This is a genomic window from Gammaproteobacteria bacterium (assembly GCA_015709635.1).
GTDB lineage: Bacteria > Pseudomonadota > Gammaproteobacteria > Burkholderiales > Nitrosomonadaceae > Nitrosomonas.
This window is the reverse complement of record CP054180.1, coordinates 2,652,884-2,710,554: the sequence shown is the minus strand read 5'-3', so window position 1 is coordinate 2,710,554 and position 57,671 is coordinate 2,652,884. Positions and strand designations below refer to the sequence as shown.

Annotated in this window: 44 protein-coding genes and 5 pseudogenes (1 of these 49 cut by a window edge); 29 read left to right on the top strand and 20 right to left on the bottom strand. The window is 43.4% G+C overall.

Annotated elements, in window-relative coordinates; genetic code table 11:
- Together HRU78_12890 and HRU78_12885 are read left to right on the top strand one after the other, a co-directional pair.
- Positions 1 to 411, top strand: partial view of a hypothetical protein gene (locus tag HRU78_12890; GenBank protein ID QOJ24425.1) — the 3' end only. 1,581 nt of this gene lie to the left of the window's left edge; the window shows 411 of its 1,992 coding nt (coding positions 1,582–1,992); its start codon lies beyond the left edge, outside the window; its stop codon occupies positions 409 to 411.
- A gap of 22 nt (positions 412 to 433) precedes the next feature.
- The gene (locus HRU78_12885) at positions 434 to 3,358 is read left to right on the top strand and encodes an HNH endonuclease (GenBank protein QOJ24424.1); all 2,925 of its coding nucleotides are present in this window, start codon (positions 434 to 436) and stop codon (positions 3,356 to 3,358) included.
- 37 nt (positions 3,359 to 3,395) lie between these two features.
- On the opposite strand, the gene HRU78_12880 is transcribed toward HRU78_12885, so the two are convergent.
- The 3 genes from HRU78_12880 to HRU78_12870 form a co-directional block, all read right to left on the bottom strand.
- A complete protein-coding gene (locus HRU78_12880) occupies positions 3,396 to 5,942 on the bottom strand; it encodes a DNA phosphorothioation-associated putative methyltransferase (GenBank protein ID QOJ24423.1) in 2,547 nt (848 codons plus the stop codon).
- A gap of 197 nt (positions 5,943 to 6,139) precedes the next feature.
- The gene (locus tag HRU78_12875; protein ID QOJ24422.1) at positions 6,140 to 6,511 is read right to left on the bottom strand and encodes a conjugal transfer protein TraO; all 372 of its coding nucleotides are present in this window, start codon (positions 6,509 to 6,511) and stop codon (positions 6,140 to 6,142) included.
- Between the two features lie 39 nt (positions 6,512 to 6,550).
- Positions 6,551 to 7,606 (bottom strand): ParB/RepB/Spo0J family partition protein, encoded by a 1,056-nt coding sequence (locus HRU78_12870; GenBank protein ID QOJ24421.1) that lies wholly within the window; start codon positions 7,604 to 7,606, stop codon positions 6,551 to 6,553.
- A gap of 483 nt (positions 7,607 to 8,089) precedes the next feature.
- Here HRU78_12870 and HRU78_12865 point away from each other — a divergent pair, with 483 nt between their 5' ends.
- From HRU78_12865 to HRU78_12795, 15 genes and pseudogenes are all read left to right on the top strand, one after another.
- Positions 8,090 to 8,461 (top strand): helix-turn-helix domain-containing protein, encoded by a 372-nt coding sequence (locus HRU78_12865; protein ID QOJ24420.1) that lies wholly within the window; start codon positions 8,090 to 8,092, stop codon positions 8,459 to 8,461.
- Between the two features lie 100 nt (positions 8,462 to 8,561).
- Entirely contained in the window at positions 8,562 to 9,527 is a 966-nt protein-coding gene (gene trbB / locus HRU78_12860; GenBank protein ID QOJ24419.1) for a P-type conjugative transfer ATPase TrbB, read from the top strand.
- Between the two features lie 21 nt (positions 9,528 to 9,548).
- A complete protein-coding gene (locus HRU78_12855) occupies positions 9,549 to 9,920 on the top strand; it encodes a TrbC/VirB2 family protein (protein ID QOJ24418.1) in 372 nt (123 codons plus the stop codon).
- Positions 9,921 to 9,930: 10 nt separating this feature from the next.
- On the top strand, positions 9,931 to 10,242 hold the full coding sequence (locus tag HRU78_12850) for a VirB3 family type IV secretion system protein (GenBank protein QOJ24417.1): 312 nt from the start codon (positions 9,931 to 9,933) through the stop codon (positions 10,240 to 10,242).
- Complete coding sequence (locus tag HRU78_12845; protein QOJ24416.1) at positions 10,239 to 12,776, top strand: VirB4 family type IV secretion/conjugal transfer ATPase; 2,538 nt, start codon at positions 10,239 to 10,241, stop codon at positions 12,774 to 12,776. The genes HRU78_12850 and HRU78_12845 overlap by 4 nt, the downstream gene beginning before the upstream one ends.
- A complete protein-coding gene (locus HRU78_12840) occupies positions 12,773 to 13,537 on the top strand; it encodes a conjugal transfer protein TrbF (protein QOJ24415.1) in 765 nt (254 codons plus the stop codon). Before HRU78_12845 ends, HRU78_12840 begins: the two co-directional genes overlap by 4 nt.
- A gap of 14 nt (positions 13,538 to 13,551) precedes the next feature.
- Entirely contained in the window at positions 13,552 to 14,460 is a 909-nt protein-coding gene (trbG, locus tag HRU78_12835) for a P-type conjugative transfer protein TrbG (GenBank protein QOJ24414.1), read from the top strand.
- 11 nt (positions 14,461 to 14,471) lie between these two features.
- A complete protein-coding gene (locus HRU78_12830; protein QOJ24413.1) occupies positions 14,472 to 14,945 on the top strand; it encodes a conjugal transfer protein TrbH in 474 nt (157 codons plus the stop codon).
- A gap of 13 nt (positions 14,946 to 14,958) precedes the next feature.
- A complete protein-coding gene (locus HRU78_12825) occupies positions 14,959 to 16,368 on the top strand; it encodes a conjugal transfer protein TrbI (GenBank protein ID QOJ24412.1) in 1,410 nt (469 codons plus the stop codon).
- Between the two features lie 18 nt (positions 16,369 to 16,386).
- On the top strand, positions 16,387 to 17,187 hold the full coding sequence (gene trbJ / locus HRU78_12820; protein QOJ24411.1) for a P-type conjugative transfer protein TrbJ: 801 nt from the start codon (positions 16,387 to 16,389) through the stop codon (positions 17,185 to 17,187).
- 23 nt (positions 17,188 to 17,210) lie between these two features.
- The gene (locus tag HRU78_12815; protein ID QOJ24410.1) at positions 17,211 to 17,387 is read left to right on the top strand and encodes a hypothetical protein; all 177 of its coding nucleotides are present in this window, start codon (positions 17,211 to 17,213) and stop codon (positions 17,385 to 17,387) included.
- A gap of 46 nt (positions 17,388 to 17,433) precedes the next feature.
- A complete protein-coding gene (trbL, locus tag HRU78_12810; GenBank protein ID QOJ24409.1) occupies positions 17,434 to 18,525 on the top strand; it encodes a P-type conjugative transfer protein TrbL in 1,092 nt (363 codons plus the stop codon).
- Between the two features lie 28 nt (positions 18,526 to 18,553).
- Positions 18,554 to 19,012, top strand: coding sequence for a transglycosylase SLT domain-containing protein (locus tag HRU78_12805; protein ID QOJ24408.1), 459 nt, complete (start codon positions 18,554 to 18,556; stop codon positions 19,010 to 19,012).
- A 347-nt stretch (positions 19,013 to 19,359) separates the two neighbouring features.
- Positions 19,360 to 19,764 (top strand): GFA family protein, encoded by a 405-nt coding sequence (locus tag HRU78_12800; protein ID QOJ24407.1) that lies wholly within the window; start codon positions 19,360 to 19,362, stop codon positions 19,762 to 19,764.
- Between the two features lie 405 nt (positions 19,765 to 20,169).
- Positions 20,170 to 20,346, top strand: a pseudogene (locus HRU78_12795) (VOC family protein).
- A gap of 145 nt (positions 20,347 to 20,491) precedes the next feature.
- Here HRU78_12795 and HRU78_12790 read toward each other — a convergent pair.
- Both HRU78_12790 and HRU78_12785 read right to left on the bottom strand, forming a co-directional pair.
- Complete coding sequence (locus tag HRU78_12790; protein QOJ24406.1) at positions 20,492 to 21,313, bottom strand: ATP-binding protein; 822 nt, start codon at positions 21,311 to 21,313, stop codon at positions 20,492 to 20,494.
- Positions 21,306 to 22,835 (bottom strand): IS21 family transposase, encoded by a 1,530-nt coding sequence (locus HRU78_12785; GenBank protein ID QOJ24405.1) that lies wholly within the window; start codon positions 22,833 to 22,835, stop codon positions 21,306 to 21,308. The genes HRU78_12790 and HRU78_12785 overlap by 8 nt, the downstream gene beginning before the upstream one ends.
- A gap of 281 nt (positions 22,836 to 23,116) precedes the next feature.
- Between HRU78_12785 and HRU78_12780 the strand changes: the two genes are divergently transcribed.
- From HRU78_12780 to HRU78_12760, 5 genes are all read left to right on the top strand, one after another.
- Positions 23,117 to 29,551, top strand: coding sequence for a hypothetical protein (locus tag HRU78_12780; protein QOJ24404.1), 6,435 nt, complete (start codon positions 23,117 to 23,119; stop codon positions 29,549 to 29,551).
- Between the two features lie 45 nt (positions 29,552 to 29,596).
- Positions 29,597 to 34,906: a hypothetical protein gene (locus tag HRU78_12775; protein ID QOJ24403.1), complete on the top strand. Its 5,310-nt coding sequence runs from the start codon at positions 29,597 to 29,599 to the stop codon at positions 34,904 to 34,906.
- 12 nt (positions 34,907 to 34,918) lie between these two features.
- Complete coding sequence (locus HRU78_12770; GenBank protein ID QOJ24402.1) at positions 34,919 to 35,485, top strand: peptidoglycan-binding domain-containing protein; 567 nt, start codon at positions 34,919 to 34,921, stop codon at positions 35,483 to 35,485.
- 120 nt (positions 35,486 to 35,605) lie between these two features.
- The gene (locus HRU78_12765) at positions 35,606 to 36,142 is read left to right on the top strand and encodes a hypothetical protein (protein ID QOJ24401.1); all 537 of its coding nucleotides are present in this window, start codon (positions 35,606 to 35,608) and stop codon (positions 36,140 to 36,142) included.
- 83 nt (positions 36,143 to 36,225) lie between these two features.
- Positions 36,226 to 36,540: a hypothetical protein gene (locus tag HRU78_12760; protein QOJ24400.1), complete on the top strand. Its 315-nt coding sequence runs from the start codon at positions 36,226 to 36,228 to the stop codon at positions 36,538 to 36,540.
- Positions 36,541 to 36,592: 52 nt separating this feature from the next.
- On the opposite strand, the pseudogene HRU78_12755 reads toward HRU78_12760, so the two are convergent.
- From HRU78_12755 to HRU78_12740, 4 genes and pseudogenes are all read right to left on the bottom strand, one after another.
- Positions 36,593 to 36,688, bottom strand: a pseudogene (locus HRU78_12755) (hypothetical protein).
- Positions 36,689 to 36,720: 32 nt separating this feature from the next.
- Positions 36,721 to 37,532 (bottom strand): annotated as a pseudogene (locus HRU78_12750) (transposase family protein).
- 271 nt (positions 37,533 to 37,803) lie between these two features.
- Positions 37,804 to 40,164, bottom strand: a complete 2,361-nt coding sequence (locus HRU78_12745) for an alpha-galactosidase (protein ID QOJ24399.1) — start codon at positions 40,162 to 40,164, stop codon at positions 37,804 to 37,806.
- A gap of 186 nt (positions 40,165 to 40,350) precedes the next feature.
- The gene (locus HRU78_12740; GenBank protein QOJ25054.1) at positions 40,351 to 40,557 is read right to left on the bottom strand and encodes an XRE family transcriptional regulator; all 207 of its coding nucleotides are present in this window, start codon (positions 40,555 to 40,557) and stop codon (positions 40,351 to 40,353) included.
- Positions 40,558 to 40,803: 246 nt separating this feature from the next.
- On the opposite strand from HRU78_12740, the gene HRU78_12735 reads away from it, so the two are divergent.
- Together HRU78_12735 and HRU78_12730 are read left to right on the top strand one after the other, a co-directional pair.
- The gene (locus tag HRU78_12735) at positions 40,804 to 41,043 is read left to right on the top strand and encodes an Arc family DNA-binding protein (protein ID QOJ24398.1); all 240 of its coding nucleotides are present in this window, start codon (positions 40,804 to 40,806) and stop codon (positions 41,041 to 41,043) included.
- Complete coding sequence (locus HRU78_12730) at positions 41,040 to 41,459, top strand: type II toxin-antitoxin system VapC family toxin (GenBank protein QOJ24397.1); 420 nt, start codon at positions 41,040 to 41,042, stop codon at positions 41,457 to 41,459. The genes HRU78_12735 and HRU78_12730 overlap by 4 nt, the downstream gene beginning before the upstream one ends.
- 417 nt (positions 41,460 to 41,876) lie before the next feature.
- Here the strand turns inward: HRU78_12730 and HRU78_12725 are convergent.
- A pseudogene (locus HRU78_12725) lies at positions 41,877 to 42,140 on the bottom strand (hypothetical protein).
- A 380-nt stretch (positions 42,141 to 42,520) separates the two neighbouring features.
- Between HRU78_12725 and HRU78_12720 the strand changes: the two are divergent.
- On the top strand, positions 42,521 to 43,570 hold the full coding sequence (locus tag HRU78_12720) for a hypothetical protein (GenBank protein ID QOJ24396.1): 1,050 nt from the start codon (positions 42,521 to 42,523) through the stop codon (positions 43,568 to 43,570).
- Positions 43,551 to 44,438: a nucleotidyl transferase AbiEii/AbiGii toxin family protein gene (locus HRU78_12715; protein ID QOJ24395.1), complete on the top strand. Its 888-nt coding sequence runs from the start codon at positions 43,551 to 43,553 to the stop codon at positions 44,436 to 44,438. Before HRU78_12720 ends, HRU78_12715 begins: the two co-directional genes overlap by 20 nt.
- Before the next feature lie 450 nt (positions 44,439 to 44,888).
- Here HRU78_12715 and HRU78_12710 read toward each other — a convergent pair.
- Positions 44,889 to 46,185, bottom strand: a pseudogene (locus HRU78_12710) (tyrosine-type recombinase/integrase).
- A gap of 191 nt (positions 46,186 to 46,376) precedes the next feature.
- On the opposite strand from HRU78_12710, the gene HRU78_12705 reads away from it, so the two are divergent.
- Complete coding sequence (locus HRU78_12705) at positions 46,377 to 47,813, top strand: IS5 family transposase (protein ID QOJ24394.1); 1,437 nt, start codon at positions 46,377 to 46,379, stop codon at positions 47,811 to 47,813.
- 433 nt (positions 47,814 to 48,246) lie between these two features.
- On the opposite strand, the gene HRU78_12700 is transcribed toward HRU78_12705, so the two are convergent.
- From HRU78_12700 to HRU78_12675, 6 genes are all read right to left on the bottom strand, one after another.
- On the bottom strand, positions 48,247 to 51,288 hold the full coding sequence (locus HRU78_12700) for a hypothetical protein (protein ID QOJ24393.1): 3,042 nt from the start codon (positions 51,286 to 51,288) through the stop codon (positions 48,247 to 48,249).
- Positions 51,289 to 51,378: 90 nt separating this feature from the next.
- A protein-coding gene (locus HRU78_12695) for an IS5 family transposase (protein ID QOJ25053.1) occupies positions 51,379 to 52,136 on the bottom strand; the annotation gives its coding sequence in 2 pieces (ribosomal slippage) (positions 51,379 to 51,821 and positions 51,821 to 52,136; 759 coding nt in all).
- Positions 52,137 to 52,148: 12 nt separating this feature from the next.
- Entirely contained in the window at positions 52,149 to 52,958 is an 810-nt protein-coding gene (locus HRU78_12690) for a hypothetical protein (GenBank protein QOJ24392.1), read from the bottom strand.
- 322 nt (positions 52,959 to 53,280) lie between these two features.
- Positions 53,281 to 55,008 (bottom strand): replication endonuclease, encoded by a 1,728-nt coding sequence (locus tag HRU78_12685; GenBank protein QOJ24391.1) that lies wholly within the window; start codon positions 55,006 to 55,008, stop codon positions 53,281 to 53,283.
- Positions 55,009 to 55,015: 7 nt separating this feature from the next.
- Positions 55,016 to 55,210 (bottom strand): helix-turn-helix domain-containing protein, encoded by a 195-nt coding sequence (locus HRU78_12680; GenBank protein QOJ24390.1) that lies wholly within the window; start codon positions 55,208 to 55,210, stop codon positions 55,016 to 55,018.
- 114 nt (positions 55,211 to 55,324) lie between these two features.
- A complete protein-coding gene (locus HRU78_12675) occupies positions 55,325 to 55,996 on the bottom strand; it encodes a hypothetical protein (protein QOJ24389.1) in 672 nt (223 codons plus the stop codon).
- A gap of 105 nt (positions 55,997 to 56,101) precedes the next feature.
- Here HRU78_12675 and HRU78_12670 point away from each other — a divergent pair, with 105 nt between their 5' ends.
- Both HRU78_12670 and HRU78_12665 read left to right on the top strand, forming a co-directional pair.
- On the top strand, positions 56,102 to 56,371 hold the full coding sequence (locus tag HRU78_12670) for a BrnT family toxin (protein QOJ24388.1): 270 nt from the start codon (positions 56,102 to 56,104) through the stop codon (positions 56,369 to 56,371).
- A complete protein-coding gene (locus HRU78_12665; protein ID QOJ24387.1) occupies positions 56,340 to 56,630 on the top strand; it encodes a BrnA antitoxin family protein in 291 nt (96 codons plus the stop codon). Before HRU78_12670 ends, HRU78_12665 begins: the two co-directional genes overlap by 32 nt.
- A gap of 37 nt (positions 56,631 to 56,667) precedes the next feature.
- Here HRU78_12665 and HRU78_12660 read toward each other — a convergent pair whose 3' ends face one another.
- From HRU78_12660 to HRU78_12650, 3 genes are read right to left on the bottom strand one after another with little or no spacing between them, the layout of a single operon-like run.
- Entirely contained in the window at positions 56,668 to 56,982 is a 315-nt protein-coding gene (locus HRU78_12660; GenBank protein ID QOJ24386.1) for a type II toxin-antitoxin system MqsA family antitoxin, read from the bottom strand.
- A 35-nt stretch (positions 56,983 to 57,017) separates the two neighbouring features.
- Positions 57,018 to 57,350: a helix-turn-helix domain-containing protein gene (locus HRU78_12655; GenBank protein ID QOJ24385.1), complete on the bottom strand. Its 333-nt coding sequence runs from the start codon at positions 57,348 to 57,350 to the stop codon at positions 57,018 to 57,020.
- Positions 57,347 to 57,613, bottom strand: a complete 267-nt coding sequence (locus HRU78_12650; GenBank protein QOJ24384.1) for a type II toxin-antitoxin system RelE/ParE family toxin — start codon at positions 57,611 to 57,613, stop codon at positions 57,347 to 57,349. Before HRU78_12650 ends, HRU78_12655 begins: the two co-directional genes overlap by 4 nt.
- Positions 57,614 to 57,671: the final 58 nt, after the last annotated feature.

The window sequence follows — 57,671 nt, the reverse complement described above, 5'->3', positions numbered from 1 at the left end:
AAAAGTGAGCCTGTACTCCGGCTTGTCATGACTGACCATGCCAGTGACGGAGTTATAGATGCTGTTACCGAATTGGATGAGAGACATATATCAGAAAAAGCTCGACAAGTTTTCGATCACGTGCGCACATCAGGCGATTTAAGGCAAATGTTAACTAGCGGTATAAGTCTCAAAGGTGCTAACGACAGTAAATGGTCTTATATCCCATCCTTAACAAATACGGATAGAATCCCTAAACTTGGTCTATTGGCTTGGAACTATCTAATCGATTTGAAAGCGCTTTCAAATAATGATCTTTCAAAAGCTGGCATAATTTTTTTGGTAAGAGACCTTTCACAAGATAATACTCCAGGTCTTGACGCCGCTATGCAAAGCGGATTACTCAAACCAGATAATAATCCTGAAAATTAATTGAGTGAAAAGGGTTAAAGATATGATAGATGACGAGGAGAAGCTGCTTACACCACTAAATGCCGCCATCCATCTTGGAATTACAGTAGAACTCCTCTTTCAATTTACAAAACTTAATTTTACTAAATCTAGCGGCCTGCGCTCTCTAAAAACAAAGGAGAAGAAGAGAAAAACTTGGTTTGTTGAACAAGAGTTATATGAGTTTGACAAGTTGCTTGCCGGATATTGGTGCGGCCCTAGCGATCCTCGGCCTAGTATTCCTAAAGCGATTCTAGATCATTTAAGAGCTGAGAGCCATAATCAATGCGCGCGCTGTGGCTCAGGATCTGGTGTCGATACAGCGCATATCATTCCCTGGAGTATAAGTAGATCTCACCATCCAAATAATTTGATTCGTATATGCTCTTCATGTCATCGGGAACATGATGCACAGCAAAGCCTAGCAAGTGAAGATTTACGGAAAATAAAACAAGAACTAATTGATCGAACACGCTCTCGACTGAGAAATCGAATATTGCCTCCTTCTCAAAAGTTTCGTCCTCCACGATGTTCCAAACAATTTTTTGGTAGAGAAAGAGAGTTACAAATCCTTATAGATGCTTTGCAGTTAGGTGAATCCGTTGTAGTTAACGGAGTGGGGGGTATCGGAAAATCTGAATTAGTCTTACAAGCGTTGAGTCGGATAGAGACTGGACGGACAGTGATTTGGTGCGATATCGAACAATATCGGCATATCGCTGATTTCGTCATGGCTTTACGCACTGCACTATCCAGCGAGGGTATCGCTTGCAATAAAGAAGAAATTCCTTATCGCCTTGATGATATGCGAGCATGCGTTGTATTCGATAGTATAGAACAGAGTAGCTTGGAGAACTTAGATGACTTCGAAGATACAGTAACTCAACTACTTCAGGATACATATCACACACAGTTCGTGTTGACGAGCCAAATCACTTTGTACCGCTTTCCATCAGATATTTGCTTAAAGTTAGATAAATTAGATGCGTCAGCTAGCCTTTTGTTATTTGAAAAATCTTACATACAATACAGAAAAGATAGTAGAACCAGTTTAGAGGAATTATTAAAGTTCTGTGACGGACATGCTTTAACAATTCAGTTTGCAGGAGCGCTGGCTGAGTATTATGGTGGCACAGCTAACGTAATGCTCGCCATTCAAAGAAATGGAGCCCGGTCTGTTCGTTTGCCTGACCGAAAACATCACAGTCGCCAAACCTCTTTAATTTTATGTTTAGAAATTGCATATACAACACTTTCTATTGATTGTAAGAAATTGCTATGGGCTTTAGCGCTATCTCCGGCAGGGCTTTTCAAAGAGAATTTAGAAAACAACTGGGGGTGTTTAGAAGATTCAATGGAGGCTCTCGCCATACTTCGGCGATGGCATTTTGTTAATGATATGCCAATAAATGATAAATTAAGTCGTAGCAACTTGCTGACGCCAATTCGTCAATTCGTATTAGACAGAGCTCGAACTGATGAACAGGAACTTTTTGACGACATGGTTCACTACATGTTTGAGGAATTCGAGATGATGGTGGCAGTACTCGAACTCAATTACGACAGCCCAGAAGACACATTTAATGTTATGCGGCGATATGAGATGGAATTACCAAACCTTTTGGGCGCCATAAAACTTACTAAGTCAAGAGAGAGCGATTATAAGCTCTTAAAAACTGCCATTTCTATTGCCCGTTCTCTAATGCGTTATTTCTTTGTTTCTCGACTCCCGGAACAAGGTGCGCAAGTCATATTAGACGCTGCTGATATGGCAATTCGTTCCTCAAACTGGACCGATGCCTCAAGTTTGGCAGCGCAATTTATGGCGTTAGCATCTCGTAGTTTTGATGACTCACTAATTACCAAAGGTATAAATTTGGTTGATCGAATAGAAAGCGCTGTAGATTCGCTAGAATACCTACCAGATTTGGTGATGTCCCGCGCAATAGCTGCTCAACAGTCTGGTGAATTTTTATCTGCCGAACAACACGCTCGCAAAGCATTAAAAGGCTATCAATATCGACTACGTACTGCGGTGGAAGTCGATAAAGTAGGAGATCATCTAGACTTACACAATGATATATCTAACTCTTTAGGAATTCTTGGGTATTCATTGCTATCTCAAGAAAGATACAAAGAAGCAAGGGAAGCTTATCGTCATTCTCTAAGCCACGTAAGAGGTTCATCAATAGGTGTAAATCGCGGACAAATCTTACATCAGCTGGGGAATTGTGAATCATATCTAGGAAACTTTAAATCTGCTGCGGAGTTTTATTTTCAGGCCGTGAAAGTATTTCATTCTGTCGAAATGATAGAATATCTAAGTAATGCTTTTAGCGAACTTGGTTATACTTTTCTTGATACTTATCAAAATGAAATTCTCAACCATTTGAACGAGGAACTCGTGGATAGTGCGCTATTAGATTTAAGAACCGATATATTACGCGTTTTAAATCCGGCAGTCCCTCTTAACCACCAGCATTGTATTCAGGTTATTAGAAAGCTTTTTGGAACGATTATTCTTGTTAGTATCGCTGAGTACGGCAAGAAGTTAAATGGGTTTTGCCTAGGTTTAGAAAATTCCACAACAACAGAATTAAGAAAACAAATGAAAGATGGGACAAGAGAGCGCGATGATTTTTTTGCTGTAATGATGGTCGATTTGATATTTTATACAGGAGCATTGATTGCTCAAGGGGAAGTCGATTTTGAAGAAACTGGTGATATAAGCCGCGAAACGACTAGCGAATTTTTGCGAGTGATATGTGAGGCACATGATTGGGCTCATGAAGTCATGCGATTTAGTGATTGGCTTTCAGTCTATTTTACTAGACGATGGGTTTTTAAAGAGATAAGTCCAAGTCGTTTACAGGAGTTTATTTTAAACTATCGAGATGGTATCGATGATTATATAGATTTAAAACGCTAACTCACTATTGAAAGGTAATGGGCGGTTGTGAACTTAACTATATCTTTGATGTGCAGGGGATAATTTTTCCATTGCCTATTAATTTTATCTTTGTAAATTGCCTAGATGGTAAACAAGAGAAACTTACATGGATAGGACGATCATTCCTATAAAAATATATCCTATCAAAATTAGTATTCTCACATACCCATTGCACAACCTCCTCCATATCTTCATCTTCAATAATAAAATCACAAGCAGCGCCTAATCGTTCACATATGAATTTACCATTTCGTTTTTTTTCATGAGCAGCATGTTGATCAAGATTTGGCGAAATTCTTCCAGATATCTCTTTTGCAAGCTCTGTCGAGCAAAAACCATAAGTTAGTTTAATCATTCCATAATAATCTATAACTGGATCAAGAATATTCGTTGCAAGTTCATATATGGCTGTATAGGAATCTGCTTCTTTCGGTAAATTAGAAATGCCTGTTCTAGCTTGCATTTCGCCACATTCAATGAGGTCGCGATAAGTAAAATACTTACCACATGGAGTGTCAAGATTGGGAATAGATTGACTCCGAATTAAGCGCATTCCATCAATTTGCCAACGTGCAAGATTAAGGTTGTGAATGAATTCTGAAGGATTTGGTCCATAGCCTGATAGATCAAAGAGCCTTAAGGCTTCTAGTTGATTATCAAATGCAACCTGTTCCGCATAACTATCCATTTCCTCATTCATAAATCGCGATTTCAGATAAAGGTAAGGGGGAACAAATTCTTCCCCATATTCAAAAAGATGAAATTCTTGCTTATAAAATAATATTTTTACGCGATGTATCATTTTGGGAAGTGGTTCCCCACAGAAATCATCAAACCGCATCAGGGTAAGTTTTCCTGATCGTATGTGAATTTTGACTAGATCAGCCGATGTAATATCACCATACAGTGCTGCACCACAACCAATATATATACGAAGAATGGGGGTAAGTCGTTCGACAAGACTTGAATGAAGTTGTAATGACTCGCCTTCGATATACCAACCGAGACCTTTTGATGCCGCGTCACGACAGGCCGCGTTGATGCGCTCAGGTTGCGAAATTTGAAACAGTAGTTCCCTTGCCTTTAGCTGGGCAGCCCCATAATCAGCAAAGTGAGCTTTAATGTCGCGTTGCAATTGAGGATCAAGATGACGATAGGGTTTACGCTTATCAAACATTCCAAGCGCAAGGTAGACTAATAAATCATCTTGCCGGATCTTGCGAGCAGTTTCCAGAATGGCATCATCTTTTTGACTTCGCAAGAAACGAAGTGCTCTAGGCAAACTACCAAAAACTTCAATTACTTGAGGCAAGTTTATGACTTCACTTTTATCCGGCTCGCGTCCGTTTTCTAACCATTGAAGCCAAATCAAATCGAGCAGAGCCTGATGTTCAGCATAGCGTGCGAGATCTATCTCAATCTTATTTGGTTTTGATGCACGTTGTAACTGGCTAGCAGCACGCAATAGATTAGAACGTGAACGGCTTCTGTTAACCAAGAAACGTTGTTCCGCATCTTTGTCCTTAAAAACGAAAAATATACCCGGAGCTACGGGGATTGATTCTTCATATAAATTTTGTTCGATAAAGATTTTTAGTTCACTTGGTGTATAAAATTTTTGAAAGGTACCCCGAGTTGTCAGAATTCCATCATAGAGTTGCTTACCCTTCACCGCATATTGGTTAGTTAGCATCACCGCCACCACTAGTAGCTCTTGGGCTAATGAATAGGCTCCTTGAAGTGCTTCGATACGCTCATTGACATCCTCGATAACATTGATGACAAAACCTAGATTAACAATATTAGATAACTTCTTTTGATTCTCTGGTGCATAATGTGGATCCCAACCTGATGCTCGAATACCATTTTCTTGTAAACCTCGTAAATCATCTCCACGGCCACAACCATAATCAAAGACACTATGTGATCCATCGAGGAAGCCAAATCTTGCGAGCATTTGTATAGGAGCGGAAAAACCATATCGAACAAGAGCCGTCAAATGTCTCGGCACTTCACCAACAGTGGCTGTATAACTTTCACTAATGCTGTCTATTTCTGAAAAGTCGTTGCCAAGAGGAACAAAATCATTATCTATCAAACAATATCCTCTTTCGGCGATCAATTTTTCCCATTGATTCTGAAAACCAATTCTAGAAGGATCATCGAAGAGTCCTAATGTCTCAGCAGTACTGGTCAGTACTTGAAATTTTGAAATTTCTTTATGATCAGGTGGAAGTAGAAGTTCTTTACGATGAAGGATGGGCGGGTTTAGTGAATCAGCGTAGGAACGATTATGGATTCGTCCAGATCCATGGAGTTCAACACGCCAACTTGCATTTAGTTTGGGAAAAGGTTGATTAAAAAAACCAGGATAATGGAGAAAGGAAATGGATTCTTTATTTTCAGAGATTCGAACCACATTGTAATTAATGCCTTTAGTAACTTGCGCAAGTTTTTCTGCATCTGCTATTAATTCTAAATCCGTTAAACTAAGTGAATCGAATGCCTCTATATGCAGATAACGAGATGAGTGAACAAATTTTCCGGTATTGTCTGAAACCATGATTGCACGAATTGCTAGGTAAAGAGCTGTTGGATCTAAGCTGGCAACATTATTATGTTCGATAATGTAACTTGATATAATTTCTTATAATGTTCTTTAAAATAAAGATGGGTACATGATGGTCTTATTGGAAAAATTGGGCGGCACCTAAAACTTGCGTGTATTTTTGCCGAAATTCTTATTTCGGTAACCTAGTGTCAAATTTTCAACGTTCTTTTAATCTTAAGCGTATCCATTAGAGTTAACGTAGCTTTCTCCTCATCATATGCAATAACCACATCTTTGCCAGCAATAGGCTTGCCATCAACAGCATTTAGTTGGTGCACAATAAAATCCTTCTTGACCTGCTGATAAAAAACAGAATTCTCTTTATCAATATAAATAATTTGTCCTTGATACTGATTTTTATCAATGGGTGCTGTAGCTAAATAAATATTGTAGACGCCCGGCTTGATACCTTCATCAACCTTCTTGATGGTGCCAATCGTTTCCCATTCATTATTATTCTGAGTTTGTAGAATCTTTTGTCCATTCATTACAATCATTCGTAGCTTTGCGGGTGTCGTCATTTAAAATTAGTTATAAGTAGGTTTGCTAGCAAGTCTAAATTATCCTGCTTCCTGTTGTCCGGCAATTTCTTCCAGTATTTTTAAGAGATCAAAAGATTCTGATCTTTCCATACCATGCAAAAAGGCGATCAATTGCAGTGCGCCGCTCCCCTTGGCTGAGAAGCTGCCATCTTGCAAAGCTTTTATGGTGAATTGAACGATATTTTGGCAATTTCTGCCTTGCTCAAAATAATCACTGATCCTGGTTTTTAGTAACTCTTTATTATCGTTAGACAGATCGCGCATTAAATCCTGCGGCTTGCGTTTGTCTTTTTTAATCAGATTGTAAATAGAGTCCAGTAATGAATTCGGCGTGGTTTGTTTTTGATCGTTGTTGTTATCGAGAGTCGTATTTGATTTGCCTTCAGCATTAATTACTTGATCATCCGCAGAATTAGATGGGGGCGTTTTTTTTAGCTTTAAGAATTGACTGAAATGATATACATCCAATCGTGATATCTCTTCTTGCGTACTGAGCGCCAGCCAGGTGATTACTTCCTCTTGATTGGCTTTATACAGTCTAGTTAAATCATAGAGTGCTGTGACATCGGTGCAGCGGCCTGTCCGGTACACTTCTCCTAGTGGATCAGGCAAATCAAGGAGTGCAGCATGCATGGTGATATAAGGATTGGTTTTGCCGATCAGCCTGGCAATTTCAGATTTGGTTTTACCGCCTGCCAGTTGCCGCCCAATAAAGTCAGCAATCTCTCTGGAGGTTAAATCATCTCTTTGCAGATTTTCGATCACCTGATCAGCTTCACTGTAATCGGTATCAATGAATGCTGGAATCTTTGTTAACCCGGCGTGAATGCTGGCACGATAGCGTCTTGCCCCATGATTAATAATGTAGGTTCCCGGTTTATCCGGATTGGGACGAACCGATATGGGTGATTTTACTCCGCGTAATTTAATCGTCTCCGTTAATTCTCGTAACGTTTCCTGATTAAATTCCTTCCGGGGTTGATGGATATCTTCGCTAATCAGCGTGATGTCAATTTCTGTCGCGCCGATAGGTGCAACAAGCCCTTTTTTATTTTCTTTTTTTCTTCCTGTCATTTTAATCGTGGGCCTAACTTGCGCTCGTTATACTGGGTGGAAAGATAGAAGCTATGGATGCAATCATCAACAAATAAAACCGCGCAAAAGTTGTCTTTGCACTTTTGTATTTTTGTTCTTCTTGTTTGGTTTATTATTGAATGTTTAATCTCTCGTATCAGAAAACGGCATATGTTTTCAGATTCTCAAGATTTTCCATCGGTTACTCATCTACCCTCTATCCATAGCATTCTAAGGTAACTATTAATATTTGTTATATTAATAAAAATCAATGATGTAGTTAATTATTAGTTTGATTTCTATTTTAAGACTATTATTAATAATTAACCATTGAATAAGTATATAACGAAACTATTATTTAGCCCTCCATTGAATTAATGAATGTGTGTTTTTATTTTGGATTAAAATAGCAGCAAAACTGCTGCAAAACAATGGTGTTGATTAGTTAAGCTGCTTAAACCCTAAAAATGGCAGGGCTATTATATGTACAATTTGATTCTCATCACAAATATTTTGCGTATCCTTGATGAGAAGGATATGACCAAATCAGAATTGGCAGAAAAGGCGGGGGTCTCCATCTCTTTTTTTACCGATCTGACCAATGACAAGGCCAACCCATCACTCAGAATTATAGAAGCAATTGCTGAAGCACTCGAGACTCCACTGCCAATGTTATTGGATAGTTCGGATATGAGTGCAAGTGATCTTGAAGCATTAACCAATCGAAAGCTAAAGCATTTGCCTAAAGGCTTTGTCTGGAAAGGGGGTGTGCTGAGTGAATTTGAAGCGTATCAAGTCGAGCAATGGGATAAAAAGAACAGAGCATTTTTATTAAAAAATAAAAGTAAGCAATAGAGAAAGTAATAAAAAGCAGTAGAAAAACAGTAAAAAAGTATTGCACAAAATATAATTACGTTATATTGTAATGTTGTGTGTAAGTTGTTGGAGTATTCGCATGACATCGCAAGATCAATTACCTCACATCACAACCGTTAAAGACCGAGCAAAGAGCAAGCTGGAACGTGATGCACGGGAAATACTGTCCGCACTGCAAGATCCTGAGACGGTTGAAATCATGGTCAATGCCGATGGCCGTATCTGGCAAGAGAAGCTGGATCAAAAGATACAACATATCGGAAATATCCAGGCTGCCCAGGTTGAAGCGGTCATCAAAACAGTTGCAGGTTTCCACGGTAAGGAAGTCAATCGATTCAACCCGATGATTGAAGGTGAATTCCCGCTCGATAATTCACGCTTTGCCGGTCAACTACCCCCCATTGTTTCGTCCCCCACATTTGCCATCCGTAAAAAAGCCATCAAGATCTTTACGCTTGAGCAGTATGTGGAAACCGGCGTGTTGTCGCCAAGACACTCTGATGTCATTAAAGATGGCGTGCGCAAGCACCGCAACATTCTGGTCATTGGCGGCACCGGATCAGGCAAAACAACATTGATCAATGCCATTATCAATGAAATGGTTCGCAGTGACCCGGATGAGCGCATCTTCATCTTGGAGGATACCGGCGAGATCCAATGCGCTGCCCAGAATTTTGTTCAGTATCACACCACACTTGATGTCGACATGACGCAGTTGTTAAAAACAACCTTACGTATGCGCCCGGATCGCATTCTGGTCGGTGAAGTGAGAGGCCCTGAAGCACTGGATTTGCTTGATGCCTGGAACACCGGTCATGAAGGTGGAGCTGCAACTTTGCATGCCAATGATGCGCTATCAGGGCTTACTCGTCTGGAATCTCTGATTTCTCGCAATCCTTCAGCACCGAAAGAAATTATGCCATTAATCGCGGAGGCGGTTGATATGGTCGTGCATATCACGCGCACACCCAACGGCAGGAGAATCCAACAGATTATCGAAGTACAAGGTTTTAAAAGAGGAAGTTACCAAATCAAGAAGCTGTAAATAAATAACAGGAGTCAGTCAATGAAAATGATGCCTTCAATTTCACCCTTCTTCATTGTTTCTTTATGCGTTTTCCTTTTGTTTTTCTTGTCGGTTGATAACGCACAAGCCGCTGTTGGCGCGGGCGGTGCGCTTCCCTATGAAACCTGGCTGGTTAATCTCAGAAACTCCGTCACCGGCCCGGTTGCTTTTACCTTGTCCATTGTAGGTATTGTGGTTGCAGGCGGCATTCTGATCTTTGGTGGTGAACTCAATGCGTTTTTCCGCACCTTGATTTTTATCGTGCTGGTGATGGCATTACTCGTCGGCGCCAACAACATCATGACAAATCTATTTCAGGGCGCGGTTATTCCGGGTGAAATCCATGAATCAGTCGTAAATCCACAAGAATAGGAGGCTGATTATGGCTTTGCGAACAATACCTATCCGTCAATCGGGTAACCGTCCTAACCTGTTTATGGGGGGTGACCGGGAACTGGTTATGTTTTCCATCCTGATTGCAGCGACATCCATTTTTGTGGCGATGGAAATCAAGGCTACGCTCTTCGGTATAGCCCTATGGGTTTTTGCACTGTTTGCACTACGACTGATGGCTAAAAATGATCCGCAACTGCGTCATGTTTACTTACGTCAGATGCAATACAAAAAATACTATCCGGCGCGAAGCACTCCTTTTTATGACAATACGCTCACACAGGAAAAACAGCATCTATGATTGCCGCCATTTCTATTCTCATTGCAATCTCAGGAGCTGCACTGCTCTTGATACTGTTTATCCGTATCCGTGATGCAGATAAAGAATTAAGACTGGATCAACATCGATCCAAAGCAATGGGCTTTTCCGATCTGCTGGTGTATGCAGCGGTCGTGGAAGATGGCGTCATTGTCGGCAAGAACGGTTCATTGATGGCTGCCTGGGTATTTTGTGGCGATGATACGGCCAGCAGTACCGAGATTGAGCGTGAGCGCGTGTCATTCCGCATTAACCAAGCATTATCACGCTTAGGCAATGGTTGGATGATTCATGTGGATGCGATCCGAAAACCTGCGCAAGGTTATTCAGACAAAGCGCACTCCAATTATCCTGACCCTGTGACCGCTGCCATTGACGAGGAGCGGCGCAATCTGTTCGAGCGTATCGGTACAATGTACGAGAGCTGTTTTATCGTATCACTGACGTACTTACCGCCAATGCTGGCACAGCGCAAATTCGTTGAGCTGATGTTTGACGATGAAGCCCAAGCACCCGACCAAAAAGCCAGAACACAAGGTTTGCTGGAATATTTCCAGCGCGAATGTGCCAACTTTGAATCCCGATTATCCAGCGTATTTCATTTGTCACGCTTAAAAAGCCGCAAGCTGGTCAATGAGGACAGTACCACCATCACGCATGATGATTTCTTGCAGTGGCTGCAGTTATGTGTGACTGGCCTGGATCATCCGATGGTGTTACCTGCCAATCCGATGTATCTGGATACCTTGCTCGGCGGTCAGGAAATGTGGGGTGGGGTCGTACCTAAAATTGGCCGCAATTTTGTTCAAGTGGTCTCGATTGAGGGTTTTCCGCTCGAATCCTCCCCTGGCATGTTAAATCTGCTCTCTGAATTGCCGGGTGTATACCGCTGGTCATCGCGATTCATCTTTATGGATGCGCATGAAGCAGTCAACCATCTGGAAAAATTCCGCAGACGCTGGAAACAAAAAATCCGTGGCTTCTTTGACCAGGTGTTTAACCTACAAAGTAGCAACATTGATGAAGACGCGCTGAATATGACTGAAGATGCGCAGTCAGCCATTGCAGAGACCAACAGCGGTTTTGTAGGTCAAGGCTACTATACCAGCGTGGTTGTGCTGATGATGGAAGATCGGGCAGCATTGGAAGAAGCCGGGCGCAAGGTTGAGAAAGCCATCAACCATTTGGGATTTGCCGCACGGGTTGAGACGATTAACACCATGGATGCTTATCTGGGAAGCCTGCCCGGCCATGGTGTCGAGAATGTGCGCAGACCGCTCATCAACACCATGAATCTGGCTGATCTGTTGCCGGTCAATACCATCTGGACCGGCAAGGAATCCGCACCGTGCCCGATGTATCCACCTAATTCACCACCATTAATGCACTGTGTGACACAAGGAGCAACCCCTTTCCGGTTGAATCTGCACGTGCGCGATCTGGGCCACACTTTTATGTTCGGACCGACCGGAGCTGGTAAATCCACGCACCTGGCACTGATTGCCGCGCAATTGCGGCGTTATCAGGGTATGTCGATTTATTGCTTTGATAAAGGGCTATCGATGTATCCACTCACAAAGGCAGTGGATGGCCAGCATTTCACGGTAGCAGGGGATGATGAATCGCTGTCTTTCTGTCCATTACAGTTTTTACAAACCAAGGGTGACCGTGCCTGGGCGCTGGAGTGGATTTGTTTGATGGTAGAACTCAATGGCATCACCGTAACACCTTTACAGCGTAACGAAATCAGTCAGGCCATTACTAACATGCATCAAAGCGGATCAAAAACCTTATCGGACTTGTCAGTGACGATCCAGGATGAAGGTATTCGCGAGTGTCTTCGGCAATACACCATCGATGGCATGATGGGGCACTTACTCGATGCTGAAGCCGATGGATTGAATCTCTCGACCTTTACCACGTTCGAGATCGAAGAATTGATGAATCTCGGTGATAAATACGCACTGCCAACTTTGCTGTACCTGTTTCGGCGCATTGAGCGCAGCCTGCATGGGCAACCTTCCGCCATCATTTTGGACGAAGCCTGGTTGATGTTGGGTCATCCGGTATTTCGCGCAAAGATCCGCGAATGGCTCAAGGTCATGCGCAAGAATAACTGTTTAGTGTTGATGGCGACGCAAAGCCTGTCCGATGCGGCCAACAGCGGGATTCTCGATGTCATTGTTGAATCCACCGCCACCAAGATATTTTTGCCCAATGTGTTTGCGCGTGATGAGGAAGCCTCAGCACTCTACCGGCGCATGGGCCTCAATTCACGACAGATTGAGATCTTAGCTTCTGCCATTCCCAAACAGCAATACTACACCGTGTCCGAGAACGGCAGGCGGCTCTACGACCTGGCGCTTGGCCCATTGGCGCTGGCGCTTATAGGATCTACGGATAAGGAATCAATCGCCACGATTAAAAACCTGTGTGACAAGTATGGTGACGGTTGGGTTAGTGAGTGGCTGGCAATCAAAGGGTTAACGTTATCTGATTATGGAGTTGCCGCATGAATATGATCAACGAACTATTCAAGTTAAAGCCGGGTGCGGATGAAACTGTGCGTGTTAATGACGGTGTGATGGAAGGCGGTCGCCGCTGCGGTGAAAATGAGAACCCCTATCTGTCAGCACGGCGCACCTGGAATGATCACATGCGGGAAGTAATTGCTTCGCGCACTATGTGGCAAATGCTAGCACTGCTTTGTTTGTTGATTGCGCTGGCAGGAATGGGGGGTGTGATTGTCATCGGCAGCCAATCCAAATTCATCCCCTATGTCGTGCAGGTCAATAAACTGGGTGAAGCCATCGCGGTTTCGCGTGCGGATATCGCTGCGGTGGCCGATCAGCGCGTAGTGCATGCATCCGTGGCATCGTTTATTAATGATTTGCGCATGGTGACACCGGATATCGCCTTGCAGCGGCGCGCTATCTTTCGTGCGTATGCCATGTTATCCAATAACGATCCCGCAACAGCAAAAGCTAACGAATGGTTCAATAGCAGTGAGGCCAGCAGTCCTTTCAAACGTGCTGAAACCCAAACGGTTAATGTTGAAATCATATCGGTGATCCCGCAATCACCTGAGACCTGGCAGGTCGATTGGCTGGAGAAAGTCTATGACCGTCAAGGGCACTTAACCGAACCGCCTTTCAAGATGCGTGCTTTGCTCAGGATCTATAACAAGCCGACCACGCAAAGCACGACGGAAGAACAGATCCGAAATAACCCGCTGGGTATTTATATCCAGGATTTCTCCTGGTCGAAACAAACATAAAGGGGTCACTCATCATGAAACCGTTATTCTCTTTAAGTACGCTAAGCACGTTGATTCTGTCCATTGGACTGATTGCCCCAAGCTATGCCAACGGCTTGTCAGAAGCGTATTTCAACGATAAGAACCCGCAACTCACTCCACAGGAACGCGCAGCTATTGATCTGGCCAAGAAATGGCAGGCAGTTAATCCCACCGGCACAAAGCCGGTCGCAGGGCCGGATGGATCCATCCGTTTTCTGTTTGGCTCACAGCAGCCCAGCATCGTCTGTGCAGTATTACAGGTGTGCGATATCGAATTGCAGCCGGGTGAGCAGGTTAATTCCATCCACCTGGGCGACCAGGCGCGCTGGCTAATAGAACCCGCGGTTACCGGTCAAGGTTCTGCTGAAGTGCAACATCTGATTGTGAAACCACTGGATGTGGGACTTGAAACATCCTTAGTTGTGACGACCAACCGGCGCACGTATCACATGCGTCTGCGATCTCACCGGCGCGATTTTATGCCGAGAGTGAGTTTTACTTATCCGGAAGATGCGCTGATTAAATGGGATGCGATTAGAGATAAAGAAAGCCATACGATGGGAATCAGGAAATCGCGCACCATTTCTGAAACCGGGGAATATCTGGGCAATCTGGATTTTGCGTATGCAGTGTCTGGGGATGCCGCTTGGAAACCGCTGCGTGTTTATAACGACGGTCAGAAAACCATCATACAAATGCCTGCCATCATGGCGCAAACGGAAGCACCGACTTTGCTGCTACTGAACAAAGAAGGCGGCATTTTTAGCGAGGATGAAACGGTTATGGTGAATTACCGTTTGCAGGGCGATCGCTATATCGTAGATACCGTGTTTGATCGTGCGATTCTGATTGCGGGAGTGGGCGGCAATCAAAGCCGGGTGACGATTACGCGGGGGAATTGATGATGAATAAAATGATCACCGCATCCAACTCTATTTTTATCCTCATGCTGGTTTTATTGCTAATGAATGGTTGTGTAAGCCAACCGTATGGCAATTTTATTCAAAATCCTTCAACCCTATACAGCAAAGTCATGGCCGATGACGTAACAGCCCAAATAGTGCGGCTGTATCCGGCGGCTAATACGCAGTTTAATTTGCGCCATATGGTTAATGACCCGTTTGGTCATGCCTTGATCGAAAACCTGAGACTGACAGGGTTTGCAGTTCAGGAAGCGACTCAGCAATCAATTCAGCAACAAATCTTTGCTGCGCCGAATCAACCTGATATTGAACCGCAAAAAGGCTTAGCCTTGAGTTACGTTGTTGATCAGTCGAGCGATTTATATCATGTCAAACTCATGATTGACGATATGCGCTTGTCGCGTGCATTTAGTGTGCAGGCCGACAGTATTCACCCTGCCGGTCTTTGGGTGAGAAAAGAATAAGGGGGGAAAGGTGATGTCAACCAATTCTAAACTCCTGTCGCCTGATTCATCCCCGGATGTAGTTACCAAAAGTGTCGGGGTGCGGCGCGTCAATAACCTTCCGATTGTTATTTTTGGCGCGATCATGTTGATATTCATGTTGCTTATGATGATTGTCGCCATGAATCGTGCAGCTGAGCGCGGTCAATACGATTTTGATGGTAATCATGACACTCAGTCAAGCAATTCCTTTGCCTCACTGATTGCCAAAGACTATATCGGCGGCATTATCGAACCCAAAACTCAGACTAAAACTCCTGATTTAACCGAAAAAGCACCCCTACAGGGAATTATTATTGAACGGCCATCGGATCTGGATCGGCCGCCTCTGCCGCCATCTATGGATACTACCGATCCATCGCTTCATGCTGATATTGCGCATATTCGCATGCTGAAACGCCAGCAACTGGAAGAAGCGATCAAGGCCAAAACCAATGTGAATGTCATTGCACCCAGAAGTGCCGGATCATCACCGGATTTAGCCAACGCCAGTGCACCTAAAACACGTGAGGAAATGTTGGCTAAATTGGCATCGGTGCGTCAACAGATCGATGCAAACCTGCGCGAAGATCCAACGGCTGCCTATCATGCGCGCCTGGCGCAGTTACGGCAGGATGGGGGAACGGGTGTGGCGGGAGGAATGGGAGCGGGTAGAAGTGATGAATTCATGGACGATGGCGCTCCTCGATTGCTGGATGACGAGACTGGTACACGGGATAAGGATTACTCGCGCTTTGATTCAGCGAGTGGCGAGGAACGCTGGAAATTAAATAGCGAAGTCCAAAAGCCCGCATCGCCTTATGTTTTGCAAACAGGGTTTGTAATACCGGCAACCTTGATATCAGGTATTAATTCCAGCCTGCCGGGGCAGATCATGGCGCAGGTGAGCCAGCATATTTATGATTCACCGATCGGCAAATGGCGTTTGATTCCGCAAGGATCCAGATTGGTGGGTACTTATTCCAGCGAAGTAGAATTTGGTCAGGCACGTGTGCTGGTTGCCTGGCAACGCATTATCTTTCCGGATGGCAAGACCATGGATATCGGTGCCATGCCGGGTGCTGACGGGGTGGGCTACGCAGGCTTTAAGGATCTGGTCAATAATCACTATATCCGCATCTTCGGATCAGCCCTGATCATGTCGGCGATTGTGGCCGGTGCTGCGTATAGCCAGCGTGATGCAGGGGGTGCATTCGGGCGGCAAAATGCCGGCAGCATCATGAGTCAATCGCTGGGTCAGCAATTGGGGTTGGTGACCGCCAATCTCATTCGGAAAAACCTGAATATTTCACCAACACTAGAAATCAGGCCGGGGTATCGCTTTAACATCATTGTAACCAGAGACATGAAGTTTTCTAAACCGTATCAATCATTTGATTATTAATGCATGGAGTGTTTGAACATGACAAACAGTAAAAATATAGTCTCTCAGTTGATATCAATCCTGCTCGTAATCGGTAATGTTGGTTATTCATCGAGTATCAGTGCCGGGGGAATGGCGGTCATTGATGTTGCGAATATCAAACAAACCACAATTACTGCGCTTGAAGCGATAGAGCAGACCCAAAAGCAAATAGAGCAGTATCAGACGCAATTGCAGCAATATGAGAACATGATCCGAAATACCGTGGCGCCTCCTGCTTATGTCTGGGCGAAAGTGGAGTATGCGATGAACAAGCTCATCAATTTGACCAATACCATACGCTATTATGAACAGCAGTATGGCGGACTGGATGGTTATATGCAGCGGTTTCGCAATGTTGAATATTATCGCAGTTCCCCTTGCTTTAGTTTGCAGGAAAAATGCAATGAAGGCGCCTGGAAACTCCTGAAGGAAGGACAAAATACCAGCACCGATGCACAAAAGAATGCCAATGATTCGCTCCTGCGCGGTTTAAGCGAACATCAGAATCAGATTCCAGTGGATGCTGCTCACCTGCAAGTCTTACAACAAAAGACCGAATCCGCTCAAGGACAAATGGAGGCCCTGCAATATGCCAATCAGTTAGCAGCGTATCAGTCAAACCAGTTGCTGCAAATGCGCCAGATGCTGATTGCTCAGCACAATGCCGCCAATACGCTTAGTCAGGCCGAGGTAGATCAAAAGGCTATGCAGCAGGCTGCGCGTGAAGCAGCAACCAAGCGATTGAGTCCTGAAATACTGCCAGTGGGTAGAAACTGGTCTGTCAGGGATGCCTTTTGAAACACTAACCCAAGGAGATACCGATGAAAAAAGGTCATTTGATTATTGCAGTTATCTGTTCATTGTCTTTGTTGCTGTTGTCAGGCTGTTATAAGGATGGCGATGGCAAGCTTGAATTGAAGGAGCCTAAGAAAGAATTAAGTGAAATGCCGGAAAGAAAAAATTGGTCCATTAAGGATGCTGAAGGTTTTGATGAGTAGAGTAGCAATATGCTCGTGGGCATAATTGTATGAAGGAGATATGCAAATGCACAGAATGAATCCATACACTATTTTGATTATGTTATTTCTGATGTGTTTTTCTGCTGGCGCATACGCAGAACTTTCTTATATTGATCCGGCGACTAATCAAAGCGTACTGGATCAGGTTATTCAAAAATTTGGTAATAAGGTTAAATCATGGCAGAGCATTATCCAATCTGCAGCTGAGCGTTTGTTCTGGACGTTGGTATTGATTTCCATGGTGTGGACATTCGGCATGATGTTGTTGCGTAAAGCTGATATTGGTGATTTCTTTGCCGAATTCACGCGTTTTATTATCTTTACAGGACTTTATTTCTGGTTACTCACCAATGCCGTGTCAGGCCACAATATTGCCGGTACTATTATTCTATCGTTAGAAGAATTAGGTAGAAGCGCAGCTGGCATGCCGGGTGGTGCCAGTCATTCCAGTATTATGGATACAGGTGTCTTAATCTGGAACCAGGCGACGAATAATCTGACATTCATGCAACCTATGGATAGTCTGATGGGTTTTGTCATTTCGTTGATTATTTTAATTATTCTGGCAGTAATTGCGGTCAACATGCTGCTCTTGCTGATATCAGGATGGATCCTCATGTATGCAGGAATATTCTTTCTAGGCTTTGGCGGCGCACGCTGGACATCCGATATCGCCATAAACTACTTTAAAACAGTTCTGGGTGTTGGTATTCAGCTATTTGTGATGCTCCTGATCGTTGGTATTGGCAGTGATCTGTTATCCAGTTTTTACGCCAAAATGGGTAAGAATGTTCTGAATTATGAAGAACTGGCGGTCATGCTGATTTTTACGATTGCATTTTTTGTGTTGATTTCCAGATTGCCGCTGTTGCTGGCTGGCATTATAACGGGTAGTAGCATAGGTTCGACTGTCGGAATTGGTAGTTATGGCGCCGGTGGTTTTATGGCAGCGGCAGGCACAGTGGCAGCCGTTGCGTCATATGGCGGCACACTGGCAGCAAATCGTCTGACGGCAGCAAGAAGTGCAGGGACGGATGCTTTGCGCAGTGCCATAGAAAAAGGCCAGGCTCAGGAATCGTCAGGTATGAACAATATTTCGCGAGGAGGTGGTAAATAATGAATAAGGTATTTATGCGATTCGATCGATGATGGATTTGCCGCCGGATATGCAGGAAAGAGTGGTGTGCTCAATCGCTGCTGCCATCAAGTATGAGATACCCGCCAATATCTTGTTGGCGATAGCCGAAAAAGAGGGTGGCAAACCGGGTCAGTGGGTGAGTAACAGTAACGGTACTCACGATGTTGGCTCGATGCAATTTAATACCGCATATCTTCAAGATTTATCCAAATATGGCATTAAGCCTGATCATGTGGCAAATCCGGGGTGTTATGCCTATGATCTGGCCGCATGGCGTGTGCGGCTACATATCAAAAATGATAAAGGCGACATCTGGACGAGAGCAGCCAATTATCATTCTCGTACTCCAAAATATAATGCAAAGTATCGGGCTGATCTGATTGCCAAAGCTGTTAAATGGGCGGATTGGCTAGAAAACTGTTTTATCACGGAAAACAATAAAATACCTGGCGTTTATATGGATTAAGTCAGTTTCTATGCGTTATCCACAAATTCCGTGGAAAAGGTTGTGAATAACAGGCTTATGTTACTTATAGGTAATGTTAATTATTCATGCCTTAATTAAAGACGATCCTGCGATTAAGATTGATAAATTGAAAAAAGATTAATCGTTATGAACGGATAGAGAATCCCTCAGAACGAAAATAATAGAGTATGGGGAAACAGAGAAGAATCTGTTTAATTACCGGACATTTCTTCTTTTAACGAATTAAATTAGCTTATCATCTAAGCTAAACTACTACAGCCCCAAAAAGTTTCCAGAAAACTCGGGGTGATTCACATCGCATTCCTACGACTACTTAGGAGAAAGTAATGCTCAAAACATATCTTGGTAGCTGCCACTGTGGAGCCATTCGGTTTGAAGCCGATATTGATCTTAGCTTGGGCACGAACAAATGCAATTGTTCAATCTGCACGAAAACACGGAACTGGAATGCAATCATTAAGCCCAGTGCCTTCCGGCTACTGTCCAGCGAGAGCGACTTGACTGACTATCAATTCAGCAATCGGGTTGGCCACCACTTCTTCTGTAAGTACTGTGGTGTGCGTTCGTTCGCACGTGGGTATGTTGAAGAAATTGGTGGCGACTACATTGCAGTTCAGCTGGCAGCCCTCGACAATGCTGATCCAATAGAACTTATTGAAGCGCCAATTCGATTCGCTGATGGCCGCAATAATAATTGGAGCGTATCGCCAGCCGAAACGAGGCACCTGTAGAAGTGCGAGTCTACTTTTCTGCCGAGCCAGTGACGCCTAACCCATCATTTCACCGGATGCTGCGCGATAAAGCCGTGCAGCATCCGGTAAATTCAAACGTTAGTTGTATATACATGAGATATTAAACTGAATCTTGATAAACCAGTTACCATTTATCCGCTTCGGCGAGGCCTGTGCACTAATGGATGTTTTCGCTGCTGATAAAAGAATCTAGGATCGATTCTTTTTGCTACCGATCAGGTACAAACTTTGTGAATTTCTGATCGCTTGTCATTGTGTTTGACACTCCGCCCGATTTCCATTACATTCGCCTCCGATGAAAAAGAGCGTTTATTTTTCCTATACACAAAGGGCTATTGGGGAACACGCTCCCATTTCGCGAAGCCGCTCCCAGAAGGATTTCGCATGAACCAGTCCATTGACCACATCGCCGTCGTCGTGCGGGACTACGATGAGGCCCTCGATTTCTACTTGAACAAGTTGGATTTCGTTCTTGTCGAAGATACTTACTTGCCGGAACAGGATAAGCGCTGGGTAGTCGTCTCGCCGCCTGGCTCCATGGGAACCACTTTACTGCTGTCAATATCGGAGTAAAAAGGTACCAAATAGCGCGCGAAAAGTGTACCAGTTAGGTTAATAAAAAGAGGGATTTAACCTCTTGGTTTTGCGCCTCTGATTTTTTATTTCTTGGGTTTCAGTCAAAGCGCAGTGTTTCCCCTAAAATCTTTTATATTGGTCTGGAATCCTCCTTTTCTATAGGCTTGGTTTGTACTGTCTGCTTTTGCCGTTTTTTGCTTGCGGCCAGGCGATACGATTCTCCATTCATTTCCAGAATATGCACATGATGGGTTAAGCGATCCAGCAACGCGCCGGTCAATCGTTCTGATCCCAACACACTGGTCCACTCATCAAATGGTAAATTCGATGTGACTAGAGTGGATCCATGTTCATATCGACGGCTGAATACTTCGAACAAGAGCTCTGAACCAATTGCAGTAAATGGCACATAACCCAGTTCGTCGATGATCAGCAATTTGACGTTAGTCAATTGCTTTTGCAAGGTACGCAATCGCTTTTCATCGCGCGCCTCCATCAATTCATGCACCAGCGCTGCAGCTGTCGTAAATGTTACACTCATGCTTTTCTGGCAGGCAGCTAACCCTAAAGCCAATGCGGCATGAGTTTTGCCAACGCCTGAAGGGCCCAACGCAATAATGTTCTCGCGCTTGTCTATCCATTCACAACGCATCAACTCCAGTACCAACGATTTGTTCAACCCAGGAATCGCAGCAAAGTCGAACGTATCCAGGCTTTTAGTCACTGGGAATTTTGCCTGACGTATGCGCCGCTCGGTATTGCGTCGTTCACGATCGATACATTCCAGTTCGCATAGCCGTAATAAGTAACGTGCATAATCGATATCTTCACGTGCGCATTCGATACCCACTTTCTCATATTCACGTGCAAAGGTCGGCAACTTTAAGGTCTTGAAGTGATTGACCAGCAAAACCTGTGGCACAACCGTGGTAGGTATAGACGTGTCAGTCATGACGCACCTCCATAGGCTGCTGATTTGCCTTAGGTTTTTGCAGCAAGCTTAAGTACGCTCGTGGTTCGGTGGATTTTACACTGGCATTCGGTAGATACGGGTAAAGCGCCAAGTCTAGCTTGGCAGGCCGTTGTTCGGTCGCACATAGGATCAAATGTTTGATAGCATCAAAACCCACTACACCCAGCCCCATCGCTTGTTTGATCGCCTGTTCAACCTGCGCTTGACTGAAATTCTCCAGCAACCGCAAAACTTGAATATATTCCTTGCGACCGCGCCGTTCCATGCGGACTTCCAGCAGTCGACGCAGGCGATCGAATGATTCGGGCAGTACCCAATCGTGCAAGGGCGCTGCTTGATCGAGCGCACGCGGTTTCTGTTCCAGCAATGCCAGGTAGTGTAATGGGTTGTATATGAATTCTTCTTGACCGTAACTGCGCACATGGCGTGCAATCGTATCTGCACCCAGGCAAATATCGACGTGATCTACATAGCCTTTGACCAATACTTCCCGGTGACCATATTGGGTAGGCACTGAGTAGTCGTTGGTCCGATAACGCACGAGCGATAGTGAAGATACACGCGTGGAAATCTTGTGGCAGGCATCAAAAGCAGCGGCAGGTAAAGCCATCAGCGCAGCCGTATCACGCTTCATGCGCTCAACGATGGTTTCTGTTTGACCCCGTAGTTTCGCCTGCTGGCGTTTAATGCACCCATCCAGCAGTTTGGCATTCAGGGCATTAAAATCGGCAGCAATAGGTAGCGGCACCATGAAGTGACGGCGACTATAACCGACCATCCCTTCAACATTGCCCTTGTCGTTACCTTTAGCCGGTCGTCCAAACTTGTCTTCAAACAGGTAGTGGCTTTGCAACTTACTAAATGCCTTGGTGCGTTGGCGCTTACCATCACCCAATATCTTGGCTACCGCAATCTTGGTGTTGTCATACAAGATCGATTGCGGCACTCCACCAAAAAACGCAAATGCAGCAACATGGCCATCCAGAAAGGATTCAGTATCTTCAGTCGGGTAAGCTTTGACAAAACAACCATCCGAATGCGGCAAATCAAGGCAGAAATAATGGAATCGAACCAGTTTGCCGCCAATATAGCCATCAGCTTCACCAAAATCTGCTTGGGCATGCCCAGGTAGATGTACCAGCGGTATGAACATTTCTTTCTGCCGAACCGCAGCCTTGTAAACATAATTACGTACGATGGTATAACCACCGGTGAAACCATGTTCATCCCGTAATCGCTCCAATACCCGCACCGCAGTATGGCGTTGCTTGGCATGAACTTGCTTATCAGCTTCCAGAATGGCATCAATGATGCCAGTGAAAGGAGCAAGCTTGGGAGATACTGGTTCGCTCTTGCGCCGATAACCCGGCGGTGCCGCGTATTGACACATCTTCTTCACAGTCTTGCGGTGAATTCCAAAATAACGCGCAACTTCGCGTTCGCTTCTGCCTTCTACCATCACCGCTCGTCGAATCTTTACATATAGTTCCACTGTATACATCCTCATCGCCTTTCACTTGATGCTAATCGCATCAGCTTACAGGCTTCAGACTGGTACACTTTTATTCCGCCATTCCCGCGAAATTTAGTGCGTCTCAGTGGTACATTTTTACTCCGCTATTTACACTTTGCAAACTACTTATGAAGTAGTGAATAGATGATATAGACACAAACTTGATTATTTGTGAAAATATTTGAGCGAAATTTATCAATCACGCACACAAAGCACCCATTGGTGATAGTAGTATCAAAGAATACCACTGATAAAGTCTGGAGAATTCAATGACTGAAGATTTCTTGCTACGCTATAAATCCGGTTCAACGATTAAAATAATTAATGATTGGAGGAAGCATGAGGTTCAGAATAGTGATGTTCAGAACATTGTCTGGGTAGACATTAAAGTCGAGCTACCATCATCAACACAGGAAAAAATAATTAGAATTGGTGGCCAATATGTTACCTCGATTAAGGTTGTACCAAATGACGACGATCCAACTGAGTCAAGAATAGAAATAAATTGCAAAGTAGCAAGGGATAGAGAATGGCCTAAATGGGACACACTTCATCAGCCTCAAATTTTTAACTTATTGTATCAGTGGGATAGTGACCGGATTTTTAAAAAAAAATACAAACGTGATATTAGGAATCATAATTCGTGGCGGGTAAATTGGACAGAATGGCATAAACATCTCTTCGATTCATCTTTTGTCGAAGATTCTTACTCCAGTGAGGATGCATATCCATTATTTGGTGAGTGGTTTAATCCAGCAAATACGACTCGGAATCTATATCAAAATGGTGAACGCAATACTACGTGCCGTGAGCTCATGCCATGGGATTCCATGGGAATTCTTGAAAAAGGAACCAATGATTCAGCTGGTAAAGCAAATTTACAGGTATGCGTTTGGTATGTTCCTGAAGAAGGTATAGATAAGGATGTTCATGTTGATGGTGCGTTACATGTTTTTCTTTATTCAGCGACCATACTAGATAAAAACACAAAAGTTACCGCAGCACTAAGAGGGATGAAGGGAGTTTCACTTCTTCATCAGATGGAAAGATGGTGCTTCTCTCCTGCACTTTATATCACCTCTCTAAGCACTATACATAGTGATTCTTCCGCTTTCCCTCCTGGTCGATGGTCTGCACTCATTAGCTGGCAAGGGCGAGATTTTGTTCATCCCCGCAGAAACAAACGAACTGATATAGCTCTTCAGGGCTGGGAATCTTTCGATTTTCTTTGGCTGTGGAATCGGGCAGTAGAAACTGCATTTGCATCAACAAAATTATTAAACGGCGGTTCGCCACTGTTGGGTTTACCTGTTTTTCTGAATAAAAACATTGGAGCTATTCGATCAAATATATTGATTGATCCATCTTCAAAGTCACATGTCAGGCACGTTTTTCCTGCAGTTCGGGAGAAAGACAAACCTTTCTCGGTTGCTTTCATTTGGAATTGGATGGATTCAATTCTCGATGGGGATACACAATCTGCAATTAATCTATCACCGCAAACGTTAATTTTAGAGAATGGCAAGTTTCTCAATAAAGATAATAAAGATTCAATCCTTTTCGATCAATGGCAATCCGAAATTATCCAAGATTGGGAATCTCTTCCGCTTGGGGATAAATCGAAAGATTTATATGATCCTTATTTCGTAACAAAATATGAGATTAAGAATGTATCAATATTTCCAATTATAGATCAAAGATTTGAAGAAATATTTAGCAAAATCCTTAGAAATTACAAAAATACTTCACAAAATATAACCGAACGTATTCTTTCACGCTTCACTATTCAATTTGATAGTCGGAAGGTGGACAAAAACAGTGAAATTCGCATTGGTTCGCTTATCATTAAACCTTCGAAACCTTCGAAACCTTCGAAAGAAGCTGCCACTTTAGAATGTACATTACGAGGTAGTTGGAGCAGCGAGTCTTGGGATATCTATCCAGAATTCAAATTAACATTAAAGGACTGTGAAATTCACACCTCGGGCAGTAATGATGCTGACCGAGACGATATCTATACCCAACTTGATGTTGTGGCTGGCGATGAAGATCGATTGCAGCGCGAGACATCATCACTTTTATATCCACAATCTGTCTTAGCAACTAATGCTGAGTTTATTCTTCGTTTCAAATCGGAGGCTGGCAAAAATTCTGTAATGGAAATGATTGTTGAGTCAAAGTCGATAAATCAAGGTAATGGCAAGAACAATGGTACATATTTTTTTAATGCAAGACCCTATGTCGAAGCGCAACTTAACTCTATTCAATTTGATGCTGAATCCGGCGCCAGAATTGCAACCTGGCGCAGTGATGATCCCGATGGTGCGCAATGGCGATTCGGGTACTCCGAAATGGGTTTCAGGCTACCGCCGCAAGCGGTGGGTGAAGAAATGGAACGGGGAAATCGGTTTTGGACGAAAAATCATACTCCCTATATCGAGAAAGACAAGCCGATTCGCTTTCGATTTTCTCCGCCAACTTTCGTCACTATCAGACCCGGCATTCTGGATCGCCGATATAACAAAAACCCAGCCAATCTCCGCGAAATCATCCGTAACTCGGATGTAGAGCGGTTTGAAACGGAGGCAGTCTATCCCTTATCGATGAAGTTTGCTCGCGATCAAAATCGTGAGCCTGAGGTACGAATGACAGAAGTTGCCGAATTTTTCGGTAGACCTGCTGAGAATCTTCCATTTTTTGATGGCAAAATAGACAAAAAAGAATTCCCTAAGTTCATTTCTGAGGAAAATCTGCTTGATGATTATTTAGCGAAATGGTATCAAGGTGTACCTGGGGTGGTAGAACAGGGTAAAGCAAGCTATATCAAAATGCGTAGCGCGCAAAGCGCTGCGCGTATCAACTTTGTCTCTCGTCTTGCAGTAATGCATCTACATGATCCCTATCGCAAGGATCATAAACTGTTTCTAACGAAGGGGATAGAATTCCGCTTGCGTAGTCGTAATGAGGGTGCTCCAGCTCTGGCTAATCCTCTTCCTACGGGTGTTGATTTCGACAAAGATCAAAAGAAAATAACCGAGAATTTTCTTACTAAAGATTCAATTGACTGGGAAAACGTAGAGTCTATCCGTGGCGGCCTGATACATACCATGGAATTTCCAAGTGAATTGGTTGCGGTATTACGTGGGCCGGTATCTAGGAATGGCGTGATAGAAAATCTATCTTTTTCTGCCCTTGGTGCATGGGGTAAGGTTTCAGCGAGCTTTGATAATGGACGGACAACGTTTACTGCCGAAGTGCAATACGGACAAGCATCCCGCATTGTCAAAACGCGTGTCGGTCGTATTGGTGTGCTGTGGAATAAAGCCAACCACGTGATTGTTTACGAGCGCACCACAGTGCCCAGTTTACAATTCGAGAGTGAACAAGGTAGCACTTTAAAAGGCTGGCCAATTCTTCGAAAAACTGAAGAATATATAGAGCTTATCGAAGATGAGCGCTTATTTGAAACCGAGAAATCAGCAATTGATAATCGCGCGGGAGCTATTTTCTCAAGCAAGTTTTTTACCAAACGTATTTATGTAAATGGTTCTTGGGGACGGGATGTAGCCCATGGATACGAAATCCCGCTATGGAATAAGGAAGATACGAGTGGATTCTATCCAAAGCCATATGCCGCTTTGATGACCTATGCGGCAGGCGAAGATAAAACCCGGCAACGTCACGAAGAACCACATCAGTTATTCTTTTATTCGAACACAGAACCGCAGACTGGAAGTGAAAGCAATGCATGGCCAGCGAAAGTATTGGTAGATTTTCAGCCAGGATGGCGATTCGATGTGACCTCTCGTGAAAATAAAAAAGGAGAAATACCGAAAGAAGAATTGAATCATGTACTAGAGGCATCTTCCCTACCAAATCCTGGGCCACAAATGCCTAGAAACCCACGTTTTAACATGGCAGTCCTGTCGGAAGGACCAGGAAATGTACAGCAAAATCGGGGCGAGAGTCCGATGCTTGTTAAATTTTCAGTGCTCGCTATCGAGCGTACCTCACTTACCGGAAACGGGATAAGTGATGAGCATTTAAACAAAAGCGAATTTGAGAACGCACGCAATAATTATACTAACTTCCAAGAACTTGCTCGTACTAGCATGAACGCGCAAAGCATCGAAGAGGAAGTAAAAAAATTCATTGATCGCCTTGATCCAACTCGCATGGGTATCGGCAATTTGGATTGTATGGCGCTTTCAGAGAAACTTCGCGCTGAATCCAAACGTTTTTTTGACGACTTAAGGTACCGGAGCAACCAAGCATTATCAGAAGATAAATTAAAATTGCCCGAAGCTATCAATACAAACGCAATTACCGATTCATTCACAAAATTCTGTGAAGAAAGAATTCAATTACCAGTCACTTTACTTAACGAGTTTGTTAAAAACTGGGCATTAAAAATTGAAGGAATTCGTCAAACGTACGAAGCGGAAGGGAAAGATAAAACACTTAAAGAAATAGAGAAACTGGAAACTGACATTCGATCAACCAGAGAGAATGTAAAACTAAAACTCGAGAATGTGAGCAAACGAGTTCAAATTATTTTTGAACAGAGTAAAAGTTTGGAAACTATTTTCGACGAAACAATCTACAATAAAATAAAAAACCTAGATCATGCTACAGAAAAGATCGCAAAAGAGGTTCGTACTGCTGTCAACGATTTAGACGCAAAACTTGCTGCAATTTCCGACCCTCGACTACAGTTAATTGCAGAACAGATAAGAAGCTCATTAGCTAGAGTTGCTATAGATGTTGAGCTCGCAGTGACCAAACAAGATCGGCTCGGCCCCGCAAAAGAACTTTGCTTAGCAATTAAAGCATTATTCAGTAAATCAAAAGAGTTCATTCAGGATACTCAATCAATATTGACCCCCCCGAGTGAAGACTCGAAGGATGGCGGTAAAATTTGGCGTGCTTTTAATGATGCAATGCAAAACTATTTTGACGATCCATTAATTAAGCTCAAAAATCTACCAGATGATGCAATCACAGAACAAATCAATCTGCTTGCTTACAACCTACAAGATTCAAGCCAAAAGATTGAAAAGACACTCATTAAAGAATATGAAAAGACTATTGTTGGTGAAGTTATTCCAGGGATTAGAAAAAAAATAAATGATGGTGTTATTCAAGTACTTGAAGAATTGAGAATTGAATTTTATAAAAATATAAAAGCAATTGGTAAAGAAGTATCTGACAAGATTAAAGAGTTAGAGAAGAACGTTAATAGAGTGATTAATGATAGTACAGCATCATGTGAGCAATTAAAAGAAGAGCTCAAGCAATTAGAAACATGGGCTAATGACAAAGTGACCAAAGTAGTCGCTGGTGCTATTAACAGCGAAGCGCGCAAGCAGTTAGAGTCACTGGCATCGCAAGCCGAATTATTCAAAGACAAAGGTTCGCAAGCTCTTAAGCTATGTAAAGCCATCGGTGACATACCGAGTCTGCCTCACCTAACCTTCAACGCTGATCGCGCAGAATATGTTTTCGATGATTTTAAGAAACAAATCGAAACATCACCATTTGCAATGAAAATGCGTGAAATTGACGATGGTCTCAAGGGTCTTGGTCTATCAATTCCCACTCGCCAACTACGTGACCAGTTCATGCCGGATACGTTAAAGGATCTTGATTTTGGAAAAGTATTCAAGAATATTGCTGGTATTGATTTCCGGAATATCTGCAATGGCCTAAAAATTCCCGCTATCAATGAAGATCACGTCAAAGTGACCCATGGTTTCGATAAGGAAACGCGCAGCGCCTGGGCAAAAGCAAATGTGCATTTTGAATCACCTGAAGAATCTACCGTATTTGGCGAGAAAGCAATCGCAGTAAAAATGGCGGCGATGTCTATCAATGCTACAAGCGATTTTCGAATCGGACTGGATGGGCGGCGGACAGAACAGACTGAAGGTGTTTTGACTTGTGACTTGGCATTGGATCTGAGCGATAAGCGTTTAGTCAAATTCCGGCAAGTAACAATAACCTTCAATAATCATGGTAAATATGATTTCAATATTGCTCCCGATAAAATAGAACTTCATCCCAGCCTCAAATTTATTTCCGAATTTGCTGAAAGATTCCAAGGAAGCCTGCCGCCCGCTATCCAAATTGAAAAAGATGAAAAGGGTTTTCCTACTGGTGCTAAAGCATCTTTCGAAACCAGGGTGGAAAATCTGCCACCCTTGGGTGCCGTTTCGATCGGTACGCTAACCATAGCATCTGGACTAAACTTGTTAGTCAATAAAGGCGATTTCCAAATAGGAACCTATATTTCTGTAGGTACACGTTCAACCCCAATTTTTGTACAAATAGGTTTTCTAGGCGGTGGCGTATGGCTAGAAGGACAGACAAAGCTAGTAAAAGGTAAGCCAGAATACAAAGTCACTTGCGGACTTGCAATTGGTTCCACCCGCGCTTTTACCTTGGGCGGCGTTGCTCGCGGATTATATTCAATCTTAATTTTCGCTGACATCCAATTTGAAAGTACACGCCAACATTTTATCGTCGGCATTCTTATAGAAGGCTCGGCGAGAATTCTCGGCTTAGCTAACGCTTGCGTTCGCTTGCAGTTGGAAGCCAATCATTCGGGGGGTAAATCAAAAGGCACCGGAACACTGGATGTCTCAGTAAAGATTAGCTGGTGTTATACCTTAAAGGTCAGAAAGCAGGTCACCAAAGAGTTCTAATCAATTCAACAATGAAGCGAACAATAATAAATTGAGGAGAAAGTCATGGGTATTTTCGGTTGGGTGTTGCATTTAGGACGCTGCGCTTATCTTGACGATGATTCGGTAGTGTTATCGGTAAATTTTGTTATGCCAGCAGGAGAACCAGACTTGGATAGTTGGAATCCAGAACATCCTCCAGGTTTGCCAAAGGCGAGGTGGTCAAAAGTTGACGCCATAAAACGACTAGGAGATCTACTTTATCCATGGCAATGGGAAATTAAGTCATGGAAACTAGTGAAATTAGATGCAAATGGCAAAAATTTAAAAGAGTGCGAAGTAAATTTTGTATCAGGTTGTTTACCTATAAAAGACAGGATATCTCCGAGCAAAGATTCAATCTGGAATGAAATAGAAAATGAAACTAAAGAAGGTAACTGTGAGAATGTGTTTTCTGCGGATGCAAAATATGCAACAGCTGAATCTGGAGGGAAAAGCTTTCCTCATTTGTTTGCTCCGCTAACCCACCTACCCGCAGGCATCTCAAATGAGGTATTGCAACTGGCAGGTTTCTTGAAAATCGGCAAAAAAGAGAGAGAAGGTCTTGGAAACGAGGATTCAACTTTTCTCGTGGCATTCCCAATCTTCAAAGCTAAAGAAAAATTATTTGAACCTCAGAGTTACAAACTTAATATAGGCGACTCAATAGCCATTGCTGAATGTACATATCAACAGGATTCTTCAGGTGTTAAAGTTTGCTTTTTACAGAATGCATTAAAAGCTACTGATTCTGTAGAAGCACTTGAAGACGAACCAATAGAAGTTAACATCCAAACACATCAAAAGAGTGATTTCGTTTATGAAGCGGAATTGCGTACGTATTTGCACCCCATTCAATTGTTATCAATGGGATTGGGGAAACTTAATCAGTTGAATATAGAACTCAGTTCACTAAAAGAAGAACTGATGACATTAAAGACTTTCCCCGGATCTGATCCAGCTAAGATTAAAGAAAAGGAAGAAGAAATAAAGAAAAAAGAAGAAGAAATCAAAGATGAAAAAGATTTCTTCCCGAAATTACTGACGCCTGAATCCTTAAAAACAATTAGAAAGAGAATCGTCAGTATTTTTGGCTGGGGATGGGATCGGATAGATGCTCACGTTCCATCAGAGAATCCTAGGCCTAATACTAATCCGCATATTCTGGACTATTTTTTTCATGAAGAAAAACCTATAGCTTGGTTAAATAATCAGCAATGGTTCGTTTTAAAAAATATACTCGCATCAAAAAAAATTGATGAACTTAATGACAACGATAACAAAACCATAATTGCAAGATATTCAACATTTTTAGAAAAATTAAGACTGAAAGATTGGGGTGATAATTTAAAAATATGGACTAATGATTCTATAGCTATCGATTCAGCACTGGAAAGCCTTCAATTCTTATCGAATCCGAATGCGCTGACCAATGAGTTTCTGGCTTGCGCTGCTTGGCATTTAAACGTAGCTGGATGGATCGTAAATGTCGAACCAGATCCAAAACCAGATTCTGATGTAGAAAAGATTATCTATGATGCACTTTGGAAATCCGAATTCTCAGCTCGAATGGTTCGATTGTTTTGGGAAAAAGGCACTAGTGCGCAATTTAAGGAATGGTTCCGAAATCATGAAAAGATTAACGATCATGCCCCGAAGATTGCTGAATATTTGTGTGAAGGTCTGGACGAAAAGGAAAAGATTAATACCTCAGTAATAGAAAATATTATAAAAATAGCAGCATTATTATCGGAAAAAGAAAATGTGCAGGCTGAAAACAAAGATACCGGCTTGACTTTAGCGATAAAGGAAGAAGCGAAAGAAGCCGAGATCCGAGGATTCGCTATTACTTTGCGGGCTGGATTTAAAGGTATAGATGGGGAAATGAAATGGGATGACAGTCGGGCGAAATGGATAACAGATACGCATTGCGTCGTTTTAGATAAAGAAAGAAAGCTGCAATGGCTTGAAGTTTCTAAGAGTAAATTAGTATTACACGAAACGGTTGGTGCAACTTTAGACCATGGCAACCTGGTTGCATCATTTCTCTACAATGGCGGACCAGTCGCATCGATTCCTGCAGATAAAGACGGTAAAGCCATTTCAGACAATATCATTGGCGAGGATCTTGATGGAACGAACTGTTTGGATTTCCGTTGGTTCGAAGATAAGGATAAAAAAGAAAGCCAACTGCCCTTACTTGGATACGGCCTCTATTACCAAGCAATAGCAACGGCAATTGATAATGCAGGAGGTATCAAGGCAACCCGCTTGCGTAATGTCGGAAATTACACGGAACTTAACAATACCGATGCAATTTTTACAGAAAGTAGAGAACGAGTACGATATCTTTCGCATGAAGCACCTAAGGCATTGAGCGTGCAGCCAAAGGCAACTACAGAAAAATCTCATTTGGAGCTAGCTCTATCTTGCCATGAAGAAAGTATAGTCAATTTATACCTGAAGAATAATGAAGAAATAAAATCAGAGAAGTCAAAAAGCACTCAGGTATATATGCTATGTCCAGCTGAAGCCAATGATAATGATAGCCATTATTCTATAGAAGCAATAGGGCTTAAAGAACTTACATTTGAAATCGGATCACCCGATGCTGATGCCGATTTTATTACTCGCTGGATGAACACTGAGATTTTTCTTGCTGAACAAAAATTAGGGCAACTTCGAAAAGAGCCATTTAATGGGGCTGATAGTGAAAAATTAATAGCATTTCGTGATCTTAGGGTCAAAGAACGTAAACAAAATAAGGTAAGTCCTGGCTACAAACCATATATACCATTTCATCCTGCAGTTACGCATATCGGAATGAAATTTGAATACTTGTCTAAGGGGGAAATTAAACCTATAGCGAATATACCAAATCAATCTATTCCTGTTATTGAAAAAATTAATTTCGACAATGAAAATAAGGAAATCATCAAGTATCGGGTTGAATTGAAGATTACAAGTGTTGCTGGAAATATTATATCGGTGGTTCTCAAATCGAAAGAGGATAAGAATATAAATATAAAAGAAATGACCTTGAGCATTCCCAACGGTACTCAGGTTAAAGTTTCTTATTATTGCCTAATACCAAATTGGATGTATAGAGACAGCGAAGATTCGATTGCACGTTTTTTTGAATCTGATCAGTTTGACATAGAAACTTTCAAAGGCTTTCACGCCCTTTTTTCTGCGGAGCAGTGGTTCGAGGTATTGCCGAAGGATTTCTTGCCAACCCAGTGGTTCGACGAATCGTCAGAGAATGACTTGCCAACACTAAAAAACCATAAACTTATTGAACTTGAGTTGAAAGATGAAAAATCAGATGCATTTGTCTTGAGTGCAAGTGTAAGTGGTGATGATAATAATGCCATAGAATTGGGTAAATGGACGCTGGGAGGCTACCTGGAGCGTCATGAATGGCATTGGACCGGCTATGCTGTCGATTTTCCATCGGATAATGGTCTTGATCAATGGTTAATACGCCATACGGGCGTGGAATCCTACCGGGAATCGATTGATTTTGAATTCGAGACGATATGGAGTGAGAAAAAAGAGAAGCAACAAATTCTCAAAAATGGCCCTATCACTCGCTTAACTCTTCCTGATTCACGCCCTGGACGATATGTAGCTTATACAATGCGTCCACGCTTACATTATCAGCGTTGGCTGAATCCTCTCAATAAATATGTAAAAGCATGGTCAGATACAGTTTTTGCTAGCGGAAGAATAATTCCGGGATCGGCAATTGATGCTACGAAAATACGCCTGCCAATCCCTGCACTAAAATGGGCGATACCGATGACTATGACATTGGATGCTAACGCTCAGCAGAATGATCACATACCGCCAAGAATAGAAAACGGCAATTTACTTGTACTGGACGATGCAATTTATCGCACCGATGCGCTAGCCCGGTTTGGCGGTATCGGCGAGAGAATTGAGATTGATGTCGTAGAAACCCGTTTCTCGGAAACACTACAGCAGGGTGTAAATCCGATATTCCATTCCCGAGAAAAAACTGCTTTTAAGATTAAATCACTCGATTCATTTGGATTAACTTATGATCAAGGCAGAAATGCCAAAGTGGCACAGACTTCATTAGTAGTCGTTCCAGAAGGAGCTAATGGTAAATGGGTTATGTCACAAGTAAAACTACGGCGATTGATTGAACCACATTCCATTAGCGGATCTGTTATAAACGAAGAAGATGAAGAAGGTAAAAAGAGACGGTCAGTTGCTTTACGGAAAATAGGCGATGAAGTTGTACCCGAAGATTTTTGTATTCAATTTTCATTTGACAAAGATTCTAGCCAAGAAGTATCGATCACAATATCGGTCAGAAAGAACGACGAAAAAACAAATGCATTTACTGTTACTCCATCATTTGAACTGCAGAAAAAAGGGACTTATCGTTTCTTGTGTTCATGGCATAAAGGACGATGGGATAAGAGCGATCCAAGCTGGAGGATGCGTGTAGCTTTGCAAACACAGAGATTAGGATTAATGCATTGGGATACAAGTGAAATACAATCTTGCTTTGTCCTTGAAAAGAACTGGGAACACACTATTTCTTCCGGATCAGATAAGTACTATCTTTCAATGAATGATATTTCCAAAGATGTGAAAGAGCTGGAAGTACAACGTATTGCGTTAAGTGATTACACAGAACCTCTTTGGCTAACATTTATTGGATCATTCGGTCAACAACCAATTGGACGGCCGGATGAATACATTCTGCGCAAAGGAAATAGCAAAGTTGATTCTTGGTTACTTTCGTATAAAGATAAAACAGATATCTTTAATTGGGTTTTGTGGGAGCCACCGCCAAAGCGCGAATTTTATGAGAACACTGTGCCTAAAAAAGAAACTGACGAATCCTATATTGCTAGGCAAAAATGGTGGGATTATTCGAAGAATAACAAAACCACCTTCCAGTTGCTTTTTGTTTATAGGCCTACAGCAGATATAAATCGAGGATCAATTGATACATCAACAGGGGAATTTATAGGATTATTTGCTCCGGATATTGGAACCGGTAATGCCTGGGCGGGCACTTTTACTCCTTGGCATCCAGTAAGCATTGAACTCCAAGCTGGCGATTATGCCTATTTGCGATCTTTTCAACGTATCAATGTTAATTGGCCAGAATTAAAAACGGATGATCCAGAAGAAAAAAAATCAGAATTAAAATCAAAATTGCCTGCACTGGAAACTTGGGAGAATTTGATAGAAGAAATTTTTCGTAATGACAAAAATAATATGCCTGGTGGTGAATCTACAATACGACCTTTGCCGGAAATTCTTGGACCGATTCGTTTTGATTTTGAGAAATAGGCTGGAGAAAATATGAGTGAATTAAGTGGTTTGATTTGGGTGAAGCGATTTCCTGGTAGTAATAGCACCTCGGATCTTATATCCTCTTTTAGAACAAACTTAGAATCTTTCCTGGCTGCACTAAAAGCAGCAGGCGCAAGCATTCACATTAGCGCTACTTTACGTCCTCCGGAAAGAGCTTATTTGATGCACTATGCATGGGGAATTGCGCGTGATTCCATAAATCCATCTACTGTACCACCAATGCCTGGAGTTGATATCGATTGGGCACACAAATTGCCTGATGGCACCATTGATTCGGCCAAGTCAAAACAAGCTGCAGAAGAAATGATAGGGCCAAGAGGATATAACATGGTGCAGAGAGCAGCGTTGACAAGCAGGCATACAGAAGGACGCGCTGTCGATATGAATATTTCATGGAGAGGAAATCTTGTTATCAAAAAGAAAGATGGTTCTGAAATAACCATAGATACGGAACCCAGAGATGAAACTAACACGAGCCTACATTCTGTTGGGGCTAGTTATGGTGTGATTAAATTGTTAAGTGACCCGCCTCATTGGTCTGATGATGGTCATTGAGATTTAGCGACTACATTTGTGTTTTTCCGTAAATTCGCTTATTTCCTGCAAATACTATTGTGTTTAAGTAGTAACTTCGCTTTTGCAGAGCACAAAAAACTTGGCTTGGGGATAGCTGTCATGGGTGATCCGAAGATCTCAAATCCTAAAATCGTGAGTGAGCCAGGGGTTTTTAAGCAGTTGGATGAGATCACTATTGTTTCTATTCCAGATATGTTGCGTTATTGCTGTGCAAAAATTACAGGCGGAGGATTTAATGAATCTTCCGCAATTAGAATAAATAGCAATACTGGACAGCAGTTAACAGAACACCACATAGAATGGTTGCCTCAAATGATTGCTGGAAGGTTTGCTGTAGCGATAAAAGGGAATAAAAAAATTATCGAACAAGAAACTAATGAAAATAATAAAAACACGATCCTTGTTGATATAGATGCAGATAGTGCGCCAGAATTAATAAAGATTTGCGCTAGCAGCGATGGCATACACATTACAGTTTGGGCTAGATCGTTTGAGAGCATGTCAAGAATATGGCATGCGTATTACTATCTCAGTCAAGATTTGGAGCCGAATTGCTCACCGGAGGAAATAAGTCTTTTAGATAGCGATCTTTTTCTGGATAAATTTTTTCATAGATTGAGTTCACATTTTTTCTAATGAGAAGAAGCAGAATTGCATTATATTAGTCGAACTGTGATAAGTTTTTTTCAATAATCATCATACAAATTGAGGGGGAAAAATTGAAAGAGTATAAATTCAACTTAATTCGCGCCGTGGACAATAAGAAAATCGAGATCAAAATTACTGAACCTTCTCCTATCCCTCCTATTCATTGGGAGGATGAAACAGTGTCAGTTTGTTTGCACATTCAAAATGGAAAAGTAAAAGTTGTTACTTCTCCTAAAAAACTTGTGCTTTATGGGGATAATGAGAATCAAGTCGTTATTACTTTAGAAGGTGCAAGTTTAGAAAATGAGCCGCCCAAGAAAGGTCAGGCTAAATTGGAAAATAGTGCCTGTGATGGAGACGATTGGGAATGGAAGAAAATATCGTGAAAATGCAATGCTCTCGACCTGTCACGATTACAAAATTAATAGAAGTATTGCTTTATTGCTTATCTAATCGGCGATACTGAATCGCTTCAGCAATGTGTTGATTATTGATTTTCTTAACTCCCGATAAATCTGCAATCGTTCGCGCAACTGTAAAAAATATGAATTTAGTTGTAAGAAATCTCAGGGTTGTTTACAGAGAGGTTTATTGAAATTAGCGGAAAGTATTTCATAAGGAGTGGCATTATTCAAACTCTTATGCGGTTTCACAGTATTATAGAAGTTAATGAAACGGGAAAGCTGAATGCGCTGATCAGCGCTGTCTTTAAAGCAAGTTTTGCTGTGCCACATATCCATCAGAGTGCGGATGACTCTTTCGGCCTTGCCGTTGGTTTGAGGGCGATTAACGCGGGTAAACTTCTGCCCGATACCGTGTTGCCTGCAAGCTTTGCCGAAAGCATGAGCGTCAGTCCCTTTAAATTCCTTGCCGTTATCGGAATAAGCATAGTCGATCAGGTAAGGACATTGAGCAGCAGTACTCAGGAGGAAGCAAGCGGCGCTGTGCTGGGTTTTATCGAGAAGAATATCGGCATATAGCTCTCTGGAAAAATCATCGATGGCCACAAACAGGTACTCGCGAGGTTCATTGGTGGATTGTCCTTTCAATAAGGGCAGTCGCTTGGTATCGAAATGAACCAGTTCACCCGGGTAAGACTTGTTATAGCGCTTGGCTTCCCGCTCGAGACGTTCCTGGATGGTTTGTTCGGCCTTGGCCAGGCGCTTGAGACCGTACTGCAATGTTTTAAACCACTGGTTAGTGCTGTCGCGCAGAGTAAATTCCTGTAGTCTGGCACGTTTCAGCACAGCATAAACGTTGGACGGCTGACGTGGAAGCGTTCCGCCAAATGCGCTACCTTCCACAGCCGGGTTTGATATAGCCGCCAGATTTCCTGACGATCCAATAAGGTCAATCGAGTGCGTTTATGTATATTCATTTACAGTATTCTCCCAAATACTGTAAACAACGCTAGAAATTCTTACAATTTAGTGGATTGCATGACGACAAACAAGATACATTAGAAAGATGCACATGCTCCGTAAGGAAAAACATTCTCGATGAGAACTCTAAGCTCTTGATAAAAATATTGTATTTGCACGGTTCGATCGTAATTGTCATGGTCGAGCAAGGCCTGGCAGCGACTAAAAAATGCCGATTATCCGAAGCACGGCGGTCCCCATTTCCTCCAACTCTGAATTACACACCCGCTATTGCAAGGAAATGTCTTTAAGAGTATAGACCTTTGAGCAGGCCCCTGAGCATGACATTTGCAAACCGACTGACATCAGCGTTGCACCCAAAATCGAAACGTCGCTACCACTCGCATCGATGTCCGTGACCAAATAGGTGGCCGTGGCATCGAGTCCCTGAAGCACGAAACTGTATGTTCCGGGTGCGGCGATACTGCGGCGAAACGCCTGCACGAGTCCCATCTTTAGATCAGGGCGGTGGAGCTGCCAACCCACCCAAACGCTCTTCGTTCCAATATATGTGGGCATGGATCCTTGCCATTTCCCGACTACATCTATTTGGCCGTATGGCATTGGGTAGAAGTCGCCCTTGAACATCTCTGCGGCGGGATACATGGGACCGAGTGGGGACTTCGTACCAAAAAGCCAGCCAGTTTCGCTGGCCGTCACCCTTCGCTGATCAGGATCTAGGTTGTGCCAGTTGAGCGCGTAAACGCCGCTCCAACCCGCGCCGCTACGAAATCTGTATTTAAAACCGTCGAGTCCGGCAATTTCATGGGTGTCAATGCTCGCGTCGGCCCCCCGACCCTGTAGAGGCAACCAGAGGGACAACCCAAGCATCTGATTCTGCTGCTCCGTGGGCCCCCAGCCACCTTCTGTTATTGGTTTATTGTCCATATAAGTGTCCACATAAGTGTCCACACGGTCGGATCGCCACAACGGAACAGTTCTGCTGAGCGCCTCAAAATCGAGGCGCCGTCCACCGGCGGCGCAATTGTCGATGATCATGCCTGGGTGACGGGCGCGCAGATGATCCCAAAAGTAGTAAAGATTATCAATGTGACTCGCTTCGCTGATGCCGGTTCGCTCTATGCCCATGTCAGTCTTCTGTTTCGCGTCATTGTTCTTCCAGAACAGATGGGGGCCGTCCCCGTTGCTGTCCATGCGAAAAATGTCAATTTTACCTGCTTTAATTTGGGTATCCAGGAGCGCGAGCAATTGATCCACGACGCTCCGATCGGAAAAATTTACCTGACGATAGAGCTTTTGACAAGTTGTGTCGCATAAACTTCTACTTCTGTGAATTAGGCGTCCGTCGTTCCATGAATCGAAATTGATGGCTGGCGAGGCCATTCGCTCGGGCTCAAACCAAAGCAGTGACTTCAGCCCTAGCTCATGTGCCTTCTGCGAAACCTCGCCGTAGCCCTTTGGAAAGCGGTCTGGGTCAGGGATCCAATCGCCCACTCCGGAGATCCAAAGCTTATCTTCTGTTTTGGTCAACGCATCATACAAAGAGGGGTCCTGCGCCTTCGTGATGGTTCGATACCAACCTGCGTCCTGCCAGAATGTGTTCAGCGATATTCCAGATTTTGCAACATGCGTGATTGCTTTAATTAGATCTTCGGATGTCAGGCGTTCCCACGCTATCGGAAGACCAGCGCTCGAGGCAGCTGCAATGGGCTTGGGCAGTTGTCTTTGGGAATCTCGGGGAGAGAAGTACTTCAGCATCAACTGCCGGAATTTGTTTTGACCGACGAGGAAATCCTTGCCCTTCCAAGGCATCATCAGAGTCGATGGAGCACGGAAATGCTCACCTGGCCTCAATTGTGCCCCAAAGTCTTCTTGGCCTGCCTGGAAGCGCATGTCGGTTCCGGTGCTGTCAATCGCAAAGGAGCTTGCCCACTGCCCCGACCAGCCGATTGCGAAGACCACGCCTGCACCACCTCCAGGAGCCTCGACGTTGAAGTAGGGCAGGGTTTGACTCGAGGACCGTCCATTTGATGAACGAAGAGCGACGGTCACAGTCTTGGGAGGGGCATTCCGGATTGGCGTGAAGTCAGAGAGAACCGGGAGTAGATCCCGGGATGGCAGGGAACCGTCGTTGGGTTCTTCACCCAAACTTCCAGTTGAGTAATTGATGACGTAGCGTTCGGTACTCCCGAGCTCATGAATCAATTGAATGTCCGCAGATTTCACTTGGGCAATGATTCCTGACACTTTGGTCGTCGAGACATTGCGAAAAGAGATGGCCCACTTCACTGCATTGAAATCGGCCATCAACGTTTGCGTGAACTGAACTTCGAGAATGTTGGAAGGGTCGCGGTAGATCGTGTTCGTAGGTGTAGTGGCAAGCATCTGCCACGTGTTTTGATTGAAAGGGATGCCGTTGTAGGTAAACGAGAAAGGAACCGCCGAGTTCACTGGTTCATATTCTATATTCCGAGAGTCCCAAATAACGAAGCCAGGCGTGCCAGTCGAAAAGTGAGGGGCTGTTCGAGCATGTTTGGTCGGCTCGAACGCGTTTCCCAGTCCATAGCTTTGAGCGAGGACCAGCGCAAGCACCAACTTCACTAGGAAAAATGTCGGCCATCTTATCATCGTGGCGTCTCCATAATGGGTAGCAGGTAACTTAATGGTCAATGATAAAGCGATTCGGATATTTGATCCAGGTGCTTTCATAGATTAAGCGGAAATTTTCCTTACCACGGCTTTTATGAATTTCCAGGTGACCAATGCGATGCAATTGTCCTTGCCAATCTAATGAGACAAGCAGGTACGTATCACTCATTTAGAGACCCTGACCCGTTTGGGTAGTTTTTCATCCATCAGATCCAGACCGAGGGAATCATGGGTACGATCCATCAGCATTTCGAGTTCATCGACTTTACCAAGGATGTATAACGCCATCGCGTAATTTCCCATACTGGTATTAGGCTCACCACGTTCAATTTTTGCAACTGTTACTCTTGTCACGCCCATATGCTCCGCCATCAATTGCACAGTAATTCCCCGGCGCTTTCTTGCGTCACGCTAGGTCAAGTACCCGATTTCGGCGAACAGGCAAAGGGATAGCCCGAGAGATGATGGCATAGCCTTAGCTTAGTAAAGGGACGTCGTGGCTGATTTTGAATCCGTCGTATATAAGAAATTCATAATTTTTGACAGCACATATCAAGAATTGATGTCACTTGTAAATATATGCTATCATTGATTTCACATAATAAGGAGTGAAGTCAAATGTCTGTTGTTACTGTTCGCAATTTGCCCGAAGAAACGCATCGCGCGCTTAAGCTGCGTGCTGCTCAGCATGGACGTAGCACCGAAGCTGAAATTCGGGAAATTCTGGAAGAAGCAGTGCGTCCTAGGACGCGTGTCAAAATCGGATCTGAACTCGCTGCTTTTGGGCAATCCTTTGGGGGGCTTGATTTTAATGGCACTCGTGATCAGACGCCGACTGATCCAGCAGTGTTCGAATGATCGTTCTGGATACGAATGTCATATCCGAGCCAATGAAACCCAACGGCAATCCCGCCGTTCAAGCTTGGCTTGATCGGCAAACAGCCGAGACACTGTATCTGACAGCAACAAGCCTTTCCGAATTGCTGGTCGGCATTGAGATCCTGCCAGATGGAAAGCGTAAAGAAGGACTTGATGCTGCATTGAGGAAACTGATGGAGAGACTTTTTGGAGCGCGCATACTATCATTCGATCAACAGGCTGCGATAGCATATGCGTTTATAGTCGGTCGAGCTAGGACTAATGGTCGCCTTATCTCTGTGGCAGACGGTCAGATTGCCGCAATCGCGGTCGTACATGAATTCACCATAGCGACGCGAGATACTGCGCCTTTTGTCGCTGCCGGAGTGCCCGTCATCAATCCTTGGGAAGAATAATCTTAGCGTATTTTGTGTTAATGGTAGTTATCAAAGGAACATCGTTATGCGAGAACGAAATAAGATGCGGAATTGACTGTGTCAAATTTGTGCCAAACTAGTCTGTAAGTGTCACCGTTTGTGGTTGTGTGAGACAGTTTTTATGCTTGGCAAGCATTTTAAGTGATTGATTTATATGTAACTTAAATTTGTAAATAAGTTTTGTAATCAGAAGGTCCCGAGTTCGATTCTTGGTGTCGGCACCATAAAATCAATGGCTTGCAATTTTCATGCAAGCCATTTTTGTTTGCGGGGTTACGCTGGGGTTACATTGCGGCGATCTAGCAACCATTTCTAGGACACTCTTTTACTTTCTTTCCAAGCGATCAAATCAGATATTTTGTACCTGACCTTGCTACCTAGTCGCCCCTGCAAAATTCACACAGTCATGCCGACAAACGAACGTTTTGTGTAAAAGGTGTTGATCAGTTGCAGCAGTGCAAGTCGCAATAAAGAATTCTTGATGCCCAAACGGTGTATAGCTCTCATCAGCCAGCGCAGATTGTAGCCAGCCGCACATAACACAGCGTGCAGTGCATCACCCAACTGACCTGGTAACCAGCAGCGATTCATTCGGTGATCCGACTTCAGATGCCCGATTGCAGGTTCCACGGCCTGCCGGCGCTTGAGCCAGCGCCGCTGCGGGCCGGGCTTGTGATCAGATTACGGGCTTTCAGTAGCCGATAAACTGACGATTCCGATACAAAGTTGGATTGTTCATCAATATACGTCACAGCCGAAATTCTACTGATCTTTGTCTACTTACAGGGGGAGTTTACGATGACTTTTATAGTGATTATTCTCATAACCTCCTGCCAGATCACCCATCCAATCCACAAAATCGACACGACCGTCTTTATCAATGACACTGTATTGACTGGTATGTCTCGCAGTGCAATTTTTTACACAATATTCGAACACTATATCTTGCACTTCGTTATAATGTTTTGTACATTAATAATGAACATGATATATTAACGAACGTTTAATGTAATTGCTTCAGTGTATAAATAGTGAACATCATGAATAGATTGGCGACAGAATGCGATATATTGGATGCGGCCATTGGTATAGTCCGCCGTGAGATAGGTCTACGTTTAGATATTGTCGAGCGTGATGTCTGGAAGGGGGGTAAGCACATAGATGCGATTATAGAGATGCCAGAGACAGGCGCTCAACTGGTTGCTGAAATTAAAAAGTGGGCAACTCATGTTAATCTTGGTGCCGTCATTGACCAAATCAAAAATATTGCCAAGCCAGGTCATGGCCTACTTGTGGCGGACTATATAAACCCTAATATGGGTGAGCGACTAAAAGAAGTTAACATCCAGTTTCTCGATACGGCAGGTAATGCGTACATCAATCAATTACCTGTTTATATCTACATCAAAGGCAACAAACCGAAGCCGGATGTTGCTGCAATGGGAAAGATTAAAACTGGCAAAGCCTTTCAGCCCACGGGAATGAAGGTGATTTTTGCCTTTCTAAAGGATAGAAGTCTTATCAATGCGCCATATCGGGAAATCGCAGAACGAGCTCAGGTGGCGTTAGGGACAGTAGGCTGGGTAATTAGTGATCTAGTGGCACAGGGATTTTTTTTTGAAGGAGTGAAGAAGAATCAACGCGAACTAGCTGACTTTGATCGATTGTTGAATAAATGGGTAGAAGTTTATCCCTACAGGCTGAAGGAAAAACACAAAATAGGCATATTCACCACTGACAATCCCGATTGGTGGAAGACTGTGAATCTAGAAGAATTTGATGCTCTATGGGGTGGAGAAATCGCGGCGGCTAAATACACTAACTATCTCAACCCCAAACATGCTGTGGTATATATCAAAAAAGCCAATATGGCGAAATTCCTGAAGGCTGCTCGGTTAAGAAAAATAATACAAACTGAACAGTCTGATATTCGTATTGATCTGATTGAGCTATTTTGGAAACAAGAGAAGAGTATTGAAAAAGAAAAGGATTTGGCACATCCAATTGTTGTCTACGCTGATTTGATAGAAACCGCTGATCCCCGTAATCTGGAAACAGCGAACAGACTTCGTGCAAAATACTTGCATTAACATTACCGGGAAACTTCCGCTAGGGTTGATTGGGATTTATGCCGATATCAGCGAGCATGCCAAAGAATTGGCTATCGATTTTCTGGTTGTGGGAGCTATGGCAAGGGATATGGTGCTGGTGCATGGATACGGTTCTACTATAGAGCGCGGTACCCGAGATGTTGATTTTGGCATTAATGTGGGGAGTTGGAATGAGTTTAATGTGTTAAGAGATCGGTTACTGAAAGCAGGCTATAAGTCTGATATACACAGAATTCATCGCTTGACTTGCGTGGACTCAGAAGGACATCCTTGGGAAATTGACATTGTTCCCTTTGGCGAAATTGCAGGTGACAATAATAGCATCAATTGGCCGCCTGGGCAGGGCTTCGTCATGAATGTGCTCGGTTTTTCAGAAGCATTTGAACATGCGTTAAGTGTGCAAATCAGTGAAGATCCGGACATTGTTATTCCTGTTGCTTCTCCAGCGGGTATTTGCCTTCTAAAGTTGGTTTCGTGGTTGGATAGAGAAGTTGAGTTAAGGGCAAAAGATGCTACTGATTTTGAATACCTGATTAAGAGTTACTCCAAAATTCCTGAAATCAATGATGCATTATTTGAGGATGGATATATGGAGGCTCAGGAATGGGACGAAGCCAAGTCCAGCGTCATGAAGCTTGGTGAGGATGTTGGTAAGATAGCATCCGTGGTGACGATGGCTTTTCTGGAAGAAAAATTATTTAACCTACCTAACAGAAAAGAGCAATTTGCAAGGGATATGCAAAGCCAAGCTGGGAGTGATTTGGCAGAATATACGGAGAAGCTTAATATCTTTGCTAAAGCGGTTAGTGCAGGGTATGTCAATCGGCGTTTGAAAGTTACCAGCTAATAAATGAGTGAGTCTAGTTGAGTGCGCTGACGTGTCATGCTAAATATCATAAAAATCACTGTGTCAAATTGGTGCCAAACTACGACGGAAATACCACCATTTGAGGCTGTTTGACACTGGTTTTGTGCTTGGTAAGCATTGTAACTAATTGATTATATTAATTTCACATCCAGTGGTTGCATTTCATAATCCCTTTGTCGCTCAGATACAGTTAACTTGGTAGTAAACCCGGTGGGCGCCCATTCCATTAGTACAAGTCAAAACGATTCAAAAATGAACCGAAATTTCTGCAAAAAGATATCCTTAAATGCTCGCCAAAAATGCCAAAACCTAGTCATCATTTGGCATGCAACTGATTGATAATAAGATAAATAATTTGGTATGGAATCGAGCCTGCGTCTATTTGATAAATCAGTCATTTAGTTTGTCCTACGTACATATTGCAATTTGTTATTTCTTTTTCTTAAATTGCACAATTTCACCTGGCTTTGTTAGCCCGCCTGCTGCAAGCATTGCGCTTGTGGCTGTATTAACCGAGTCTCTAACCGGATCAAGATCAAGCCGCGCATAAATCGCCGTTGTATTTTGGTTTTTATGATTAAGCGATTTGCCAATAATCGCCAGCGATGCACCGGTCTTTGCTTGCCAGCTTCCCAATGTGCGCCTTAGATCATGAAGTCGCAAATCTTTTATTTCTGCGCTTTTTAATCTCTGCGGGTTCAATTCCCCGCCCCTTGGGGCGAAAGCTGGTTGAAAAACCAGCAGATTGAAGAACGCAGTTAATACCCCGCTCTTGCGGCGGGGTGCTTTATTATGCGCTCCCAGCCTTTTCTTGGTTCCTGAATGTGTCCTGATTTGCCGATGCCGGGAAAAACAAATTCACTATCATCTGATTTTCGGTTTTGCAAAACCTCAATCGCTTCTGGTGAAAGCGTTACTGTTTGAGGCGTATCATTTTTTGTTTCTTCTATACGCCATTCAGCACGTTCGAGATTAATATCCTGCCATTTCATGCTACAGACATTTGATCTGCGTGCGCCGGTCAATAGCGAGATTAAAACATAATCTCTAATCGTTTCATTTGGCTCTTTTGAGAGTGCCTGAAAGAATCTTGGCAGCTCATCACTTTGAATGAACCGATCCCGGCTCTTTTCTTTGTTACGCCTGATCCCAATAGCCGGGTTGTTTTCCCAAAGCCCTGCTGATATTGCCCATCCAAACACGCTTGAAATTAAGGCTAATATTCTGTTGGCAGCAATTGGTCCTGATTTAGTTGTTATATTGCTATGAAGTAGCGATACTGTTGCTCGATTTATTTCTGATAATTTTTTTTACTAAACTGTTTTTCAACATGTTTTTTATAATTATCTAGATCATCTGTCCATGTTTTTTTCTTTAGTTTAGAGTGTCTTTCTAAATATTCTGCAAATAAATCACAGAAGAGGGGTTCCGATTTTAATTTGCGTTTAGCTTCAGCTGGGCTTTTGCCCTCAGCTATAACCAAATTGATTTCCATAGTTTTTCGCCTTGCCTGATCAATCGTCATGTCAGGGGGGCGTCCTAGTGTTATGCGCTCAGGATTGCCGCCTTTGATGCGTTTAAAAACACTAAATGTTTTGATCCCGGTTGATGATGTACGCAAGTGCAAACCACTCACCTTTGTGTCATGATATGTGTCGCGCTTGCCTTTTTGTGGCAAGGGGAGGGCGTCAATCTCCGCTTTTGTAAAGTTGAATTTTTTGGTCATGGCAAATTGGGGTTACGCCGGGGTTACATTCCGGATGCATTTTAGTGCATTTCTATCGATGTACGTAGTCATCCCTGCAAAACACTTAGAGCCTGCATGAACTGCAGGAATCATCAAATTTTAGACGGCATTGATCCCTGAGAATTTATACTATTCGCATCAAAACATTGAGAGAATCAAGAGGAACTGAAATGCCGACCGATGATTTTTTCCGAGCGCGTCTCGATCAGATAATTGATCTGCGTCATCCCCTGGCAGTGCTGTCGAATCGACTGCCGTGGGCTGATATTGAAGCAGCACTTGTCCCTGCTTTTGAGCGTAAAAACCGTCAGGGTGAAGTGTTGGAGATCAACGATCTTTTTGGCACAACATTGGCGATTGCCAGTGGGGGCGTGAGCACTGCGGGTCGCCCCCGCTTGCCGATCCGGTTGATGGCATCGTTGCTGTATCTGAAGCATGCGTTCAACCTCAGTGACGAAGAGCTGGTGGTTCGCTGGTCGGAGAATGTGGTGTGGCAGTATTTCAGCGGCGAGGAATATTACACATCGAAGTTGCCGTGTGATGCCACCCAGATTGGCCGTTTCCGCACCGCCATTGGTGAAGCTGGTGTTGAGAAGCTGCTGAAGGCAACGATTGACACTGCGGTGCACACCAAGGCGGTCAAACCGGCTGAATTCAAACGAGTGATTGTTGACACGACAATTCAGGAAAAGGCAATTGCGCATCCGGTGGATAGCCGGTTACTGGAAATTGCTCGCGGCAAGATTGTGCAAGCAGCCAGACGGGCTGGCATCACCTTGAAGCAAACCTACGCCAAAGAAGGCAAGGCGCTGCGCCGAAGGGCAGGCGGCTATGCCCACGCCAGGCAATTGCGGCGTCTGCACAAAACCGTTAAACGCCAACGCACGATCCTTGGTATCGTGCTGCGGGAGATCCAGCGCAAACTGGCAACCGTGACGACGGTCTGTGCCGCATCGCTGCAGCAATTGACCACGCTATTGGAACGGGCAGGACGGATTCATAAGCAGCAACCCAAGGACAACAACAAACTCTATGCATTGCACGCACCGGAAGCCGAATGCATCGGCAAGGGCAAAGCACGCAAACCTTACGAGTTCGGAGTTAAAGCCGGCATTGCTGTTACGCACAAAAGCGGCCTGATAGTCGGTGCCAGAACCTTTCCTGGCAATCCCTACGATGGTCATATTCTCCACCAACAGCTCGAACAAACGCACAGGCTACTCGAAGATACCGGATCAATACCGAAGCAGGTTATTGCCGATCTCGGGTTCCGGGGAGTGGATGCTGACAATCCGGCAGTGGAAATCATCCATCGCGGCAAGTACAAGTCGCTGACGAAACCGCAGCGGCGCTGGCTCAAGCGCCGGCAGGCCGTGGAACCTGCAATCGGGCATCTGAAGTCGGATCACCGAATGAATCGCTGCTGGTTACCAGGTCAGTTGGGTGATGCACTGCACGCTGTGTTATGTGCGGCTGGCTACAATCTGCGCTGGCTGATGAGAGCTATACACCGTTTGGGCATCAAGAATTCTTTATTGCGACTTGCGCTGCTGCAACTGATCAACACCTTTTACACAAAACGTTCGTTTGTCGGCATGACTGTGTGAATTTTGCAGGGGCGACTACGTAAATGCTAAATCTACCCTGAATGCTATTTTGTGTAAAGGTCTGTGTATTTATATAAATTTCTATAAATATGGATAAATACACGGGATTTGTGATTTGTAATCAGTAGGTCGGAGGTTAGACTCCTCTCAACAGCACCAAAAAATCAACAAATTGCAATAAATTATATAAAAATACCTGATTCATGTAGACAGTAAAGCAGGTATAAAAGTCAATTGAAAAATTTGCATTAGAAAATCCGACCTGATGCAAATCAAATTCGCAATCAGTAGGCCAACAGTTATATTATTTCAAATATCGCTATAAAATAAATAAGTTAAGTTATACATTTAAAATAATGTAGACTTTGTGTGAGTGAAAGATCTTAATAAATAATGTGGTTGGTAGGATGTAGCGCGCTGCCTTGTAAAAATTCTAAAATCGAGATATGTCTTCCTCTTTATCTCTGATCGACTCTGCTTCAATTTGCTTATCAATATAAGTAATAGAATCCATTACCCATCGTCTTACGTTCCTATTTTCATGTACCAACAATGAGCTGAGGCATCTCTTATCATCCTCTAAATATGGTACTAGTGAGCCGGACCAACCCCTAGTAATCATATTGGCTCTAAGGGCACTAGCTACATCTTCATCGTCACCAAATCGCACAAGCAATGCTACAAACAAATCTGTGGGCCGTTGCGTGTCATCAATTACTTCCGAGATATTTATACAGGAAGCTACAAAGCTCGACCCAAATTCAGGCTGTTCCTCACACCATGAAATCACACTCTCGACCGTCACCACCGACAAAACACTCGGTATTTGGTCAGAATCATTATTTTCCCGATCTAGCAATTGTTGCAACCAATATCGCTCCATACCATTCGCTTGGACAATGGCATCTCCAAGTATCGGCCAGAGTACATCGTTATACTCACGCATCAGATCAAGTAACAATGGTTTGGTATAACTCCAGATGTCACCGTGGTTTAATCCATGCCGACAAGCGACAATAAGCTGTTTCGTCAATGCGATAGCAAACTTCTGATCTGGCTCCTGCAGCAACTTTTTTGCCAAGTCTTGCCAGTGATGTATGTCTGTTACTGCTCCCTTCTGATCTTTATGGAGAGGTACGCTAGAAACCAGTTGTTTAAGCGGTTCCTGCAATATCTCAATGCTCCCTTTATTTCCAAAGCAGTACATATAGATCACATTCAAAGCTGCCCAACTGGCTTTGTCACCAAGCTCGGTCAATGCCAAACAAAATTCCATTATTTCTTTTGGATTAATACCATTAGTGACACTGCCATAACTCAATGAATTTGCGCTATTGGGCGAGATAGCTTCACAACGAATTAACTTCAGCAATATGTCAAGATGTGATTTTTGAATGCCGCCAGTGCGTATAAAATCTGGATAGAGAAAAACAAGACGTTCATCAGTCAAAAGCTTATCGATATTTTCTTGCCATTTTTCGGGTGATCTTTCAAAAATTCCACGAAATATTCCCAAGATAAAGCTGGGGTTCGCATGGTCAACAACCAAAAGCTGCTCGAAAGATTGTTTCAGTAATTGATCAACATCTGTCAGTTCCAGAGCTAACTGATAACCGAAGGAATAAGATTTCTTTTGATCACCTTGTACTAGCAAATCAAGGTGGGGCATTAATGAATCGATATCTTTAGCCACTTCAATACCCAAAGCTTTGGCATTTTCAGAGGCCACATCAATATAGTGACCGTCATCTCCTTTGTGGTACTCCCAAGGTGGATTGATCACACGAATTTTCAGTTTCTCTGATAAATCAGCGAAATCAGGATTAAATAGTTCAAGCCAATTGTTTAGTGCATCAATTGCCTCTTGCTTCATCCCCTTTGAATCATACTCAAAGGCATGTTTTATACTTTCCAAAGCAGCGGGCCAATAGCGACCGTTGATGGATACAATATGTTTGATCGCCGCGTCCAACATATCAATACGATCCCGAATAACAAAACCGCGTATTGAGTGACCTATAGCTGAGAGTACTTTCTCTTTTTGAGGTTCTCCCCTTTCAAATAAGATAAGCAGTAAATTGAAGGCTTCTTGCCAATAATTAAATACTTCCTGCCATAGCGCCGGTTGCCATTCTTTCATCGGTGCTTTCGTTCCTTGATATTCTGCGCCAATTGTTCGTGTTCCACCGGACGTACTTATTGCTCGATCTAATGCCTCAAGTACGATCATGTCAATTTCAGCTCGGTTAAGATCAATCGCTCGCCTTAATACATCAAAACGAATATTTGGTGTGGTCTCCGTTCCAGATAGATTTATCCTGAACAGTTGCGCAAACATTCCTGTTGCATTATTACTCCAGGTTTCATTTTCTGCTGAAGCGAGTAGCAACATACACCAGGAAGATTTCTCGAATACACCTGCATGAAAACATAATTTCTCTAACCCCCATAAGAGATTTCTACGTGTATCACCTCTAATTTCGTGAAGCTTATCGCGAGTCATCTCGCTCAAAACTTTATGGAGGGCCTGACTAGTAGACTCTGGATTCACTTCAACAAATGCGCGGAAGAGTTTCGAACCCTTCTCTGTAAGCAACTCTTCCGCTTGGACAAAAGGGCTCTGACCACCAAATAGACGCGCTGAAAACCTTTGAACGCTTTCCTGACTATCAAGATAAGATGCCTGAATACAAAAACTTTGCATGAGGGAGTCTGGCAAATTATCTATCAATAGCTTTTGTCTGTCATATGGGGTCTCTTCCCACCAATCCGATGCAAGCGTTAGCGCAAGGGGTTTAGGAACTAACCTAGCGTATCTTCCAGCTCTATTAATAATCTGCCTTTTAGTAAACTTATTTAAAACGCGATCAAAGTCTCTTAAAGTAGAGCAAGCAACATCCTCGGCAATAAACTTTGCCTCATCTCTGGCGCTTCCCTCAGTTGCACCAAATACATCAAACAACGAGCAGGCTGATAATAGATTCTTTTCAGCATCCGTAACGCCACCATCGCCATCAATTAGTTTTCTAACCACAGATCTAGTTTCGATTGAACCCAATAAGCGACCTTCCTTCCGATACTGCTCAGCGATAAGGGTCGCCATCAACGGATAACCCTGAGAAAAACGAGCGACACGATCTACATCGCTTGTATCTAAATCGACTAGAATCGGAGACAAAACTTGTTTGATTGCATCATCTGATAAAGGGGAAAGTTGGATATGAATTGAGTCATCAACTTGCTCATGAAAATATCCAACGGTAACAATCTTTAAAAAACACTCAATTTTATTAACTTCTCTAGCCAATTCGTTATGTAGGTCTACACTGCAATTCTCAACCACTGCTAGACCATGTACTTTAGCTTCAACGGCTTGACGAATGCTTTCTTTTATCTCCTTTTCATAACCTAAGGCATTATTGAAAATAAGCACACAGGAATCATCAATAGACGAAACAATTTCGATTGCTTCCAAAAGAAGGCGAGTTTTACCTAATCCGGATGCGCCTGTTAGTCTTACAACAGATCGATTCAAATTCAAAGCTTCAACTAGGGCCTGTTAACACTACCTAAGTGCTTCGACGATGAGAGCGAAATGGATGAATGAGAGAAAAATGACATCCAGTTTGTCGAATCTGGAGAATATTCGACGGAATCCCTTGAGTCTGCGGAATAATCTTTCGATCTCATTGCGTTTTTTGTACATGGCGCGGTCATATTCCCAGAGCTCCAGCCGATTAGTTTTGGGTGGGACAACCGGGATATAACCGAGCTCCAATGCAAGCTGTCTGGTTTGATCACCCTCATAAGCGCGATCCATCAGCAGATGAGTAGGAGAAGAGACGGGGCCGAGTGCTAACAGGAGTTGTCGTCCTTCCGGTGCGTCATGTGTATGCCCCGGAGATAAGGAAAAAGTTATGGCTGTTCTGGTATCTGCGGCAACCAGATGAATTTTAGTGGTCCAGCCACCTCGGGATTTGCCGATGGATTGCGGGCCGTTTTTTTTAATGCACCAGTACCATCAGGGTGCACTTTGATGCTGGTGCTATCCATCGAAACGGCTTCAATCTTGATGCGAATGATTTGTTGATGCTGCAGCTGCTCAAAAACTTTTTGAAGCACGCCGCTTTTCGCCCATCGATTCATTCGAGTGTAGATGGTATGCCAATTACCGAAACGCTTGGGTAGTCCGCGCCACTTGCAACCATGCTCGGTAACATACAGAATAGCATTGAGAATTTGTAGATTGGAATGACTGACATTGCCACGCTGGCGCGGCATGCAGTGTTCGATCTGTTGATATTGAGTTTCGGTGATTTCCATCACCATATTATATCAAATAGTGTTAACAGGCCCTAACGATTTGAAATCGCTATCTCGCTTTTCATCTTTGACAAATTTGTAACTATGGTTTCTTGTCTCAAGACTTTTCCAGTCATCAAGGTCTCTAGAGGCTTTATTTCTGAACCGGCTAATTGTGCTTTTTTCTAAGATAAAATTTTTAAACACAATATAAGAGGAGGAGTCGATGCTCTCTGGCTTAACAATTGTTCTGTGGTCAACATTGTTAATTGTCTCCACTCTATGATATCTAAAAATACTTTTAGAGCTAGAAGAAGAAACCATATCGTCATTCGCAGCAATAATGCTTAATATGTCTAAGGCGTTATCCAGCTCACTGGCCACCCACTGATCATTTAGATCATCAAGCTCGCTTGAGTCGCGACATAAACTCCTAAGGTGCCGATTCCTGCAAGATATATATTTTGCTACATTGGCAAACCCTGAGCCGTCATGAGGAACATCGAAAAAGCATACTTTCCTGATGTTATGATTTATTTTCTTATCCTTCATACGCAGCAATAGCCTTTTAACAACTAGCCCGCCCAGACTGTGTCCTGCTAAAATTATTTTGTCGTTATCTAAATCGCACCGAGCTTCAATATCAGTAAGAAGCCCATTAGCTATATTCAAGATACTCGGAGCTCGTTTCCAGAATTGCTTCAATATATTCGGTGATTCATAACCATATGTAACAATGTCAAAGTCAAGTTCAATATCCGACTCAAGGAAGTCAGGAAATTTCCCCCATGTTTTATCGGCCGCCCCTCCTAGACCATGTACAAGTATTATTTTCTTTGCCATTAACTCTCCTTAAGTTTTGTATCTTTCCTGAAATCAGATCCTTTGATAGCAGTATTTCTCGTAGCTTTTGGGGGCTACTCATTGGAAGCCCATCATCAAAATTGGTGATCTGAAAATGAGAACAGATGAGCAATGAATTCTCATAATTATAAAGATTCCTATTTTTTAATTATTTTCTTATTTAAAGAAGCAACCGTCTAATATATAAAAATAATTCCTATTTAACAAAATTCCAATAAATAAAGAATGGGAAAAGTCTCGCATTCCTCCAATTTACAACCCAATCATTTTGATAATTGTATTTTTCAATTATCAATTCTATTCAACTGTATTTAACCATAATTAATAAGTTATTATTATCTTGCGTACAGTTATTAACAGAACTCGAACTCCAAGGCGGCTGCGCCGCAAATGCGGCCTCGTGGTTGCTGCCGCTGTCGCTCCCACTCGGGCGCTTTTCGGCTTGCCGTTCAGTTGATTCTGTATCGACTGTAACTTTTTGAATTTGCCATTGATGAAGGCGTGTCGGTAACTGGATAGTCTCGGTTTGTATGCCGCAGATTTTCTTACCTACTGGGTCGCCATACTTTCCCCGTTCTTTCGAATCGATTTTCATCAGCTTGATGGGAATATCTTTACGCTTAATGGTAGCTCCGCCCATCAATTGAATGAATTGCCACCAGTGGCCCTGGTCGGCAGCTTGTCTTGCTTGTTCCAGAATGCCTTCGAGTGCGTTGCTGACTCTGCGCAGTTCTCGCCAAATGCTGACAGGTGCGCCACCGATTTGCTGGAATTGACGGATGCCCCAGGTCGACGCCCAGGCTTCTACCCGTTCCGCAGCTTGCTGTATCGGACTGCCGTCAATATCATGCTCAAGACCGTGGCCGTCGATATTCTTTGAGATGTATTTGGCGATATAGCCGACAGCGGTGCCTTTGCTTTTATCAATAGGCGTTACGTTAAAGCGGTGTTGCTGTGCGCCGGGTTCGTCGCCATCGGTTTGCAGGGCATAATGCCGCATGATTTCTCTAACTCTTGCGGTTTGTTCGGGCGGCATGAATAGCAGCATATGCCAGTGCGGTGTGCCGTCGTGTTGCGGTTCGGCAATGCGAAAGCCGTACACTTTGATTTTATCGCGATCAAATTTGGCGCGGATTCTTGACCAGACTTTGTTGAGGTACTTTTGCGCTTGTTTCGGTGTCGTGCCGTCATACTTGGAATTCTGCTCGCCGCTGCCGGAGTGACGAGCATGCATTCTGGATGGGCAGGTGATAGTATAGAATACTCCGGCATGACCCAATTCGTTGGCGATATATTCAAAACCGTAAATACGCGCCATTAATTCATTGCGCCGGATGCGCGGATTAGCCAGACCTAACTCTGCCAGTTCGCTCAGCGTGAAACACTGGCCGAGTTCATTGGTTGCCAATAATCCATCGAGAACGCGGCGGATACGTTTTTTCTGTTCTCTGCGTCTTGCTAGTGTTTCGTCGCTGACATAGCGGCTGGCGCGTTCATGCACTAATCCGATGCGGATGGCGTCTTGTTCCAGCTTTTGTGCGTGAATCTTGCGTAGCCGTTGCAGCCACCAGATTTCATCGGTCAGGCGGGTATAGATGCCGGTGGCTGTAATGTTCGGGTCTTCAAACAATGACAGCTCGATTTCATACTTTTGCGCCCGGTGCAGCATCCGGGAAACAGCATATTCCAGATTCCAGTAAATGCGGCTGATTTGCTGCATTTCCTTGACGATGTTTCTTGCCAGATCGTTTAGATCGTCATCGCTGGCATTGAGGGGAATGCTATTTTTAGTGATAGATCCATAGGCCTTTAGCAATCCTAGATTGGCATCGCTTCTGCCGTCAAAGATATAGGTTTCTTTGTAATCATATGCAGTTTTTTCAGCAAACCGTTTGGGCAGTTGCCGGAATATCGGCGCGCGCCAGCGTTTATCGTTGCCATCCGGTTCATCAAGTAAGCTTAATATGCCTTCGGCGATGCGTTCACCGGGACTGAGTAGTTCATGGGGTTGATGTACTGACGTGTGCATACACACCTCAGTACTGGCTGGTTGAATAATGCGTGCATGATTCAATATAAGCGAGCAGATCGCTATGGCGATAGCGAACTGCCCGTGAGCCTACTTTGATGAATGGCACCCGCGCCCCGGCCCAGCGGTCTCGTTCCAGGAATGCGGTGCTGACACCTAAGATTTGTGCCGCTTGTTTAGTAGTGAGTAAAGAGTTTTGCATGATTGACCTCGCTAGTTAATAAATACGAGATCAATTTGCGACAAATGATGGAGTAAGAAAAGATGCTAAGAAAAATAGAAATATATCTATTTTTCTAGGAATAATTACAATTTTTTATTTCTTTGATTTTAATGGTGTTCCAGGCAGCTTGGCATATTCTGATGCGACAGTTCGCACTAATTTTTTAAATGCCGTAGGAGAGAAAGTGGACGAATACCCGAATTGCTGCATTGTAGGATGGTTCCGCATTTCTTCATAACCCAGGTTTTCGTGCATTTTCCATAATTGCTTGGCTAATTCAATGCAAACCACCCGCTGCCTGCGCCGTTCTGGCATTTTTTCGTACCAGCTATTGTTGTCATCATCAGGATCAACAGCTTCAGCAAGTGTATTTGCTTTCGTTAATAATTCTTGAGGTGCCCAGCAAGGAGGAATAGGAAGCCGTATTACATCGTTGCACCAATTGACAACCTCGTTTCGCATTACATAGATACTATCCAGATAAGCTTTGTTAAATTTTTCGTTTCTGAGGCATTGAATGAGCTTTAGATTATTCATATTCAGAAAATCCCGTAACTGCGAGAAAAATGAATCGTCAGTTAAAATTTTCCATCCATTCTGTCTTGCCGTGATCTCTTGATTCGCTATAGCACGCATCAACCGAAGAATGGCGATTCTAAGTTCAGGTGAGATTTTCTTGGTATCGGTTTGGTCAGGGTCGGCATTGATCCAATTGTGCGCCAATTGCCAGACAGTTTTGAAGTCAGGATTGTTTTCCACATGCATGACAAATCATCCTATGAGAAATAATCTCATTTGACGGCTTGTAGTTTGCACACTTGAGAAAATTGTATCTTGATAATGTAGATATTAATCTATACTATCTAAACCATGATCTTTACGTGGAATGAAACGAAATGCAAAACCAATCTGAAAAAACACGGTTTGGATTTTGCCGATGCTGAAGCGGTTTTTGCAGGCTACACGCTAACCAGACCGGATACGCGCTTTGCTTATACAGAAAACCGTTTTTCCACGATAGGTTTGCTCGGGGTTGACGTAGTGGTTATTGCACACACTGAAACTGCCGATGAAATTCATATTATTTCCATGCGAAAAGCTGAACGCCATGAACAAAAAAACTATTTTGCCAGCCTCTGATGATTTGGATGAAGCGCCCATTTGGACAGACGATGATTTTAAACAGGCAGTGCATCGAGCCGGATTGAAACCATTGCCGCAAAAGAAGCAGAAAATCAATATCACGCTTGATCCGGATATCGTGGCTTGGTTCAAGCAGCAAGCCGGAGGGCGAGGGTATCAAACGCTTATTAATGCTACTTTACGGGAAGCTATGCAGAAAAAGACTATCGAGGAAACGATCCGGCAAGTGATCCGGGAAGAATTGCGAACTTCTTGAGTATATTAAGACGAACAGCGTAATTCTGAAGTGTTATTTATATAAGTGTAGTTTCCTTCAGTACATCGGGATGGCGCTCAAGAATAGCAATCAGTGTTTTTGCTGCTCCGTTGGGGTTACGGCGGTGTTGCTCCCAATCGCGCAAGGTGCGAACTGACACTCCAAACAATTTGGCAAATTCTACTTCGGAAAGTCCTGATTTTTTTCGTGCCGATATGAGAGGTGACATGACGACGCGCCCCTTCCCTGCTTTCATTTGACGGACAGATTCCAGTAATTCAGCACCTAAGTCCCGGCTGTTTTCCCAGGCTTCCAATTCCTTATCGGTTAGCAGTTGCTTCTTTAATCTCATGCGCCTTCCTATTAAAACGGATAAGTCAGTGAACTTTATATAGCTTCATGAATAGCCGTATGTACCCGTTCAAGCATTTTACTGGTTACATTGTTGCGACGCTCGATTTGACTAACATAGGCTTGACTGACACCAAGACGCTGTGCCAGTTGTTCCTGGGTAATGCCTGCCTTGATTCGCGCTAACGCGACGGGATTATCAACATAATCCTCAAGCACAAACGGTTCATAGGCTTGTTCGTCACTCTGATTTGCTTCACAAGCCGCCAATTCTTTTTCGATCTGATCTTTCAGAACGCGATAAACCGCTATTGGCAACAAAACATATTCATCTTTGCCTTGTATGGATTTGATTTTTTGCAGTGTCATTTGTAAGCATCTCCACGCGGTTTGATTTTCTCAATCGTAATAATTCTAACGACATCATGCCGTTCAAAAATAATGCGCCAGTTACCAACTCTTAGCCGTAAATAAGGCTCACCTTCCAGTTTCTTGATATCAAGCGAACTATCATTGGGATTCCGGCCTAGCTGTTCCAGTTTCTCAGCAATCCTGAATCGATCCGTTCTCGGCAAGCTTTGCAATTTCTTCTTGACTTGCGGCCGGATCAATAAATTATAACAATCAGACATATTATAAGTTATAAAACATTATATTCAAGTGCCTTGATAAACCAGAAAGTTTCCAACG

What these genes read in the sequence shown, in the direction of transcription:
- HRU78_12660 (QOJ24386.1), bottom strand. Translation starts at nt 56,982, where the DNA reads ATGAGATTAAAGAAGCAACTGCTAACCGATAAGGAATTGGAAGCCTGG.
- trbL (QOJ24409.1), top strand. Translation starts at nt 17,434, where the DNA reads ATGCACAGAATGAATCCATACACTATTTTGATTATGTTATTTCTGATG.
- HRU78_12800 (QOJ24407.1), top strand. Translation starts at nt 19,360, where the DNA reads ATGCTCAAAACATATCTTGGTAGCTGCCACTGTGGAGCCATTCGGTTT.
- HRU78_12670 (QOJ24388.1), top strand. Translation starts at nt 56,102, where the DNA reads ATGATCTTTACGTGGAATGAAACGAAATGCAAAACCAATCTGAAAAAA.
- HRU78_12770 (QOJ24402.1), top strand. Translation starts at nt 34,919, where the DNA reads ATGAGTGAATTAAGTGGTTTGATTTGGGTGAAGCGATTTCCTGGTAGT.
- HRU78_12675 (QOJ24389.1), bottom strand. Translation starts at nt 55,996, where the DNA reads ATGCATGTGGAAAACAATCCTGACTTCAAAACTGTCTGGCAATTGGCG.
- HRU78_12815 (QOJ24410.1), top strand. Translation starts at nt 17,211, where the DNA reads ATGAAAAAAGGTCATTTGATTATTGCAGTTATCTGTTCATTGTCTTTG.
- trbG (QOJ24414.1), top strand. Translation starts at nt 13,552, where the DNA reads ATGAAACCGTTATTCTCTTTAAGTACGCTAAGCACGTTGATTCTGTCC.
- HRU78_12745 (QOJ24399.1), bottom strand. Translation starts at nt 40,164, where the DNA reads ATGATAAGATGGCCGACATTTTTCCTAGTGAAGTTGGTGCTTGCGCTG.
- HRU78_12685 (QOJ24391.1), bottom strand. Translation starts at nt 55,008, where the DNA reads ATGCACACGTCAGTACATCAACCCCATGAACTACTCAGTCCCGGTGAA.
- HRU78_12865 (QOJ24420.1), top strand. Translation starts at nt 8,090, where the DNA reads ATGTACAATTTGATTCTCATCACAAATATTTTGCGTATCCTTGATGAG.
- HRU78_12840 (QOJ24415.1), top strand. Translation starts at nt 12,773, where the DNA reads ATGAATATGATCAACGAACTATTCAAGTTAAAGCCGGGTGCGGATGAA.
- HRU78_12775 (QOJ24403.1), top strand. Translation starts at nt 29,597, where the DNA reads ATGGGTATTTTCGGTTGGGTGTTGCATTTAGGACGCTGCGCTTATCTT.
- HRU78_12850 (QOJ24417.1), top strand. Translation starts at nt 9,931, where the DNA reads ATGGCTTTGCGAACAATACCTATCCGTCAATCGGGTAACCGTCCTAAC.
- HRU78_12790 (QOJ24406.1), bottom strand. Translation starts at nt 21,313, where the DNA reads ATGACTGACACGTCTATACCTACCACGGTTGTGCCACAGGTTTTGCTG.
- trbJ (QOJ24411.1), top strand. Translation starts at nt 16,387, where the DNA reads ATGACAAACAGTAAAAATATAGTCTCTCAGTTGATATCAATCCTGCTC.
- HRU78_12880 (QOJ24423.1), bottom strand. Translation starts at nt 5,942, where the DNA reads ATGGTTTCAGACAATACCGGAAAATTTGTTCACTCATCTCGTTATCTG.
- HRU78_12785 (QOJ24405.1), bottom strand. Translation starts at nt 22,835, where the DNA reads ATGTATACAGTGGAACTATATGTAAAGATTCGACGAGCGGTGATGGTA.
- HRU78_12650 (QOJ24384.1), bottom strand. Translation starts at nt 57,613, where the DNA reads ATGTCTGATTGTTATAATTTATTGATCCGGCCGCAAGTCAAGAAGAAA.
- HRU78_12805 (QOJ24408.1), top strand. Translation starts at nt 18,554, where the DNA reads ATGATGGATTTGCCGCCGGATATGCAGGAAAGAGTGGTGTGCTCAATC.
- HRU78_12830 (QOJ24413.1), top strand. Translation starts at nt 14,472, where the DNA reads ATGATCACCGCATCCAACTCTATTTTTATCCTCATGCTGGTTTTATTG.
- HRU78_12735 (QOJ24398.1), top strand. Translation starts at nt 40,804, where the DNA reads ATGTCTGTTGTTACTGTTCGCAATTTGCCCGAAGAAACGCATCGCGCG.
- HRU78_12780 (QOJ24404.1), top strand. Translation starts at nt 23,117, where the DNA reads ATGACTGAAGATTTCTTGCTACGCTATAAATCCGGTTCAACGATTAAA.
- HRU78_12825 (QOJ24412.1), top strand. Translation starts at nt 14,959, where the DNA reads ATGTCAACCAATTCTAAACTCCTGTCGCCTGATTCATCCCCGGATGTA.
- HRU78_12655 (QOJ24385.1), bottom strand. Translation starts at nt 57,350, where the DNA reads ATGACACTGCAAAAAATCAAATCCATACAAGGCAAAGATGAATATGTT.
- HRU78_12705 (QOJ24394.1), top strand. Translation starts at nt 46,377, where the DNA reads ATGCCGACCGATGATTTTTTCCGAGCGCGTCTCGATCAGATAATTGAT.
- HRU78_12870 (QOJ24421.1), bottom strand. Translation starts at nt 7,606, where the DNA reads ATGACAGGAAGAAAAAAAGAAAATAAAAAAGGGCTTGTTGCACCTATC.
- HRU78_12855 (QOJ24418.1), top strand. Translation starts at nt 9,549, where the DNA reads ATGAAAATGATGCCTTCAATTTCACCCTTCTTCATTGTTTCTTTATGC.
- trbB (QOJ24419.1), top strand. Translation starts at nt 8,562, where the DNA reads ATGACATCGCAAGATCAATTACCTCACATCACAACCGTTAAAGACCGA.
- HRU78_12690 (QOJ24392.1), bottom strand. Translation starts at nt 52,958, where the DNA reads ATGGCAAAGAAAATAATACTTGTACATGGTCTAGGAGGGGCGGCCGAT.
- HRU78_12680 (QOJ24390.1), bottom strand. Translation starts at nt 55,210, where the DNA reads ATGCAAAACTCTTTACTCACTACTAAACAAGCGGCACAAATCTTAGGT.
- HRU78_12720 (QOJ24396.1), top strand. Translation starts at nt 42,521, where the DNA reads ATGAATAGATTGGCGACAGAATGCGATATATTGGATGCGGCCATTGGT.
- HRU78_12765 (QOJ24401.1), top strand. Translation starts at nt 35,606, where the DNA reads ATGGGTGATCCGAAGATCTCAAATCCTAAAATCGTGAGTGAGCCAGGG.
- HRU78_12875 (QOJ24422.1), bottom strand. Translation starts at nt 6,511, where the DNA reads ATGACGACACCCGCAAAGCTACGAATGATTGTAATGAATGGACAAAAG.
- HRU78_12885 (QOJ24424.1), top strand. Translation starts at nt 434, where the DNA reads ATGATAGATGACGAGGAGAAGCTGCTTACACCACTAAATGCCGCCATC.
- HRU78_12845 (QOJ24416.1), top strand. Translation starts at nt 10,239, where the DNA reads ATGATTGCCGCCATTTCTATTCTCATTGCAATCTCAGGAGCTGCACTG.
- HRU78_12740 (QOJ25054.1), bottom strand. Translation starts at nt 40,557, where the DNA reads ATGGCGGAGCATATGGGCGTGACAAGAGTAACAGTTGCAAAAATTGAA.
- HRU78_12730 (QOJ24397.1), top strand. Translation starts at nt 41,040, where the DNA reads ATGATCGTTCTGGATACGAATGTCATATCCGAGCCAATGAAACCCAAC.
- HRU78_12665 (QOJ24387.1), top strand. Translation starts at nt 56,340, where the DNA reads ATGAACAAAAAAACTATTTTGCCAGCCTCTGATGATTTGGATGAAGCG.